This is a genomic window from Aeromonas sp. ASNIH8 (assembly GCF_002919855.1).
In the GTDB taxonomy this organism is placed as follows: domain Bacteria; phylum Pseudomonadota; class Gammaproteobacteria; order Enterobacterales; family Aeromonadaceae; genus Aeromonas; species Aeromonas caviae.
The window spans coordinates 1-57,671 of record NZ_PQLN01000012.1 but is presented as its reverse complement, the minus strand read 5'-3'; the positions used below and the strand labels follow the sequence as shown (position 1 = coordinate 57,671).

General features: G+C 61.8%; 48 protein-coding genes and 1 other RNA gene (1 of these 49 running past the window's edge). 33 read left to right on the top strand and 16 right to left on the bottom strand.

The genetic code is table 11. The features are described 5' to 3' along the window. Nucleotides 1-236: the 3' portion of a ClpXP protease specificity-enhancing factor gene (locus tag C3418_RS05210; RefSeq protein WP_162540629.1), read on the top strand. It extends 196 nt beyond the left edge of the window; only the last 236 of its 432 coding nucleotides appear in the window; the start codon falls outside the window, past its left edge; the stop codon is at nt 234-236. Nucleotides 237-279: 43 nt separating this feature from the next. On the opposite strand, the gene dolP is transcribed toward C3418_RS05210, so the two are convergent. The 4 genes from dolP to C3418_RS05190 are packed head-to-tail and all read right to left on the bottom strand — an operon-like array spanning nt 280 to nt 3,566. After that, entirely contained in the window at nt 280-858 is a 579-nt protein-coding gene (dolP, locus tag C3418_RS05205) for a division/outer membrane stress-associated lipid-binding lipoprotein (protein ID WP_103858098.1), read from the bottom strand. Nucleotides 859-862: 4 nt separating this feature from the next. Beyond that, on the bottom strand, nt 863-1,453 hold the full coding sequence (locus tag C3418_RS05200; protein ID WP_010675848.1) for an SIS domain-containing protein: 591 nt from the start codon (nt 1,451-1,453) through the stop codon (nt 863-865). Between the two features lie 9 nt (nt 1,454-1,462). Further along, a complete protein-coding gene (locus C3418_RS05195) occupies nt 1,463-1,858 on the bottom strand; it encodes a YraN family protein (RefSeq protein ID WP_080770042.1) in 396 nt (131 codons plus the stop codon). Further along, complete coding sequence (locus C3418_RS05190) at nt 1,776-3,566, bottom strand: penicillin-binding protein activator (protein WP_254052442.1); 1,791 nt, start codon at nt 3,564-3,566, stop codon at nt 1,776-1,778. The genes C3418_RS05195 and C3418_RS05190 overlap by 83 nt, the downstream gene beginning before the upstream one ends. A gap of 199 nt (nt 3,567-3,765) precedes the next feature. Between C3418_RS05190 and rsmI the strand changes: the two genes are divergently transcribed. The 21 genes from rsmI (at nt 3,766) to mutT (ending at nt 27,873) form a co-directional block, all read left to right on the top strand. Continuing rightward, the gene (rsmI, locus tag C3418_RS05185) at nt 3,766-4,599 is read left to right on the top strand and encodes a 16S rRNA (cytidine(1402)-2'-O)-methyltransferase (RefSeq protein ID WP_042880180.1); all 834 of its coding nucleotides are present in this window, start codon (nt 3,766-3,768) and stop codon (nt 4,597-4,599) included. 62 nt (nt 4,600-4,661) lie between these two features. After that, nucleotides 4,662-5,048, top strand: an RNA gene (rnpB, locus tag C3418_RS05180) — RNase P RNA component class A. A 447-nt stretch (nt 5,049-5,495) separates the two neighbouring features. Continuing rightward, a complete protein-coding gene (gene mraZ, locus C3418_RS05175) occupies nt 5,496-5,954 on the top strand; it encodes a division/cell wall cluster transcriptional repressor MraZ (RefSeq protein ID WP_039040489.1) in 459 nt (152 codons plus the stop codon). Beyond that, nucleotides 5,955-6,893, top strand: coding sequence for a 16S rRNA (cytosine(1402)-N(4))-methyltransferase RsmH (rsmH, locus tag C3418_RS05170; protein ID WP_042015088.1), 939 nt, complete (start codon nt 5,955-5,957; stop codon nt 6,891-6,893). 3 nt (nt 6,894-6,896) lie between these two features. After that, a complete protein-coding gene (gene ftsL, locus C3418_RS05165; RefSeq protein ID WP_010675842.1) occupies nt 6,897-7,211 on the top strand; it encodes a cell division protein FtsL in 315 nt (104 codons plus the stop codon). After that, nucleotides 7,208-8,974 (top strand): peptidoglycan glycosyltransferase FtsI, encoded by a 1,767-nt coding sequence (locus C3418_RS05160; protein WP_010675841.1) that lies wholly within the window; start codon nt 7,208-7,210, stop codon nt 8,972-8,974. The genes ftsL and C3418_RS05160 overlap by 4 nt, the downstream gene beginning before the upstream one ends. A 95-nt stretch (nt 8,975-9,069) precedes the next feature. Then, complete coding sequence (gene murE, locus C3418_RS05155; RefSeq protein WP_103858096.1) at nt 9,070-10,554, top strand: UDP-N-acetylmuramoyl-L-alanyl-D-glutamate--2,6-diaminopimelate ligase; 1,485 nt, start codon at nt 9,070-9,072, stop codon at nt 10,552-10,554. Beyond that, nucleotides 10,551-11,906, top strand: a complete 1,356-nt coding sequence (murF, locus tag C3418_RS05150) for a UDP-N-acetylmuramoyl-tripeptide--D-alanyl-D-alanine ligase (protein ID WP_103858095.1) — start codon at nt 10,551-10,553, stop codon at nt 11,904-11,906. Before murE ends, murF begins: the two co-directional genes overlap by 4 nt. Beyond that, nucleotides 11,900-12,982, top strand: a complete 1,083-nt coding sequence (gene mraY / locus C3418_RS05145) for a phospho-N-acetylmuramoyl-pentapeptide-transferase (protein ID WP_010675838.1) — start codon at nt 11,900-11,902, stop codon at nt 12,980-12,982. The genes murF and mraY overlap by 7 nt, the downstream gene beginning before the upstream one ends. A 3-nt stretch (nt 12,983-12,985) precedes the next feature. Next, nucleotides 12,986-14,269 carry a UDP-N-acetylmuramoyl-L-alanine--D-glutamate ligase gene (gene murD / locus C3418_RS05140; RefSeq protein WP_041211794.1) on the top strand — a complete coding sequence of 428 codons (1,284 nt, stop codon included), beginning with the start codon at nt 12,986-12,988 and terminating at the stop codon, nt 14,267-14,269. Beyond that, nucleotides 14,266-15,450, top strand: coding sequence for a cell division protein FtsW (gene ftsW, locus C3418_RS05135; RefSeq protein WP_042015093.1), 1,185 nt, complete (start codon nt 14,266-14,268; stop codon nt 15,448-15,450). The genes murD and ftsW overlap by 4 nt, the downstream gene beginning before the upstream one ends. Then, complete coding sequence (murG, locus tag C3418_RS05130; protein ID WP_010675835.1) at nt 15,447-16,514, top strand: undecaprenyldiphospho-muramoylpentapeptide beta-N-acetylglucosaminyltransferase; 1,068 nt, start codon at nt 15,447-15,449, stop codon at nt 16,512-16,514. Before ftsW ends, murG begins: the two co-directional genes overlap by 4 nt. A gap of 110 nt (nt 16,515-16,624) precedes the next feature. Next, nucleotides 16,625-18,079 carry a UDP-N-acetylmuramate--L-alanine ligase gene (gene murC, locus C3418_RS05125; RefSeq protein WP_103858094.1) on the top strand — a complete coding sequence of 485 codons (1,455 nt, stop codon included), beginning with the start codon at nt 16,625-16,627 and terminating at the stop codon, nt 18,077-18,079. Between the two features lie 97 nt (nt 18,080-18,176). Continuing rightward, on the top strand, nt 18,177-18,929 hold the full coding sequence (locus C3418_RS05120; RefSeq protein WP_029314839.1) for a cell division protein FtsQ/DivIB: 753 nt from the start codon (nt 18,177-18,179) through the stop codon (nt 18,927-18,929). After that, complete coding sequence (gene ftsA / locus C3418_RS05115) at nt 18,910-20,169, top strand: cell division protein FtsA (RefSeq protein ID WP_010675832.1); 1,260 nt, start codon at nt 18,910-18,912, stop codon at nt 20,167-20,169. Before C3418_RS05120 ends, ftsA begins: the two co-directional genes overlap by 20 nt. Before the next feature lie 39 nt (nt 20,170-20,208). Continuing rightward, nucleotides 20,209-21,360 carry a cell division protein FtsZ gene (gene ftsZ / locus C3418_RS05110; protein WP_005305686.1) on the top strand — a complete coding sequence of 384 codons (1,152 nt, stop codon included), beginning with the start codon at nt 20,209-20,211 and terminating at the stop codon, nt 21,358-21,360. A 102-nt stretch (nt 21,361-21,462) separates the two neighbouring features. Beyond that, nucleotides 21,463-22,386 (top strand): UDP-3-O-acyl-N-acetylglucosamine deacetylase, encoded by a 924-nt coding sequence (lpxC, locus tag C3418_RS05105; protein ID WP_010675831.1) that lies wholly within the window; start codon nt 21,463-21,465, stop codon nt 22,384-22,386. A gap of 140 nt (nt 22,387-22,526) precedes the next feature. Beyond that, nucleotides 22,527-23,432, top strand: coding sequence for a M23 family metallopeptidase (locus C3418_RS05100; protein ID WP_039040495.1), 906 nt, complete (start codon nt 22,527-22,529; stop codon nt 23,430-23,432). Between the two features lie 57 nt (nt 23,433-23,489). Beyond that, nucleotides 23,490-26,210 (top strand): preprotein translocase subunit SecA, encoded by a 2,721-nt coding sequence (gene secA / locus C3418_RS05095; protein WP_103261558.1) that lies wholly within the window; start codon nt 23,490-23,492, stop codon nt 26,208-26,210. A 65-nt stretch (nt 26,211-26,275) separates the two neighbouring features. Continuing rightward, nucleotides 26,276-27,460, top strand: a complete 1,185-nt coding sequence (locus tag C3418_RS05090) for a tetratricopeptide repeat protein (RefSeq protein WP_103858093.1) — start codon at nt 26,276-26,278, stop codon at nt 27,458-27,460. Nucleotides 27,461-27,468: 8 nt separating this feature from the next. After that, the gene (mutT, locus tag C3418_RS05085; RefSeq protein WP_171864957.1) at nt 27,469-27,873 is read left to right on the top strand and encodes an 8-oxo-dGTP diphosphatase MutT; all 405 of its coding nucleotides are present in this window, start codon (nt 27,469-27,471) and stop codon (nt 27,871-27,873) included. A 57-nt stretch (nt 27,874-27,930) separates the two neighbouring features. Here the strand turns inward: mutT and yacG are convergent, their stop codons facing one another. The 9 genes from yacG to C3418_RS05040 form a co-directional block, all read right to left on the bottom strand. Continuing rightward, a complete protein-coding gene (gene yacG / locus C3418_RS05080) occupies nt 27,931-28,125 on the bottom strand; it encodes a DNA gyrase inhibitor YacG (protein ID WP_103858092.1) in 195 nt (64 codons plus the stop codon). Nucleotides 28,126-28,135: 10 nt separating this feature from the next. Further along, a complete protein-coding gene (gene zapD, locus C3418_RS05075) occupies nt 28,136-28,858 on the bottom strand; it encodes a cell division protein ZapD (RefSeq protein ID WP_010675825.1) in 723 nt (240 codons plus the stop codon). Between the two features lie 37 nt (nt 28,859-28,895). Continuing rightward, on the bottom strand, nt 28,896-29,510 hold the full coding sequence (coaE, locus tag C3418_RS05070) for a dephospho-CoA kinase (RefSeq protein WP_052814464.1): 615 nt from the start codon (nt 29,508-29,510) through the stop codon (nt 28,896-28,898). An 18-nt stretch (nt 29,511-29,528) separates the two neighbouring features. Further along, nucleotides 29,529-30,404 carry an A24 family peptidase gene (locus C3418_RS05065; RefSeq protein ID WP_052814465.1) on the bottom strand — a complete coding sequence of 292 codons (876 nt, stop codon included), beginning with the start codon at nt 30,402-30,404 and terminating at the stop codon, nt 29,529-29,531. 77 nt (nt 30,405-30,481) lie between these two features. After that, nucleotides 30,482-31,723 carry a type II secretion system F family protein gene (locus C3418_RS05060; RefSeq protein ID WP_010675822.1) on the bottom strand — a complete coding sequence of 414 codons (1,242 nt, stop codon included), beginning with the start codon at nt 31,721-31,723 and terminating at the stop codon, nt 30,482-30,484. A gap of 127 nt (nt 31,724-31,850) precedes the next feature. Continuing rightward, nucleotides 31,851-33,557, bottom strand: coding sequence for a PilB family type IVa pilus assembly ATPase TapB (gene tapB / locus C3418_RS05055; RefSeq protein WP_052814466.1), 1,707 nt, complete (start codon nt 33,555-33,557; stop codon nt 31,851-31,853). Then, entirely contained in the window at nt 33,557-34,096 is a 540-nt protein-coding gene (locus C3418_RS25000) for a prepilin-type N-terminal cleavage/methylation domain-containing protein (protein WP_270825191.1), read from the bottom strand. Before C3418_RS25000 ends, tapB begins: the two co-directional genes overlap by 1 nt. 160 nt (nt 34,097-34,256) lie before the next feature. Further along, the gene (nadC, locus tag C3418_RS05045; RefSeq protein WP_052814467.1) at nt 34,257-35,120 is read right to left on the bottom strand and encodes a carboxylating nicotinate-nucleotide diphosphorylase; all 864 of its coding nucleotides are present in this window, start codon (nt 35,118-35,120) and stop codon (nt 34,257-34,259) included. Between the two features lie 3 nt (nt 35,121-35,123). Continuing rightward, nucleotides 35,124-35,594: a TIGR02281 family clan AA aspartic protease gene (locus C3418_RS05040; RefSeq protein ID WP_042015101.1), complete on the bottom strand. Its 471-nt coding sequence runs from the start codon at nt 35,592-35,594 to the stop codon at nt 35,124-35,126. A gap of 128 nt (nt 35,595-35,722) precedes the next feature. On the opposite strand from C3418_RS05040, the gene ampD reads away from it, so the two are divergent. From ampD to lpdA, 5 genes are all read left to right on the top strand, one after another. After that, nucleotides 35,723-36,295, top strand: coding sequence for a 1,6-anhydro-N-acetylmuramyl-L-alanine amidase AmpD (gene ampD / locus C3418_RS05035; protein WP_103858091.1), 573 nt, complete (start codon nt 35,723-35,725; stop codon nt 36,293-36,295). Nucleotides 36,296-36,571: 276 nt separating this feature from the next. Continuing rightward, nucleotides 36,572-37,336, top strand: a complete 765-nt coding sequence (gene pdhR, locus C3418_RS05030; protein WP_052814468.1) for a pyruvate dehydrogenase complex transcriptional repressor PdhR — start codon at nt 36,572-36,574, stop codon at nt 37,334-37,336. Between the two features lie 83 nt (nt 37,337-37,419). After that, nucleotides 37,420-40,080 carry a pyruvate dehydrogenase (acetyl-transferring), homodimeric type gene (gene aceE, locus C3418_RS05025; RefSeq protein ID WP_039040509.1) on the top strand — a complete coding sequence of 887 codons (2,661 nt, stop codon included), beginning with the start codon at nt 37,420-37,422 and terminating at the stop codon, nt 40,078-40,080. Nucleotides 40,081-40,200: 120 nt separating this feature from the next. Then, entirely contained in the window at nt 40,201-42,096 is a 1,896-nt protein-coding gene (aceF, locus tag C3418_RS05020; RefSeq protein ID WP_103858090.1) for a pyruvate dehydrogenase complex dihydrolipoyllysine-residue acetyltransferase, read from the top strand. Nucleotides 42,097-42,244: 148 nt separating this feature from the next. Continuing rightward, entirely contained in the window at nt 42,245-43,672 is a 1,428-nt protein-coding gene (lpdA, locus tag C3418_RS05015) for a dihydrolipoyl dehydrogenase (RefSeq protein ID WP_010675812.1), read from the top strand. A gap of 73 nt (nt 43,673-43,745) precedes the next feature. Here the strand turns inward: lpdA and C3418_RS05010 are convergent, their stop codons facing one another. Further along, nucleotides 43,746-43,928, bottom strand: a complete 183-nt coding sequence (locus tag C3418_RS05010; protein ID WP_103858089.1) for a hypothetical protein — start codon at nt 43,926-43,928, stop codon at nt 43,746-43,748. Nucleotides 43,929-44,071: 143 nt separating this feature from the next. After that, a complete protein-coding gene (locus tag C3418_RS05005) occupies nt 44,072-45,982 on the bottom strand; it encodes a methyl-accepting chemotaxis protein (protein WP_052814470.1) in 1,911 nt (636 codons plus the stop codon). Nucleotides 45,983-46,255: 273 nt separating this feature from the next. On the opposite strand from C3418_RS05005, the gene C3418_RS05000 reads away from it, so the two are divergent. From C3418_RS05000 to C3418_RS04990, 3 genes are all read left to right on the top strand, one after another. Further along, complete coding sequence (locus tag C3418_RS05000; protein ID WP_043154122.1) at nt 46,256-48,559, top strand: patatin-like phospholipase family protein; 2,304 nt, start codon at nt 46,256-46,258, stop codon at nt 48,557-48,559. A gap of 229 nt (nt 48,560-48,788) precedes the next feature. Then, nucleotides 48,789-51,386, top strand: a complete 2,598-nt coding sequence (gene acnB, locus C3418_RS04995) for a bifunctional aconitate hydratase 2/2-methylisocitrate dehydratase (RefSeq protein WP_043154124.1) — start codon at nt 48,789-48,791, stop codon at nt 51,384-51,386. A 231-nt stretch (nt 51,387-51,617) separates the two neighbouring features. Further along, the gene (locus tag C3418_RS04990) at nt 51,618-53,189 is read left to right on the top strand and encodes a cyclic diguanylate phosphodiesterase (RefSeq protein ID WP_052814471.1); all 1,572 of its coding nucleotides are present in this window, start codon (nt 51,618-51,620) and stop codon (nt 53,187-53,189) included. On the opposite strand, the gene C3418_RS04985 is transcribed toward C3418_RS04990, so the two are convergent. Further along, nucleotides 53,186-54,103 (bottom strand): LysR family transcriptional regulator, encoded by a 918-nt coding sequence (locus tag C3418_RS04985; RefSeq protein ID WP_052814472.1) that lies wholly within the window; start codon nt 54,101-54,103, stop codon nt 53,186-53,188. The two genes, C3418_RS04990 and C3418_RS04985, sit on opposite strands and share 4 nt — an antisense overlap. Before the next feature lie 76 nt (nt 54,104-54,179). Between C3418_RS04985 and C3418_RS04980 the strand changes: the two genes are divergently transcribed. From C3418_RS04980 to C3418_RS04970, 3 genes are all read left to right on the top strand, one after another. Next, the gene (locus C3418_RS04980) at nt 54,180-54,797 is read left to right on the top strand and encodes a LysE family transporter (protein ID WP_010675804.1); all 618 of its coding nucleotides are present in this window, start codon (nt 54,180-54,182) and stop codon (nt 54,795-54,797) included. 115 nt (nt 54,798-54,912) lie between these two features. Next, complete coding sequence (locus tag C3418_RS04975) at nt 54,913-56,319, top strand: D-arabinono-1,4-lactone oxidase (RefSeq protein ID WP_048208545.1); 1,407 nt, start codon at nt 54,913-54,915, stop codon at nt 56,317-56,319. A gap of 71 nt (nt 56,320-56,390) precedes the next feature. Next, nucleotides 56,391-57,518 (top strand): GTP-binding protein, encoded by a 1,128-nt coding sequence (locus tag C3418_RS04970; RefSeq protein ID WP_181023067.1) that lies wholly within the window; start codon nt 56,391-56,393, stop codon nt 57,516-57,518. Nucleotides 57,519-57,671 lie beyond the last annotated feature (153 nt).

The window sequence follows — 57,671 nt, the reverse complement described above, 5'->3', positions numbered from 1 at the left end:
TGGACAATGACGCTGTCAGCTTCAGCGCCCGTTTCGGTGGCGTATCGCAGCAGGTCTATATCCCCATGGCGGCCGTACTGGCCATCCATGCCAGGGAGAACGGAGTGGGGACCCTGTTCCCGCCGGAGCCCGGGTATGACCTCTGGCTGGAACAGGCACAGTCACCCACGCCGGTTGACCCCGAGCCGGAACCACCGCGCCCGAGCGGTCGCCCGACCCTGAAAGTCATCAAATAAAAAACGCAGCCTGAAGGCTGCGTTTTTTCATCCTGCCAGATGGTCAATTCTGGGCAAACTCGAAGGCTTTGATCACCTGCTTAACGCCGCTGACGTGGCGGGCGATTTCCACGGCCTGATCCCCTTCCTGGCGAGTGACCAACCCAATGAGGAACACCTCGCCATTCTCGGTGACAACCTTCACCTTGGCGCTATCGAAGTTCTTGGTGCCCAGCATGTCGGCCCGCACCTTGGAGGTGATCCAGGTGTCATTGCTGCGCACGCCGATACTAACTGGTTTGCCAAGGCGCAGCTCGTTGTAGACATGGCGAACCCCTTCAATCCGGCTCACGATTCTGCCCGCTTCCTGTTTGTAAGCGTCAGAGGGTGTCTGACCCACCAGCAGCACACGGCCGTTGTTGCTGTAGACACTGATCTTGCTGGCGGCGCTCAGGGGCTTGTTGTCGGCCAACAGGTTGGCGGCTTTCAGCTCTATGGTCTGATCGTCCCACTGGGCACCCAGGGTGCGGCGATCGCCGCTCGCCTTGGCGGTGCCAGCCGCGCCACCGACCACCACGGCAGCACAGCCTTGCAGCAGCAGGACGCCGGTCAGCAGGACAAGAGCGAGAATAGGCTTCTTCATGGTTTCAGTCTTCCTGTTGCGGGAAAAGTGTCTGGTCGATGAGATCACAGAGACAGTGCAGGGTCAACAGGTTCACTTCCAGAATACGAGGACGGCGAGCGGAAGGAACGCGGATCTCCACGTCATTGGGGCCCAGCAGACCGGCGATCTCTCCCCCGTCTCCGCCACCGAGAACAATGATGGTCATGTCGCGGGAGAGGGCGGCCTCCGCAGCCTTGATGAGGCTGCGGCTGTTGCCTGTCGTGGTGATGACCACCAGGATGTCGCCTGGTTGTCCCAGAGCACGTATCTGTTTGGCATAGACCTCTTCGAAACCGTGATCCGTGGCGATGGCGCTGATGGTCGCCATGTCGGGCGTCAGGGCGAGACCGGGCAGGGACGGGCGAGGCGTTTCATAGCAGTTCACCAGTTCGGAAATGAACAGCTGTGCCAATGCCGAGGAGGGACCATTGCCACATGCCATCACCTTGTGGCCATTGAGCAGGCAGATGGTCAGCATCTGGGCTGCCGTATGGATGGCATCCGGCAGTGCTTCGGCGGCAGCTATCTTGGTCTGGATGCTCTCGGTGTAATTCTCTTTGATGGGATCAGTCATGGGGTCCTCTTAAAACGCGTTCTGGATCCAGTCCGGCTGGTCGCCCTCGAACGCGATCACATCGAATCGACAGGCCTGGTTGGCCTCATTGATGGCATGTTGCTTGAAATAGTGGCGCGCGGCCAGCACGATCTTGTGCTGCTTGCGCCGGGTGACCGAGCTGGCGGCACCGCCATGAGTGGCGTTGGCGCGATATCTCACTTCAACGAACACCAGGGTCTCCCCCTGGCGCATGATGAGATCGATCTCGCCGCCACGGCAGCGGTAGTTGCGGGTCACGGGTTGCAGGCCGCGGGCCTGCAACCAGCGTTCCGCTATTTGCTCAAAGTGTTGTCCCTTGCTCGTCGCTGCCGACGGCAACAGGTTCAACCACTGCTGGTGAAGTTGTGTCAGTAGCCTCTTCATGAGTCGCATCCTCCAGCTGGGGGGCGGCGCTGTCGCTGACCAGCTTGCCATTCTGGTAGGTGGCCCAGTCCAGCATGCGCACTATGTTGCCCTGGGGATCCACGCTCAGCTGGCCGCTCATGCCGGGTTGCTGCATGGCATTGACCTTGCGCATTTGCGGCAGGTTGCCTGCCAGGCTGACGGCATCGTAGCCGAGGGCGAACAGGCGCAGCAGGTCGCCCTGGGTCTGGGGCCAGAGCAGGGCAATCTGTTCACGCTGCGTCTCGAAGCCACCCAGCAGCAGTGGCATGTCGGAGATATGCATGCCGTTGAGCTCGGATGCCACCTCGGTCGTCCCGCCGTCGTATCCCCGCGAGCTGCTGTAGATGGGCAGGCTGCCCATGGGATTGACCGAGATGTCCACATAGGGCTTGATCATCCGGGTCTCCAGGCTGTTGGCCACCACATAGACGGCGTCGATGCTGCGCGGCGCGGCATCAGACAGCTGGACAATCTCCCCGGCTCGTGCGGTGGAACGGCCGCTCAGAGCGTTCTTGACCATGCCCTGCACTTCGTTGCGCGCCCCGAAGGTGGCAACCACGGGCTTCTCCTGGCTGACGCCGGCCCAGGCCTGTTCAAACGCCTTGATACTGCTGTAGCCAATCCGGCCTTGTGCCGCGATCAGCAGCGGCTTGCGGTAGCCCTGACCATAGAGGTACTGGGCCGCCTGGCTCGCATCGGCAGCGGCGGAGAGCGAGAAATAGAAGGTGTTGTCGTTGACGATCGGCTTGTCCAGCTCGTTGAGCGCCAGCACTGGCACGGTCGGACTCGACTTGAGCAGCTCCTCCACCTGATCCTTGAGCAGGGGGCCGATGATCATGTTGGCCCCTTCCTGAATGGCCTGCTTGTAGAGGTCCCCCATCGCCTTGCCCTGGGTATCATAGAAGTTCAGGGTGAACTGGCTCTGATTTTCTTTGTAGGACATCAACATGCCGTTGCGGATGGCGGCGCCCTGGGCTTCCAGGTTGCCGGAGAGCGGCAGGAAGACGGCGATCTGCTGCAGCGAACCGTTGTCCGTGATAGCGAGATCCCCAAGGCCGGCCGGCATGTCGCTCTGGGCAGGGTGGTTCGGGAAGCTCTGCTTCCAGCCAGCAAGCTGGCGGGCCAGCTGGCTCGGCTGTGCCCCGAATTCGTTCACCAGCGCAGCAAGACGCAGCCAGCCGGTGGTCACATCGGGAGCTGGCTCCTCTTCGAGCGCCTGCAGGGTGGAGGGGGTCATGCTTTTCAGCAGGGACCAGATCTGCTGGTGGTTGGTGGCCAGCTCATTCTTGGCCAGGTAAGGCTCCAGCAGGATCAGCGACTTGGCCGCGCCAAACTTGTTGTTGATGTCCAGTTGCAGCACCACCCGCTGGCGATACCAATCCTTCTGGGTATCGGCATCGAGGGCCACATCCGGCTTGCCTTCCAGCAGGATCAGGGCCTGGTTGGCGTTGCCCTGGGCCAGCAAGAGGTGCGCCTGCAGCAGTTGCAGTTGTGCCTGCTGCACCGGGTTGCCAGCCTGCTTCTGCAACTGTTGATACAGGGCGGCTGCCGGTTTGGCCTGACCGAGCGCCAGATAACTGCGCGCAGCCATCACCTGCCAGGTGAAGGCCTCGGCCGGTTTGGCGGGATCCACCTGCTCCAGATACCACTGGGCATTCTTGGTCAGATCCGAGAAGGCTGACGGCATGCCGGGTTGTCCGGAAGATTGATTGGGCTCCGACGCACAGGCGGCGAGCAGGACTGCCGCGAGTAGGATGCCGAAGAGTCGTGATACACTTAGCTGCTTTATAACCCGGTTCAAGTTCATTCCCCGACCAGTGTTGAAATTCTCCATAGTGTAAACGGGCCAATATGGCGACACAATTGTCGGGACACTCGGAGCTCCCATGAGTGACATCCCAACCCTGTATATAGTCCCCACTCCGATCGGCAATCTGGCCGACATCACCCAGCGAGCACTGGACGTGCTGCGCAGCGTCGATCTGGTGGCCGCCGAGGATACCCGGCATAGCGGGATCCTGCTCAGCCACTACCAGATCTCGGTACCGACCTTTGCCCTGCACGATCACAACGAGCAGCAAAAGGCGGATGTGCTGATCGCCCGCATCAAGGAGGGCAAGAGCGTGGCCCTGGTCTCCGATGCGGGGACGCCGCTCATCAGCGACCCCGGTTATCACCTGGTCACCCGTTGTCGCGAAGCCGGGGTCAAGGTGGTGCCGCTGCCCGGTCCCTGCGCTGCCATCACGGCGCTGTCCGCCGCCGGGCTGCCCACCGACCGCTTCGCCTTCGAGGGTTTCCTGCCGGCCAAGGCCAAGGGGCGGGATGATCGCCTGCAAGCCGTCATCGAAGACACCCGCTCTCTGGTGTTCTACGAATCGCCGCGCCGGGTGCAGGAGACGGTGGAAGCGATTGCTCGCATCCTTGGCGAGCGCCAGGTGGTGGTGTGCCGCGAGCTGACCAAGACCTTCGAGTCCATCCACGGTCTGCCCGCCTCCGAGATGCTGGCCTGGCTCGGAGAGGACGATAACCGTTGCCGCGGGGAGATCGTGCTGGTGGTCGCCGGAGCCAGCAAGGTGGATGACGAGTTGCCTGCGGAGGCGATCCGCACCCTGGGCCTGCTGGTCAGCGAGCTGCCCCTCAAGAAGGCTGCGGCCCTCACCGCCGAGATCCACGGGGTGAAGAAGAACGCCCTCTACAAATACGGTCTCGAGCACTATTAATTGCCGTAAACCGGAATTGACGGTTTACCCCGTCCGTCTCGCGAGGCTATAATCCGCGCCTCGGAGTTGGCTGGGCAATCGCTGCTTCGTCGTTGTGTCCCTCGGGACAGACGGGCGGAGGGGAGGAAAGTCCGGGCTTCACAGGGCAGGGTGCCAGGTAACGCCTGGGGGGCGCGAGCCTACGACCAGTGCAACAGAGAGCAGACCGCCGATGGCCCGCAAGGGATCAGGTAAGGGTGAAAGGGTGCGGTAAGAGCGCACCGCGCGACTGGCAACAGTTCGTGGCACGGTAAACTCCACCCGAAGCAAGACCAAATAGGCCCCTATTGGCGCGGCCCGCGTTGGGGGCGGGTAGGTTGCTTGAGCCAGCGAGCGATTGCTGGCCTAGAGGAATGATTGCTACCCGGGGCAACCCGGTACAGAACCCGGCTTACAGGCCGACTCCGACCTCTTTCCTGAAGAGCCTTGCGATTTATCGCAAGGCTCTTTTTATTAACCATAAAGTACTGCCTCGGTTGACTCGTGATATTTACTGTTGGGCTAGCTATGTTTAACAAATGTATTTTATATCAATCTGTTATGTGGAATTTTTCCATGTTCTGAATATCGTGATGGCGCTGGAGAAGCGCGGCCTGTATGGCTGATGTTTATTCGTGCAATTTGTCAGTTTTTTAATTGCTGAAAATTAATCGAGTTGCGGGTAACACAAATAACTTGTGGAAAATCAATTCATTTAATCGGTAGTTCCATCACGCTGCGTCAATATGTTCCCCATGCCCGAGATCCTTGCTTGAAAAGCCCCCTGCTCGTCCTTAAACTTCATGGTGGAGAAAAGTGGATCAAAGTGGTTTTATTGGGCATCTAGCCCCCATAACTCACCTTTCGGGGACTGCAATTTGTTGCGTGGCGCTCACGCCATCAGCCTGGACAGCAAGGGGCGGTTGGCGATTCCGACCAAATTTCGTGATTGGCTGCGCGACGAGTGCGACGGCCAGCTGGTCTGCACCATCGACATCGCCCATCCCTGTCTGCTGCTTTATCCCCTGAATGAATGGGAAGAGGTGGAGCGCAAGCTGAAGACCCTTTCCAGCACCAACCCGGCAGAACGCCGCCTGCAGCGTCTGCTGCTCGGCCACGCGGCCGAATGCGAACTGGATGGCAATGGCCGTCTGCTGCTCAGCCAGCCGCTGCGCAGCCATGCCGGGCTAGACAAGAAAGTCATGCTGGTGGGCCAGCTCAACAAATTCGAGCTGTGGGATGAAGCCCGCTGGCAACAACAGATCAACGACGACATCCTGGGCCTGCCCGAGGACGACTGGGCAAGTTCACCACGACTACAGGATTTTTCTTTATAAATGACCCAAGCCGCTGAACACATCACAGTGCTGTTGCACGAAGCCGTCGAAGGGCTGGCCATCAAGCCGGACGGTATCTACGTCGACGGCACCTTTGGCCGGGGTGGTCACTCTCGTCTCATTCTCCAGCATCTGGGCCCCAATGGCCGTCTGATCGCCATCGACCGGGATCCCCAGGCCATTGCCGAGGCGGCCAAGATCCAGGATCCCCGTTTCGAGATCGTGCACGGTCCCTTCTCCGGCATCACCCGCTATCTGACCGAGCGCGGCCTGCTGGGCAAGGTCGATGGCTTCCTGCTGGATCTCGGTGTCTCCTCCCCCCAGCTTGACGATGCCGAGCGTGGCTTCAGCTTCATGAAGGACGGCCCGCTCGACATGAGAATGGATCCCACCTCCGGTCAGAGTGCCGCCGAGTGGCTGGCCCGTGCCGATGTGGACGACATCGCCTGGGTGCTGAAAACCTTCGGTGAGGAGCGCTTCGCCAAGAAGATTGCTCGCGCCATCGTGCACGATCGGGTGACCGAGCCCTATGTGCGCACCCGCCAGCTGGCGGAGATGATTGCCCGGGTCAACCCGAGTAAGGAGAAGGGAAAGCACGCGGCGACCCGCAGCTTCCAGGCCATCCGCATCTATATCAACAGCGAGCTGGACGAGATCGAAACCGCCCTCAACGGCGCGCTGGACGTGCTGGCTCCTCACGGTCGTCTCTCCGTCATCAGCTTCCACTCTCTGGAAGATCGGCTGGTGAAGCATTTTATTCGCAAGCATGAGAAAGGTCCGGAAGTACCCCACGGGATCCCCCTGACCGAAGCCCAGCTTGCCGGTGGTCGCAAGCTGAAGTCGATCGGCAAGGCGCTCAAGCCTTCCGACCACGAGGTCAATGAAAACACCCGGTCCCGCAGCTCGGTGCTGCGGGTCGCAGAGCGTCTTGCGGAGTAAGCGATGAGCGATGTGCGCGTTCACCTCGCCAGGGAGATCGTTGCGGATCTCTGGCGCCACAAGTTGCAGGTCCTGTTGACCGTCGCCGTGCTGGTCACCGCCTTTGCGGTGATCCTGGTGACCAACATGACCCGGGGTCTGACGGCCAAGCAGAACGATCTGATGGCGGAGGAGGACAGGCTCAACATCGAGTGGCGCCACCTCTTGCTGGAACAGGGCACACTGGCTGAGCACTCCCGGGTGGCGAGTCTGGCCATGGACAAGTTGCAGATGGCTCGTCCCCTGGTGACCACTGAAAAGGTAATTACACAACCATGACACGCAAGGCCGCCACCAAGGCTCCGGCAAAGGACAAAGCCAAGGCGAAAGCACCCTCACTCTACCCGTGGCGCTTTCGTACCCTGGTTTTCTTCATCGGCATCGCGTTTGCGGGGCTGATCCTGCGGCTGGCCTGGATCCAGGTGATCGATCCGGACAGACTGCGCCAGGAGGGGGACATGCGCTCCCTGCGCACCACCTCCACCCAGGCGGTGCGCGGCATGATCACGGACCGCAATGGCGAACAGTTGGCGGTATCCGTGCCGGTCGAAGCGGTCTGGGCCGATCCCAAGACGGTGCATGAGTCCGGTGCCATCCACAACGAGCGTGCCTGGCTGGCACTCTCCGCCGTGCTCAAGCTCGACATCAACACCCTCAAGCATCGCATCGCCAACCCGAGCAAGCGCTTCGTCTATCTGCAGCGGCAGGTGACGCCTGCTGTGGCCGAGTACATCAAGGGGTTGAAGCTGGGGGGCATCTATCTGCGCCCCGAGGCGCGCCGTTTCTACCCGACCGGCGAGATAAGCTCCCACCTGGTGGGGGTGACCAACATCGATGGCAGCGGCATCGAGGGGATTGAGCGCAGCTACAACGAGTGGCTGACCGCAACCCCTGGCGAGATGAGGGTGCGCAAGGACAGGCAGGGCCGCGTCATCGAGCGCCTGGGCCTGGTGAAAGAGGGCAAACACGCCAACGATCTGCAACTGAGCATCGATCAGCGGGTGCAGGCGCTGGCCTATCGCGCCCTCAAACGGGCTACCGACGAGAACAAGGCCACCTCCGGCTCCATGGTGATGCTGGATGTGAAGACCGGCGAGGTGCTCGCCATGGTCAACACCCCCTCCTACAACCCGAACAACCGTGGCCAATACCAGAGTTTCCGGGTGCGAAACCGGGTGGTGACCGATACCTATGAGCCGGGCTCCACGGTCAAGCCATTGATTCTGCTTAGTGCCTTGCAAGCCGGTGTCACCAGCTGGAAGGACTTCATCCCGGGCGGCCCCCTCTTCATCGGGGCCAAGCAGATCCGTGACGTGAGTATCCACAAGGCGACCAACCTTTACGACATCCTGCGCTACTCCTCCAACATCGGCATGTCGCGCATCGCGCTGCGGATGCCGGCCCAGGAGATGATCAACACCCTGAGCATGGTGGGCTTCGGCATGGACACCGGCAGCGGCCTGATGGGGGAGAGCAGCGGCATGCTGCCCCAGCGTCGCCGCTGGTCCGACATCGAGCGAGCTACCCTGTCGTTTGGTTATGGTCTGCGAGTGACCCCGCTGCAGCTGGCCTCCGCCTACGCCACCCTGGCCAACAAGGGCAAGCGGGTACCGCTCTCCATTATCAAGGTGACCAAGCCGCCCAAGGGTGAGCAGGTCATCGATCACAACAACGCCGCTGCCATGTTGCAGGCGCTGGAGTACGTGGTCAGCAATGCCATTCCCAAGGCCCAGATCCCCGGTTATCGGGTCGGTGGCAAGAGTGGTACCGCCAAGGTGGCCGTGGCTGGGGGCTATGGCAAGGACTACATGGCCTGGTTTGCCGGTTTCGCACCGGCCAGCAATCCCCGTTTCGTCATGGTGGTGGTGATCAACGAACCCAAGGGGGATGCCTACTACGGCGGTGCCGTGGCGACCCCGCCCTTTGCGGAGGCCATGGGAGGCGTGTTGCAGCTCTTCAACATCCGTCCCGATGCGATCCCGCCCGAGGTACCCGCCAAGCTTGCCCGCACGGAGGCCAACAATGGCGCACCGCGTACTTGACGGGCATCCGGTTTTTTCCATCGGCCCCGCTGCTGTCGGGGCGTTTTCCATGGCGTGTACGAGCGCCCGCATTCCCGCATTTTCGGAGGCTTCCCATGCCGCCCCGCACACTTGATCAACTGATGAGCCACTTCGGCATCGATGCCCCGGCGCTTTCCCTCACCGATCTCCAGCTCGACAGCCGGCGGGTCGGTCCCGGCTCGCTCTTCGTGGCGATTCGTGGCCATCAGGTGGATGGCAGGCGCTTCATCGAACAGGCGGTGGCTCAGGGAGCGACCGCCGTGCTGTTTGAGGAGGACGGAGAATTCGTCCCTCCGGCGACCCAGATCCCCTGCATCGGCATGAGGGATCTTCCCGCTCGTCTCTCCGAGCTGGCCGGTCATTTCTACGGTCACCCTGCGCAAAAGTTGCAACTGGTGGGCATCACGGGCACCAACGGCAAGAGCACCACGGCCCTGCTGGTGGCCAACTGGCGCACCTTGCTGGGGGGCAAGGCCGGGGTCATGGGCACCATAGGCAACGGTCTGTTTGGCGAGCTCATCGAAGCAGAGAACACCACGGGCAGCGCGGTCCAGGTGCAGGCCAATCTGGCCGCCTTGCAGCAGCAGGGGGCTGATCTGGTGGCGATGGAGGTCTCCAGCCACGGTCTGGTGCAGCATCGCGTGGCGGCCCTGCCTTTTGCCGCGGCAGTCTTCACCAACCTGAGCCGGGATCATCTGGACTATCACGGCACCATGGAGGCCTATGCCGCCGCCAAGGAGGAGCTGCTGAAGCTGGTGGATGAGCCTTGCGCCGTCATCAACGCCGATGACCATCTGGGACGGCAATGGCTGGCGACCTATCCCGGTGCAGTGGCCTTCGGGGTTCATGGTCCGATTGAAAACCATGCCGGACGACAACTGACGGCGCAGGATCCCCATTTCCACCAACAAGGTTTTGATACGCGCATTAACTCCAGCTGGGGGAATGGTGTATTATCCGCCCCCTTGCTCGGCCGCTTCAACGTCAGCAACGTGCTGGGCGCCATGGGCGCCATGCTGGTGCTCGGCTACGACTTCGATGACCTGCTGGCGACGGCCCCCAGACTGCAACCGGTGACCGGTCGCATGGAGTGCTTCGGCGGTAGCGATGCGCCGCTCGCCGTGGTCGATTACGCCCACACCCCGGATGCGCTGGAGAAGGCCTTGCAGGCCCTGCGGGTGCACTGTGAAGGGCGGCTCTGGTGCCTGGTGGGTTGTGGTGGCGACAGGGATCGCGGCAAGCGTCCCATGATGGCTGCCATGGCGGAGCAGCATGCGGACTGCGTGATCCTGACCGACGACAATCCCCGTACCGAGGAGCCGGCCCGGATCATGGCCGACATGGTGGCGGGTCTTCGTGATCCCGGCGCCGTGCAGATTGAGCACGACAGGACCAAGGCAATCCAGTTGGCACTGAGCCAAGCGAGCAAAGAGGACATCATCCTGGTGGCCGGCAAAGGCCACGAGGATTATCAGATCATTGGAACCGACAAGCGGCACTACAGCGATCGGGAAACCGTCGCAGCCGCCTTGCACACATTAATGGAGTCATTCAAATGATGACCCTCAGGCTTGCCGACCTGGCGCAGGTGCTCGATGCCCGTCTGATCGGGGGCGACCATGAGATCACGGCGGTCAGCACCGACACCCGTACCCTGGGCGCGGGGGCGCTGTTCGTGGCCCTGCGCGGCGAGCGTTTCGACGCCCACGATTTCTGCGACCAAGCGGTTGCCGCCGGCGCCAGTGCCCTGCTGGTGGAGCGCGAATTGCCGCTGGCCATTCCACAACTGGTGGTGGGCGACACCCTCAAGGGGCTTGGGCGTCTGGGCAGGCTGGTGCGCGAGCGCATCAATCCGAAAGTGCTCGCCATCACCGGCAGCTGTGGCAAAACCACGGTGAAGGAGATGGCGACGGCCATCCTGCGTTGTGAAGGGGAGGTGCTGGCCACCGCCGGCAACTTCAACAACGAGGTGGGGGTGCCGCTGACCTTGCTGCGCCTCGAGCCGCAACACCAGTTCGCGGTGATGGAGCTGGGAGCCAACCACCCGGGCGAGATCGCCTGGACCACGTCGCTCGCCAGACCCGACGCCGCCATCATCAACAACGTCGCTGCCGCGCACCTGGAAGGCTTTGGCTCCCTGGAAGGGGTGTTCCATGCCAAGAGCGAAATCTTCGAAGGGTTAGGCGAGGGCGGCACCGCCATCGTCAATGCCGACAACGAGTTCTGGCCGAAGTGGCGTGAAAAGGGCATCCAGTGCGCCTTCTCCCTCCAGGATCAGCGTCAGCCGTTCCACGCCCGCGACATCGTGCTCAACGAGCAGGGTTGTGCCGGGTTTGTGATGGTGACGCCCCAGGGAGAGGTGAACCTGACCCTGGCCATTCCGGGTCGCCACAACGTGGCCAACGCCCTGGCTGCTGCCGCCGGGACCCTGGCCCTGGGCGCATCGCTTGCGTCCGTCAAGGCGGGGCTGGAGCAGATGGCGCCGGTCAAGGGCCGTTTCTGCGTGCAACGCTGGGGTGGCCTCACCCTGGTGGATGACACCTACAACGCCAGCGTGGAGTCCGTGCTGGCGGGTATCGATGCCCTGACCGCCATGAACGGCTACAAGGTGCTGGTGTTCGGTGACATGAAAGAGTTGGGTGAGGAGTCCGCCGCGCAGCATGCCCGGGTCGGACACCATGCCCGTGAGCAGGGCCTCGATGCCGTGCTGACCGTAGGGGAACAGAGTCGCCACACCGCAGATGCCGCGGCTGGCCGACATTTCGATAACAAGGCGTCGTTGTTTGAAGTGCTTGCGCAAATGATAGAGACACATCAGGAAATTTCGATTCTGGTCAAGGGCGCCCGTGGCTCCCGCATGGAAGATATCGTCGAGATGGTCAAGGGCCATCAGGAGTCAGCCACATGCTAGTCTGGCTGGCGGAACTGCTCACCCCGCACTTCACCTTCTTCAACGTCTTCTCCTACCTGACGTTTCGCGCCATCCTGTCGATCATCACCGGTCTGGTGGTGGCGCTCTGGATGGGGCCGCGCCTCATCCGTCGCCTGCAGATCATGAAGTTCGGCCAGGTGATCCGCAACGACGGTCCCGAGTCCCACCTCAGCAAGAAGGGCACCCCGACCATGGGCGGCCTGATGATCATTGCAGCCATTTTCACTTCTGTGCTGCTCTGGTGCCGCCTCGATAACCCCTATGTCTGGCTGGTGCTGTTCGTGCTGGGGGCCTATGGTGCCATCGGCTTTGCCGATGACTATCTCAAGGTGGTGCGCAAGAACACCGATGGCCTCATCGCCCGCTGGAAGTACTTCTGGCAGTCCGCGGTCGCGCTGGGTGTGGCAGTCTTCCTCTACGCCACGGCCACCCACGATGGTCAGACCCAGCTGGTGGTCCCCTTCCTCAAGGATGTGATGCCCCAGCTCGGCCTGATGTTCATCCTGCTGACCTACTTCGTCATCGTCGGTACCTCCAACGCGGTCAACCTGACCGATGGCCTGGATGGCCTCGCCATCATGCCCACCGTGATGGTGGCGGGGGGCTTCGCCCTGATCGCCTGGGCGACCGGTAACGTCAACTTCGCGAACTACCTGCACATTCCCTACGTGCCCTACACCTCCGAACTGGTGATCGTCTGTACCGCCATCGTGGGCGCGGGCCTGGGCTTCCTCTGGTTCAACACCTACCCGGCCCAGGTCTTCATGGGGGACGTGGGTTCCCTGGCCCTGGGCGGCGCGCTCGGTACCATAGCCGTGCTTGTGCGCCAGGAGTTCCTGCTGGTGATCATGGGGGGCGTCTTCGTGATGGAGACCGTCTCGGTGATCCTGCAGGTCGGATCCTACAAACTGCGCGGCGTGCGGATCTTCCGCATGGCCCCCATCCATCACCACTATGAGAAGAAGGGCTGGCCGGAGCCGCGCGTCATCGTGCGCTTCTGGATCATCACCCTCATGCTGGTGCTGCTTGGCCTCGCCACCCTGAAGGTGAGGTAAGCCATGGTCATCATCATCGGACTCGGCAAAACCGGACTCTCCTGCGTCGATTACTTCCTCGACCGCGGCGTCACGCCGCTGGTGATGGACACCCGTGCCAACCCGCCGGGCAAGGACGAGCTTCCCCCCGAGGTGGAGCTCATCCACGGGCTGGACGCGGAGCGGCTCAAGCAGGCGCACATGATAGTGGCCAGCCCGGGCATCGCCCTGGCGACTCCGGAGTTGAAGGCCGCCGCCGAGTTCGGGGTGCGCATCGTCGGTGACATCGAACTGTTCGTGCGTGAAACCCAGACGCCCGTCATCGCCATCACCGGTTCCAACGGCAAGAGCACGGTCACCACCCTGGTGGGTGAGATGATCGCCGAGGCGGGACTCAAGGTCGGTGTGGGGGGCAATATTGGCACCCCGGCGCTGTCACTCCTCAAGCAGCCCATGGATCTCTGCGTGCTGGAGCTCTCCAGCTTCCAGCTCGAGACCACCTACAGCCTGCGGGCCGCCGCCTCCGTGGTCCTGAACCTCAGTGAAGATCATATGGATCGCTATGCCGGCATGGCGGATTACCGCGCCGCCAAGATGGAGATCCATCAGCACTCCCAGCACATCCTGATCAATCGCGACGATCCCCAGACCCTGCCCGATGTGGGTCAGGTGTGGCAGAGTTTCGGCCTCGACTGCAACGGCTACGGTCGCTGCGAGCTGGAGGGCCGTCACTGGCTGACCTTGCACGGCGAGCCGCTCCTGGCGGTGGACGAGATGAAGATAGTGGGTGCCCACAACCAGGCCAATGCCCTGGCGGCCATGGCCCTGTGCGATGCGGTGGGCATTCCCCGCGAGGCACAACTTGCCGTGCTGCGCCGCTTTGAAGGCCTGCCTCACCGTGCCCGCTTCGTGCGGGAGGTAAATGGGGTGCGCTGGATCAACGACTCCAAGGCCACCAACGTGGGGGCGACCCTGGCCGCCGTGGCCGGGGTACGTGAAGCGGTCAAGGGCCGCCTGCTGCTGCTGGCCGGTGGCCAAGGCAAGGGGCAGGACTTCGGCCCGGTGCAGGCCCTGCTCGGCAGCCAGATCGATCACATGTACTGCTTTGGCCAGGATGCCGAGGTGCTGCTGGCCCTGGGCGAACAGACCGAGCGGGTTGCCGATCTTGACGCTGCTGTCGCCAAGGCGGCGGTCGATGCCAGGCCCGGTGACTGGGTGCTGCTGGCGCCGGCCTGCGCGAGCCTGGATCAGTTCAAATCCTTTGAAGCGCGCGGCGATCGCTTCACCGAACTGGTGATGGGCTTATGAACGCCCTGCGCGTGGTTGCGGGATTCTTGCAGCGCTGGTTGCTACCGGCGCGCCCCGCCGGTCTCTACGATCGGCAGCTGGTGGTACTGGCTCTCGCCCTGATGGGCGTCGGGCTGGTGATAGTGGCGTCAGCTTCCATTCCTGAGGGGATCGCCATCAACAACGATCCCTTCATGTTCGTGAAGCGCCACGGCATGTTCCTGGTGATGGCGCTGGGTATCTCCTGGTTCGTGTTGCAGGTACCCATGGCACGCTGGCAGCACTACAACGGCCCCATGTTGTTGCTGGCCATCGTGCTGCTGGTGATGGTGTTGCTGGTGGGCCGCAGCGTCAACGGTTCGGTACGCTGGCTGCCGCTTGGCCCCTTCAACTTGCAGCCGGCTGAGTTCGGCAAGCTGGCGCTGTTCGTCTATCTGGCGGGCTATCTGGTGCGCCGCCAGAGCGAGGTGCGCGAACGCTTCATCGGTTTCATGAAACCCATGGCGGTGCTGTTCGTGGTGGCCATCCTGCTGCTGGCCCAGCCGGATCTCGGGTCAGTGGTGGTGATGTTCGTCACCTCCCTCGGGATGCTGTTCCTGGCCGGTGCCCGGCTGGTGCAGTTCATCGGTCTCATCCTGGTGGGGGTGAGCGCCGTGGTGACCCTGATCATCGCGGAGCCCTACCGGATGCGGCGGGTGACCTCTTTCCTCGACCCCTGGGCCGATCCCTTTGGCAGCGGCTATCAGCTGACCCAGTCCCTGATGGCCTTTGGTCGGGGGAGCTGGTTTGGCGAGGGGCTCGGCAACTCCATCCAGAAGATGGAGTACCTGCCGGAAGCCCACACCGACTTCGTGTTCGCCATTCTGGGCGAAGAGCTGGGCTACGTGGGGGTGCTTGGCGCACTCTTCCTGATTTTTGCGCTGGCGGTGAAGGCGCTCAAGCTGGGTCACCAGGCGCTGGTGGCCGAGCGGCTCTATGAAGGTTATCTGGCCATCGGCATCGGCATCTGGTTCAGTTTCCAGACTTTCGTCAACGTCGGTGCCGCCAGCGGCATGATGCCTACCAAGGGGCTGACCCTGCCGCTGGTCAGTTATGGCGGCTCCAGTCTCATCATCATGATGGTGGCGGTGAGCATGTTGATTCGTATCGATTTCGAGTTGCGCCAGGCGAGTGCCCAGGCGCGCGTGCGGGAGGTTGTGTGAGCAAGACGTTACTGGTGATGGCGGGTGGTACCGGGGGCCATGTGTTCCCCGGCCTGGCCGTCGCCGATCGCCTCAAGGCCCAGGGCTGGACCATCCACTGGCTCGGCACTGCCGACCGGATGGAGGCGGAGCTGGTGCCTGCCCATGGTTATCCCATCTCCTTCATCGACATCCAGGGGGTGCGTGGCAACGGCATCAAGCGTCTGCTCGCGGCGCCCTACCGTGTCATCAAATCCGTGCTGCAAGCCCGCCAGGTGCTCAAGACCATCCAGCCCGATGTGGTGCTGGGCATGGGGGGCTTCGCCTCCGGCCCGGGTGGCGTGGCCGCCTGGCTGTCCGGCATTCCACTGCTGCTGCACGAGCAGAATGCCGCCGCCGGCCTGACCAACAAGCTGCTGGCCCGTATCGCCAGGCGGGTACTGATGGCCTTCCCCGGTGCCTTCGCCCCCAATGCCCGCACCGCCGTGGTGGGCAACCCGGTGCGCCCCGAGGTGGTGGCGCTGCCGGATCCCCAACTGCGCAGCAGCAGCGATCCTCTGCGCCTGCTTGTGGTCGGTGGCAGCCTGGGGGCCCGGGTCCTCAACGAGCAGGTGCCTCCTGCGGTTGCAGCTGCCGGTGTGCCCATCGAGGTGCGTCACCAGTGCGGCAAGGGCAACGGGGAGGCCGTGGCTGCCTCCTATGCCGGGCTGGGGGTCGAGGCCGAGGTGAGTGAATTTATCAAGGACATGGCGGATGCCTATGCCTGGGCTGACCTGGTGGTGTGCCGCGCCGGCGCATTGACCGTCTCCGAAGTGGCCGCCGCAGGTGTGGCCGCCATCTTCGTGCCCCTGCCCCATGCGGTGGATGATCACCAGACCCGCAACGCCCTGACCCTGGTCGACGGCGGTGCGGCCGAGTTCCTGCCCCAGTCCGAGCTGACGCCGGCCGCTCTGGCGTCACGCCTCTCCTGGCTCGCCGGGCGCAGGGAAACTCTGTTGAACATGGCCCAGGCCGCGCGCCGGGTCGCCATCATCGATGCTGCCGAACGGGTTGCCGATGAGTGCAAACGGCTCGCCACCGGCTGAGCCAAACGAGATGGAAGGCCAAGATGTGCCGCCAAGGCCCCGCTTCTGTCTTCGAACTGATGAATGTCGCCGAATGAAAATGGCCTGTGGCCGCGAATTGAGAAAGAACTATGACCAAGGTTGAACTGGCAAAACTGCGTACCGTTATCCCCGAAATGCGCCGCGTGCGTCGCATCCACTTCATCGGCATCGGTGGCGCCGGTATGGGCGGTATTGCGGAAGTGCTTGCCAATGAAGGGTATCAGGTGACCGGCTCGGATCTGGCCCGCAACGGGGTGACCGAACGCTTGGCCTCTTTGGGCGCACACATTTTTGTCGGTCACAGTGCCGAGCATGTGGACGGTGCCAGCGTGGTGGTGGTTTCCACCGCCATCAAGCAGGACAACCCCGAGCTGCTGGCTGCCCGCGAGCTGCGTATTCCCGTGGTGCGCCGCGCCGAAATGCTGGCTGAGCTGATGCGCTTCCGTCACGGCATCGCCATCGCCGGGACCCACGGCAAGACCACCACCACCAGTCTGGTGGCGAGCATCTATGCCGAGGCGGATCGCGACCCAACCTTCGTCATCGGCGGTCTGCTCAACAGCGCCGGCACCAATGCCCGCCTGGGCAGCAGCCGTTATCTGATTGCCGAGGCGGACGAGAGCGACGCCTCCTTCCTGCATCTGCAACCCATGGTCTCCATAGTGACCAATATCGAAGCGGATCACATGGACACCTATGGTGGCGATTTCTCCAGGTTGAAGGCCACCTTCATCGATTTCCTGCACAACCTGCCGTTCTACGGCCTGGCCGTGGTGTGCGTGGATGACCCCGTGATCCGCGGCATGCTGCCGGAGATCGCCCGTCCTACCCTCACCTACGGTATGAGCGATGATGCCGATGTGCAGGTGCTGGACTTCGTGCAGACCAGCAATCGCAGCCGCTTCCGGGTGCGCCGTGCAGGGGCGGGTGAGCTGGAGGTGACCCTGAATCAGCCGGGCATCCACAACGCCCTCAACGCCGCCGCCGCCATTGCGGTGGCAACCGAAGACGGCATCGGCGACGAGGCCATCATCCAGGCACTTTCCAAGTTTGAAGGGGTGGGGCGCCGCTTCCAGCAATATGGCGAGTTTGAAACCGGCCGTGGCAAGGCCATGCTGGTGGACGATTACGGTCATCACCCGAGCGAAGTGAAGGTGACCATCAACGCCGCTCGCGCCGGCTGGCCCGAGAAGCGGCTGGTGATGGTGTTCCAGCCGCACCGCTACAGCCGGACCCGGGATCTCTACGAAGATTTCGCGGATGTGCTCTCCAAGGTGGACGTGCTGGTGATGCTGGAGGTCTATGCCGCCGGTGAGGAGCCCATTCCCGGTGCCGATGGCCGTGCCTTGTGCCGTTCCATCCGCTCCCGCGGCACCCTGGAGCCCATCTTTGTCGCAACGCCGGACGATGTGCCCGCGGTGCTGGCCGACCTGATTGGCGAGGGGGATCTGGTATTGACCCAGGGGGCGGGTAACGTCGGTGCGCTGGCCCGTCGTCTCGGCGAGATGAAATTGAGCGTGGATAGCATGAAATCCGGTGCCTGAGGGCCCAATGAGTATTTTGACCGCCAAGCCGAGGCCTATATAATGGCGAACCGGTCTGCAAGTGGCCGGCATGGCGCGTTTTACGGGGATCGATCGGGTGGAGGCAAGGGCACAAGGGCGCACCAAGGGGGGCTTCATCGCCGGGGTGGCATTTTTCATCCTGGTCATGTGGGGGCTCTACCAGACTGCGCTGGATGTTAAAGACTGGCTGACGGATGCCAGTCGGTTGCCCATGAGCGAGCTGTTGCTGCAGGGGCAACACGAATATTTGAAGGCCGATGAGTTGCGTGCTGCCGTGCTGGATGGTGCCGAACTTCGCAACTTCTTCGAGCTGGATGTGAACGAATTGCAGGCGCGTCTGAACGCTCTGCCCTGGGTGGCCCAGGTCTCGGTACGAAAGAAGTGGCCGAACAAGATCAAGGTCTATCTGACGGAACAGGATGTGGCGGCTCGCTGGAACGGCAACCGCTTCGTCAACACCAAGGGTGAGGTATTCAGTGCCCCGGACAGGGTGAAGAAGCCCCTGATGCAGTTGTCCGGGCCCGATGATCAGGCCGCCAAGGTGCTGGAAGCCAGCCATCAGTACGAAACGCTGCTGGCGGCCAAGGGATACAAGTTGCTGGGGGTGAATCTGACCCCCCGCCATGCCTGGGAACTGACCCTGGATGGCAACATTCAGCTGTTTGTGGGGCGCTCGGATATCGCGCTTCGTCTGCAGCGGTTTATCGATGCCTTTCCGGTCATCGAGCCCCGTGAGCGGGTTGCTTACGTGGATCTTCGATACGACACCGGGATGGCAGTTGGCTGGAAGAAAAGCGAAGAGAAAGTGAATGACCAACACCGCAGATAGAAATTTGATTGTCGGACTGGATATCGGCACGACCAAGGTGGCGGTACTGGTTGGCGAAGTATTGCCCGATGGCGAACTCAATGTCATCGGCATGGGCAGCCACGCTTCTCGCGGGATGGAGAAGGGCGGGGTCAATGACCTCGACTCCGTGGTCAAGTCCCTGCGCCGCGCGGTGGAAGAGGCCGAGATGATGGCCGACTGCCAGATCAGTTCCGTCTATCTGGGGCTGTCCGGCAAGCACATCGATTGTCGCAACGAGACCGGCATGGTGCCCATCTCCGACGAAGAGGTGACCCAGGAGGATGTGGACAACGTCATCCACACCGCCAAGTCGGTGCGGTTGTCTGACGAGCTCCGGGTGCTGCACGTGCTGCCCCAGGAGTTCGCCATCGACTATCAGGAAGGGATCAAGAACCCGGTCGGCCTCTCCGGCGTGCGGATGGCAGCCAAGGTGCATCTCATCACCTGCCACAACGACATGGCGCGCAACATCGAGAAGTGTGTGGAGAAGGTGGGTCTGCGGGTGGATCAGCTGATCTTCTCCGCCCTGGCCTCCAGCTACGCCGTGCTGACCGAAGACGAGAAGGAGCTTGGTGTCTGCGTGGTGGACATCGGCGGTGGCACCATGGACATGTCGCTCTTTACCGGCGGCGCCCTGCGCCACACCAAGGTGATTCCCTATGCCGGCAGCACGGTGACCAGCGACATCGCCTATGCCTTCGGCACGCCGCCGCTGGATGCGGAGGCGATCAAGGTGCGCTACGGCTGCGCCCTCGGCCGCCTGGTCAGCAAGGAAGACAATATCGAAGTGCCCAGTGTCGGCGGTCGCCCGGCGCGCAGCCTGCAACGGCAGACACTGGCGGAAGTGATTGAACCCCGTTACACCGAGTTGCTCTCCATGGTGAATGACGAGCTGGTGCGGGTGCAGAGCGAATTGAAGGCACAGGGGGTCAAGCATCAGCTGGCCGCCGGTGTGGTCTTGACCGGTGGCGCGGCCCAGATCGAAGGCATTGTGGAGTGCGCAGAGCAGATCTTCCAGAGCCAGGTCCGGGTGGGCGAGCCCATGAATATCCGGGGATTGAGTGACTACGTACAGGCACCGGTGTACTCGACTGCGGTCGGGTTGTTGCAGTACGGCCGCACCAACCAATCCACCGGCAGTAACAAGGAATATGCCGCCAAGGCAAGCGTAGGTGGGCTGGTCAAACGGGTCAGCAACTGGTTGCGTGGCGAGTTCTAAAGATTTTGCTGAGTCAGGCAAATAAAGCGGAGAGACAACATGTTTGAATTTATGGATAGCCACACTGACGAAGCCGTCATCAAGGTGATAGGTGTGGGTGGCGGCGGCGGCAACGCAGTCGAGCACATGGTTCGTCAAAACATCGAAGGTGTCGAGTTCATCACCGTGAACACCGACGCCCAGGCACTGCGCAACTCCAGTGCCAATACCACCTTGCAGATCGGCGGTGGCATCACCAAGGGGCTGGGTGCCGGGGCCAACCCGGAAGTGGGTCGTGACGCCGCCATGGAAGACAGGGAAGCGCTGCGCGAGCTGCTGACCGGTTCCGACATGGTGTTCATCGCTGCCGGCATGGGTGGTGGTACTGGTACAGGTGCTGCACCGATCGTGGCCGAAGTGGCCCGCGAGATGGGTATCCTGACCGTTGCCGTCGTGACCAAGCCGTTCTCCTTCGAAGGGAAGAAGCGGATGGGCTTCGCCGCTCACGGCATCGAAGAGCTCTCCAAGAACGTCGACTCCCTGATCACCATCCCCAACGATAAGTTGCTGAAGGTGCTGGGTCGCGGCATCTCCCTGCTGGACGCCTTCAAGGCGGCCAACGACGTGCTGCTGGGTGCAGTACAGGGCATCGCCGAGCTGATCACCCGCCCGGGCCTCATCAACGTCGACTTCGCGGACGTGCGTACCGTGATGCGCGAGATGGGTACCGCCATGATGGGTACCGGCTCCGCCTCCGGTGACGACCGTGCCGAAGAAGCGGCCGAGAAGGCCATCTCCAGCCCGCTGCTGGAAGATGTGGATCTGGCCGGTGCCCGCGGCATCCTGGTCAACATCACTGCCGGCATGGACATGACCATCGAAGAGTTCGAGACCGTGGGTAACGCGGTCAAGGCCTTCGCGTCCGAGAACGCCACCGTGGTGGTGGGTACCGTAATCGACCCGGAAATGCACGACGAACTGCGCGTTACCGTAGTAGCGACCGGTATCGGTGCCGAGCGCAAGCCCGACATCACCCTGGTCAAGAACAACATGGTTCAAGAGCGTCCGGCCCGTCAGCCCCTGATCAGCGAAGCCCTGCAGTCTCGCGTGATGGAAGAGGCCCCGGCCAAGGTGGTGAACGCCGAGCCGCAAGCTCGTCGCGAACCGGATTATCTCGATATTCCTGCGTTCCTGCGCAAGCAGGCAGACTAAGCCTCTGATGGCTCTGGTTTGTTTGTTGCTTAAGGATTGTGCTAAGATGGCCCGGCAACGACCATCTGGTCAGGAATTTGAGCTGTTAAAGCGGATACGCCCATGATTAGACAAAGAACCTTGAAAACGAGTGTCCAGGCCACCGGTGTGGGCCTGCATTCGGGCCGGAAAGTCACTATGACGTTCCGTCCGGCGCCTGTTAACACAGGGATCGTTTACTTGCGTACCGATCTGAATCCTGTGGTCGCGCTGCCAGCCAACGCCGATCAGGTGCGTGATACTGTGCTTTGTACCGCTCTGGTGAACGAAGCCGGTGTTCGCGTGTCGACCATCGAACATCTGTCTGCCGCTCTGGCCGGGATGGGGATCGACAACCTCTATGTCGAGGTTGATGCCCCCGAGATCCCGGTAATGGACGGCAGTGCGCATCCGTTCATCTATCTGCTGCAGGAAGTGGGTATTCGTGAACAGAACGCGCCCAAGCAGTTCGTGCGGATCAAGCAGAGCATCCGGGTTGAAGACGGCGACAAGTGGGCGGAATTCCACCCCTATCGCAACGGCTTCAAGATGGATCTCGAGATCGATTTCCAACATCCGGTGTTTGAAGGCCGCAACCAGCGTTGCGTGCTGGACTTCTCCGGCAGCTCCTTCGTGAAAGAGATCAGCCGTGCCCGTACCTTCGGCTTCATGCGTGATATCGAGTACCTGCGTTCCCAGAACCTGGCACTGGGCGGCAGCCTGGAAAACGCCGTGGTGCTGGATGACTACCGGGTGCTGAACGAAGATGGTCTGCGCTACGAAGACGAGTTCGTGAAGCACAAGATGCTGGATGCCATCGGCGATCTGTACATGTGCAATCGCAGTATCATCGGTGAATTCCGTGCCTACAAGACGGGCCATGCCCTGAACAACAAGCTGCTGCGTGCCCTGCTGGCCCAGCAGGAGGCCTGGGAACTGGTGACCTTCGAGGGTGAGGGCGACAAAGCGCCTATCGCTTACTACGACAACGGTCTGGTTCTGGCCTGATAGCTGTGCAACAGGACGTCGGTCATCTCTCCGCACCGACGTCCTGTCATTTGTTTATTCCATCCTTTAATACCGATTATCTCCCGGTTTTATTGCCCGTGCAGGCCCTTGGCCTCACCTGACCGAGAAGACAGATTTCTATGAGTATTACCCTGATCCTCCACGGTAAGCAGCGCCGCAGGTTGCACTTACCCAAACAACGTCTGGCTTGGGTCGGCGGTATTCTCTTCACTGTATTGGCCTTGGGGGGCGGCTGGCTCTGGCAGAGCTGGCAGCAGAAAATGGAGGCGCTGGAAGTGGCGCTGACCCTGGCGCAGCAGCAAAAATCCACGCAAGGGGCCGATGAAGCCCGCGAACAGCTTGCCATGCTGGCCGCCCAGGTGGGCACCATGCAGGGACAACTTGGTCGCCTCAACGCCCTCGGCGAGCGCCTGACCGAGAAGGCGGACCTCGATCCCGAGGAGTTCAACTTCAAGGAGCTGCCCCCGATGGGCGGCCCTTCCTACGATGCAGACCTGGAAGTCAGCCTGGGTGAACTGCAAGATTCCATGGAACACCTCAGCCGTCAGCTCAGCAGCCGCGAAGAACAGCTGTCGGTACTTGAATCCTTCATCATGAACCACCATATCACCGATGCGGGTTTCATCCCCGGCTCACCGGTCAAGCAGGAGCGTGTCTGGATCTCCTCCGGCTTCGGTGGGCGGGTCGATCCGTTCAACGGTCGCGCCAAGATGCACAAAGGGGTGGATTTCCGCGGCAGGCCCGGCACCCCCATCCTGGCGACAGGCAAGGGGATTGTCAGCTGGGCAGGGCGCCATCCGGAGTTTGGCAACATGGTGGAGATTGACCATGGCAATGGTCTGGTCACCCGCTATGCCCACAATTCCAAGTTGCTGGTGGATGTGGGCACCCTGGTCGATGAGGGCCAGAAGATTGCCCTGATGGGGCGAACCGGTCGTGCAACCGGAGTTCATTTGCATTACGAAGTGTTGAAAGATGGTCGTCAGGTCAACCCCGCGCGCTTTCTGAATGCCAGACGGGGTTAGGTTTTTTCTTCAGGTTCCAGTGACGGAACGCTTATATAACCAAAACAGTTGGTACCCATGATTAGCACACTGCTCACCAAGATTATCGGCAGCCGGAATGACAGAACGCTCAAGGCTTTGCGCAAAATTGTAAAACAAATCAATGCGATGGAGCCTCAGTTCGAGGCACTGTCCGATCAGGAACTGCAGGCGAAGACCGCCGAGTACCGTCAACGTCTGGAGCAGGGCGAAACACTGGAGCAGTTGCTGCCGGAGGCGTTCGCCACCGTCCGTGAAGCCTCCCGCCGTGTGTTCGGCATGCGTCACTTCGACGTCCAGCTGATCGGCGGCATGGTGCTGAACTCCAACCGCATCGCCGAAATGAAGACAGGTGAAGGTAAAACCCTGACGGCCACCCTGCCGGCCTACCTGAACGCCCTGACCGGCCGCGGTGTGCACGTCGTGACGGTGAACGACTATCTGGCCAAGCGTGATGCGGAAGCCAACCGCCCGCTGTTCGCCTTCCTCGGCATGACGGTGGACTGCAACGTGCCCGGCATGGATGCGTCCCAGAAGCGCGATGCCTACGCTGCCGACATCACCTACGGTACCAACAACGAATTCGGTTTCGACTACCTGCGCGACAACATGGCATTCTCGCCGGAGCAGCGTGTACAGCGTCCGCTCAACTACGCGCTGGTGGATGAGGTGGACTCGGTGCTCATCGATGAAGCCCGCACCCCGCTCATCATCTCCGGTCCGGCGGAAGACAGCTCCGCCATGTACACCCAGATCAACAAGTTGATCCCCCTGCTGGTCAAGCAGGACAAGGAAGACTCCGAGGAGTACACCGGCGACGGCCACTACACGGTGGACGAAAAGAACCGCCAGGCGCTGCTGACCGAGAACGGCCAGATCTTCGTGGAAGAGCTGCTCAAGAAAGAGGGACTGCTGGCCGAGGATGACTCCCTGTTCTCCGCCACCAACATCAGCCTGCTGCATCACGTCAATGCCGGCCTGCGCGCGCATACCCTGTTCGAGCGCAACGTCGACTATATCGTCCAGAAGGACGAGATCGTCATCGTCGACGAGCACACCGGCCGCACCATGCCGGGTCGTCGCTGGTCAGACGGTCTGCACCAGGCGGTTGAGGCGAAGGAAGGGGTCAAGATCCAGAACGAGAACCAGACCCTGGCCTCCATCACCTTCCAGAACTACTTCCGTCTGTACGACAAGCTGGCGGGCATGACCGGTACTGCGGATACCGAAGCCTTTGAATTCCAGCAGATCTATGGCCTGGATACCGTGGTCATCCCGACCAACAAGCCGATGGTGCGCAAGGACATGGGCGATCTCGTCTACCTGACCGCCCAGGAGAAATACGCGGCCATCGTGCAGGACATTCGCGAGTGCGTGAAGCGCGGCCAGCCCGTGCTGGTCGGTACCGTCTCCATCGAGAACTCCGAGCTGCTCTCCGGCATCCTGACCAAGGAAAATATCCCGCACAAGGTACTGAACGCCAAGTTCCATGCCATGGAAGCGGAGATCGTCGCCCAGGCCGGCCAGACCGGCGCCGTCACCATCGCCACCAACATGGCCGGTCGTGGTACCGACATCGTGCTGGGCGGCAACTGGCAGGCGGAGATCGCCCAGCTGGAAAACCCGTCAAGCGAGCAGATTGCCGGGCTGAAAGCGGCCTGGCAGGTGCGTCATGACGAAGTGCTGGCGGCCGGTGGCCTGCACATCATCGGTACCGAGCGTCACGAATCCCGTCGTATCGACAACCAGCTGCGCGGCCGTTCCGGTCGTCAGGGTGATCCGGGTTCCTCCCGCTTCTACCTCTCCATGGAAGATACCCTGATGCGGATCTTCGCCTCCGACCGCGTGACCGGCATGATGAAGAAGCTGGGCATGGAAGAGGGCGAAGCCATCGAGCATCCCTGGGTGACCAAGGCCATCGAGAATGCCCAGCGCAAGGTGGAAGGTCGCAACTTCGACATCCGTAAAAACCTGCTCGAGTTCGACGACGTGGCCAACGATCAGCGCAAGGTGGTCTACGAGCAGCGCAACGAACTGCTGGACACCAACGACATCTCCGAGACCATTCACGTCATCCGTGACGACGTCTACGGCGCCATCATCGACGAGTACATCCCGCCCCAGTCCCTGGAAGAAATGTGGGACGTGCCGGGTCTGGAAGCGCGTCTGAAGTCCGATTTCGCCCTGGATCTGCCGCTGCAGCAGTGGCTGGCGGAAGACGACAAGCTGTATGAAGAGAAGCTGCGCGAACGCATCCTGGATGAAGCCACCAAGCTCTATGCCCACAAGGAAGAGCTGGTCGGCAAGGAGGTGCTGCGCAACTTCGAGAAGGCGGTGATGCTGCAAACCCTGGACGGCCTGTGGAAAGAGCACCTGGCGGCCATGGATCACCTGCGTCAGGGCATCCATCTGCGCGGCTACGCCCAGAAGAACCCCAAGCAGGAGTACAAGCGCGAATCCTTCGATCTGTTCACCCAGATGCTGGAAACCCTCAAGCGCGACGTGGTCAGCATCCTGAGCCGGGTACAGGTGCAGGAGCGGGATGTGGAGGCGATGGAAGAGCAGCAGCGCCAGCAGGCCGAAGCCGCTCCCCGTACCTACACCCATGCCACGGCCGAAAACCAGCTGGCTGACGAGGATACGGGTGGGGCCGAGGGCCATACCACCTTCGTGCGCGACGAGCAGAAGATCGGGCGCAATGATCCCTGCCCCTGTGGTTCGGGTAAAAAATACAAGCACTGTCACGGTCAGCTGACCTGACACCCTGCCATGATGAATACACCGCCTTCGGGCGGTGTATTCATTTTCGGACCAAGGAGGGGACGATGAGCAGATTGCCGGCGGGATGGGATGGGGAGGCACATGGGCACTGGCTGCAGGAGAGACGCCAGGAGGCGATCCGTTGTGTGCTGAGCAGGCTGAACGCAGAGACGAACAAATCTGTTCCCCTGCAACTGCAGTTTGCCTATTACCTCTTTTTGTCCGGCGATCCCGCCTCGGCGGCCCAGGTGCTGACGCTGGCGTACCGATCCGCGCCCGATAACACTGAGGTGCTGCGCAATCTCTGTGTCTGCCTCTCGCGCTCCGATCAACATGAGCGGGCCGTGATGCACCTGGTCGAACTGGTGCGGCGCGAGCCGGATGATTATCTGGTCCATGACGGGCTTTGCACTTCCCTTGCCAAGCTAGGACGCCATGAAGAAGCGGCACAAGCGGGAACCCGTGCCCTGACTCTCAAGGATGAGGCCGTCTCGCAGCCTGTCGCAGGGTGGGTGCTGCCGATAGAGGGGCCGGATGACTGGCTCGCGGAGCAGGGGGAGAAGCAGGCAGTCATCGCCTTCTCCTTGTGGGGAGCACAGCCTCGCTATTTGCGGGGAGCGCTCGACAATGTGCTGGCCGCAGCTTACCTCTATCCTGGCTGGCGGGTGCGCTTCTATGTGGATGGCAGTGTCCCTCAGGGGTTTCTGGCCTGCCTGCAGGAACATGGCGCCGAGATAAAGGTGCAGCCCGATGGCCAATCCCAGCGTCAGCGCCTCTGCTGGCGCTTCCAGGTCGCCAATGATCCCGGCGTGGGGCGCTTTCTTGTGCGCGATGCGGACTCCGTGATGAATCTGCGGGAGCGGCTGGCGGTCGATGACTGGCTTGCATCGGGGCGCTGGTTCCATATCATGCGTGACTGGTGGAGCCACACCGATCTGGTGCTGGCCGGCATGTGGGGCGGTGTGGCCGGTGTGCTGCCTCCCCTTGCGCCGCTGATGGCGAGCTATCAGCCCAGTACCATGGAAACACCGAACATCGACCAGTGGTTCTTGCGAGACTGTTTATGGCGCTATCTGCGCCAGAGCGCGCGGGTACACGATCGTTGTTTCACTCCGCCCGGTGCGGTGCCCTGGCCGCAGGTTGCGCCGCCGGGCAATGAGCATGTCGGGCAGGATCTCTTCAGGGCCCGGGGGGATCAGCAGGCCATTCGGCTTGCCCCCTGGATCGCCCGTTTGCCGTGTTTACGCTGAGGACAATGATGGAACAGAAGAAACGGATCTGGGTGGCGGTGGGCGTCATCGAGAACGAACGGGGCGATATCTTCATCGCCAAACGCTCAGCCGATCGCCATCAGGGGGATCGCTGGGAGTTTCCTGGTGGCAAGGTGGAGTCGGGGGAGGATCTGCTCACCGCGCTGGACAGGGAATTGTGGGAAGAGATCGGGATCCGGGTGCAGGATTGTGCCCCCTTCATGGAGCTGCACCACGATTACCCCGACAAGCAGGTCTTGCTGGATATCTGGAAGGTGACCCGCTTCCACGGCGAGCCCTTTGGCAAGGAGGGGCAGGAGTGTCGCTGGGTGCCACTGGCCTCGCTGCACGAATACCGCTTCCCGGATGCCAACGGCCCCATCGTCGCGCGGTTGCAGGCCTCGCTTGCCTGAAAGGGAATCGATACCAACGAAAAAGGGCCTGAGGGCCCTTTTTTGATCGTGAAGTGTTTATTGCCAGGGATCGCCCTGTTCCGAATCGGGCAGCAGATCCGGGTTGATCTCGCCCGGGATGCGCTTCTGTTCATCCGCCCACTCGCCGAGGTCGATCAGCTGGCAGCGCTTGCTGCAGAAGGGGCGAAACGGGCTCTGCGGACCCCATTCGATCTCGCTCTGACAGGTCGGGCACTTTACCTTGGTCACCATGGGGCGCTCCTCAACAACAGGCGAGCTGGAAGGAGACGTCGCCTATCTGCTGTTCCGTCGTCGGCAGGAAGCGCAGGGCGAAGCGGTTCTTGTGGCCGCTCAGGGTCGGATAGCAGGGCTGGGTGCCCGCCAGACGGATGCGGATCAGTTCAGCCCCTTCGGCGGTATCCTGGAAGAAGCCGTTGGTGGCCACCTGGTCGCTGAAGTTGCCCGACTCGCGCCACAGGCGCAGCAACAGGGAGATGGCGTTCATCAGCAGGGTGATGTCACTCAGCCATTGCTGCATCTGCTGGTGGCGGGTGACGGCCGGGGTCGCCAGCCAGTGGTGCAGTTGCGGCACATCGAAGGCGCACAGACCTCCCGGAATGGAGAAGCGCTGACGAATGGAGCCGAGCAGGCGATCCTCTTTCAGACGGGCGCCGGGGCGCGGGGAGTTTAGCAGGTTGCGGGAGAGCTGGGTACTCTCCTGCTGCATCCGCTGGATCTGCTCGAGATCGACGTCAGGCAGACTGGCCCAGTGGCTCAGGCGTTGGCCGAGGCGCTCCAGATCCTTGATCAGATCGGCACGCAGGTCACCACGCTCCAGCAACTCCTGCAAATCGAACAACCCCTTGAAGAAGGCGATATGTGCCCAGGACTGGTCACTCTCCAGATTGTCGCGGATCTGGGAAAACAGGGACTCCAGACGAAGATAGGTCCGGCTTTTTTCATTGAGGGGAAAATCGTAAATCATGCCTAATCCTGGCCAGCCATAAACCGGCCTAGTGTACTCACAGTTGGTGGGCTTGTTGAGAGGCAAATGCCAGATATGTCTGGTGCAGGGCGAAAATTCGCTGCCAGATGGTCTCACTCGTACCACTCTGGTTGTCCAGGACGTCGTCGGCCATCGCCAGGCGCTCGCTGCGGCTCGCCTGGGACGCCAGTATCGCCTGGGCCTGTTCCCGAGTGACGCCATCGCGGCGGCAGGTACGCTCGATTTGCGTCGCTTCGTCCACATCGATCACCAGTACCCGATCGGCGAGGGAAGTGAGCCTGTTTTCCACCAGCAAGGGGACGACCAGCAGGCAGTAGGGGGAGCGGGTTGCCGCACACTGGCGCAGCATCTCGGTGCGGATGAGGGGATGGAGCAGGGCATTGAGCCACTCCTTGGCCTGCGAATCGGTGAAGATCCGCTCTCGCAGCCGGCGGCGATCGAGCTGGCCATCGGGGGCAACGACATCCGGGCCAAAATGGGCGGCGATGGCAGCCAGAGCAGGGGTGCCGGGCTCCACTACCTCGCGGGCGATGATGTCCGCATCCACCACCTCGATGCCCAGCTCGGCAAAGCGGTTGGCAACCGTGGTCTTGCCGCTGCCGATTCCCCCTGTGATTGCGACTACATACATGGGTCAGAGATCCTTTTGCTAGAGCACGACATCAAGATACCAGCGGGTGATGCTATCGCCCCACAGCAGCGTTATCCAGCCCGCGATGGTGAGATAGGGGCCAAAGGGAATGGGTTTGCCCTGGTGGTGGTTGCGCAGCAGGATGAGACCGATGCCGATGATGGCGCCCGCCAGCGAAGAGAGCAGCAGCACGATGGGCAAGGCTTGCCAGCCGAGCCAGGCGCCCAGCGCCGCCAGCAGTTTGAAATCCCCGTACCCCATCCCTTCCTTGCCGGTCAGCAGCTTGAAGGTCCAGTAGAGGCTCCAGAGCACCAGGTAACCCGCCATGGCGCCGACCACCCCATCGGCCAGGGGCACGAAACCGCCCGCCAGATTGAACAGCAGGCCACCCCAGAGCAGGGGCAGGGTGAGCTGATCCGGCAAGAGCATCTTGTCCAGGTCGATGAAGGTCAGTGCGACCAATGTCCAGGTGAGCAACAAAGCGGCAAGGGTGCCCCAGCCGGGGGAAAGCGCGGCTGCTACCGAGACCGACAGCAGGGCGGTGAGCAGCTCGACCAGGGGATAGCGAGCCGAAATGGGGGCGTGGCAGTTGCGGCAGCGCCCCCTGAGCCATAGCCAGCTCAGTAGGGGAATGTTCTCCAGCGCCCCTATGGGGTGGTCGCAGTGGGGGCAGCGGGAGCGAGGTACCATGAGGTTGTATCGTCCGGTTGCAGGAGGAGTCTCTTCACCGTCACCGAAATAGTCGCTGTATTCGGCATGCCAGGCCCGCTCCATCATGATGGGCAGGCGATGGATCACCACGTTCAGGAAGCTGCCCACCATCAGGGAGAAAAGGAAAATCAAGGAGAGATAGAGCCAGGGCAAGCCCTGGGCCAGTTCGATCAAAGGCACCATAGATCAATCGCTTGTGTCGGGAACGGGGATGACAGATGGCCGGGGGAAATGCACCGCCCGGCCCTCTGTCGAGGGGGTCAGTGTATCACAGAGCCCAGCTTGAAAATGGGGAGGTACATGGCCACGACCATGCCGCCGACCAGCACCCCGAGCACCACCATGATGATGGGTTCGAGCAGGCTGGTGAGGCCGTCGACCATGTCGTCCACCTCCTGTTCGAAAATGGCGGCGACCTTGGAGAGCATGTCGTCGATGGCGCCGGATTCCTCACCGATCATCACCATCTGGGTCACCATGTCGGGGAAAAGGTCCACGGTGCGCATGGCGACGTTGATCTGCATGCCGGCCACCACCTCGTTGCGAATGGCCATGGTCGCAGTGCGATAGACATAGTTGCCGGATGCTCCGGCCGCCGAGACCAGGGCATCCACCAGCGGGATACCGGCGGAGAAGGTGGTGGAGAGGGTGCGGGCAAAACGGGCCATGGCAGCCTTGTGCAGTATGTTGCCCACCACGGGAATGGTGAGGATGAATTTGTCCGTGTTGTCCCTGACCTTCTGGGATTTTCGCCAGGCCCGCACATAGAGGAAGACGGCGAGAGCCGCGCCGCCAAAGATGGCGTACCACCACTCCTGCATAAAGCGGGAGATGGCGATGACGAACCGGGTGAAGGCAGGCAGCTCGGCACCGAAGCTCTTGAAGATATCCTCGAACTGGGGAATGACGAAGAGCAGCAGGATGGAGGTGACGACGATGGCCACCAGAATGACCATGGACGGATAGAACATGGCCTTCTTGATCTTGGATTTGAGGGCTTCGTTCTTCTCGCGGTAGATGGCGATACGGTCGTAGATGGTCTCCAGGGCGCCGGATTGCTCCCCGGCTTCGACCAGGTCGCAATAGAGGTCGTCGAAGTGGCGAGGATGGCGGCGCAACGCCTCCGAGAGCGGGGTGCCTGTTTCCACATCGGCGGCGATCTGGCCGATGAGCTCGCGCACAGCCGCTTTCTCGTGGCCGCGAGCAATGATCTGAAGACTCTGCACCAGAGGCACGCCGGCGGAGAGCATGGTAGTGATCTGGCGGGAGATGACGGCGATGTCCATCGGCTTGATCTTGGCGCCGCCCTTGGAGAAGAGCCCCTGGCTCTGCTTGCTGACCCTGGTGACGTTGACGCCCTGCTTGCGCAGCTCGGCCTTGACGGTGGTGATGCTGTCGGCTTGCAGCTCGCCGGAGACCTTCTGTCCCTTGCGGTTGACGCCGTGCCAGCGGTAGGAGAAGACTTTTTTCGGTGCGTTGCGTTTTTGAGCTAATGTGGCCATCACTGCATCCTGCAATTGGGCGACGGTGGCCGGATGCTGCTGCCTGTCCGGCTCATCTTGGCTTGAAGAAGGTCATCGGGGTGATTACAGCGGCTTCACCCGGCGAGATGACTCGGGCACTGCGAACTCAGTTGGTGGTGATCCTGTTGATTTCGGCCAGGCTGGTGACGCCAAGACGCGCTTTCTCGAGGCCGGATGTACGCAGGGTGCGCATCCCTTCTTTTTGGGCTATCGCGGCAATCTGCAGCGAGTTGGCTCCCTGCATGATGAGTTTGGCGATGTTGTCGGACATCAGCATGATCTCATAAATGCCGACCCGGCCTCTGTAGCCTCCCGAGCACTCCTTGCATCCCACGGGTTTGAACAGCCGCAAACCGGCGGCCAGTTGCTGCTGGGTGAAGCCCAGCTCCAGCAACTCGGCTTCCGGCACCACTTCCGGCGCCTTGCAGTGATCGCAGAGTTTGCGGGCAAGGCGCTGGGCCATGATGAGGGTGACCGAAGAGGCGATGTTGAAGGCCGGCACCCCCATGTTCATCATCCGGGTGAGCGTTTCTGCCGCCGAGTTGGTGTGCAGGGTCGACAGCACCAGGTGACCGGTCTGGGCGGCCTTGATGGCAATCTCGGCGGTTTCCAGATCCCGGATCTCCCCCACCATGACGATGTCGGGATCCTGGCGCAGGAAGGAGCGCAGGGCACTGGCGAAGGTGAGCCCCGCCTTGGGGTTGATCTGCACCTGGTTGACGCCGGGCAGGTTGATCTCAACCGGATCCTCGGCGGTGGAGATGTTGACCTCGCTGGTATTGAGGATGTTGAGACCGGTATAGAGCGACACCGTCTTGCCCGACCCTGTGGGCCCGGTGACCAGTATCATGCCCTGTGGTTTGGAGAGCGCATGCAGGTATTGCGCCTTTTGGCGGTCGTCGAAGCCGAGTTGATCGAGGTTGAGGCGGGCGGCCGACGAGTCCAGCAAGCGGATGACGATCTTCTCGCCCCACATGGTGGGCAGGGTATTGACCCGCATGTCCATGGATCTGCTGCGGGAGATCTTCAGCTTGATCCGCCCATCCTGGGGCAGACGCCGCTCGGCGATATCCAGCCTCGCCATCACCTTTAAGCGAGCCGCGAAACGGTTCGCCAGATTGACCGGCGGGGTGGCGACTTCGTGCAGTATGCCGTCTACCCGAAAGCGGATCCGGTACTTGGTCTCATAGGGTTCGAAATGCAGGTCGGATGCCCCGCGCTTGATGGCGTCCATCATGATTTTATGGATGTATTTGACGATGGGGGCATCGTCGTCGGCGGTGTTGACGCTCTCGTCGAGGCGGGAATTCTCATCGGAGACCTCGAGCTCCGAGATCTCGGCCTCGTCGATGTGATCCATGCCGAGGGTATCCTGCTCGCTCTCCATCAGCTTGCCGATGGCGGCGGTCAGCTTGCTCTCTTCGACCAGCAGGGCTTCCGTGTGCAGGCCAAAACTGAAACCAAAATCCTCCAGAGCCGACACATTGGTCGGATCGGACATGGCGATATAGAGGGTATGCCCCTGGGTGTAGATGGGCAGGACATGGTGCTTTTCAATCAGCTTTTGATTGAGGTATTTCTGCGGGATCTCGGCGAGATCGAAGGCCGCCAGATCCAGCAGAGGTACCCCATATTCCAGCTCGCAGAAATCTGCCAGCGCCTTGCTGTCGAGGATATCGTTCTCGATCAGGAAGGTGACAAAGGGCTTGCGCTGCGCCCTGGCCTGGCTCAGATAACGCTGTGAGTCCGGCTCACTGAGGAGGGAGGAAGCGGCCAGGCTGGTGGCCAGGCCGCTATTGAGTGAGGAGGTCATTAATTACAAAGAGTGGTTGGACTGCAGGTAGCGGTCCAGGTAACTGCACCACCAGAAGTAGCTGCTACAAGTTGGTATGCTCCTGATGGGTTTGTCATGCTACTTTGAATCGTCAGGCTTGTTGCACTGCTTGAAGCCCCAGTGATTGTTAGAGCAACCCCAGTTGGCGCAGCAGCACTGGCAAGCAGAGCAGGGCAGCCAAATGCCCCTGTTGTCTGGAAGCAAACTTCCGCCTCAGTCTTGATTCCACCAGCTGATGAGATTGCCTGTGTGAAGCGAGCCTTATTGGTATAGTTCTGATACGCCGGCAAGGCGATGGCGGCGAGGATGGCAACGATCGCAACGACGATCATCAATTCGATTAGCGTAAACCCTGACTGTCTTTTAATGTCAAATATCCTTTTTTTCCATGGTTCCTGATAAGCACAGGTGGAATGCATCCACGTTGGTATCTTATCCGAGCGCTTCGGGTTGGCAACAGAGGCAGGCCTCTTGTCAGCCACTTTTGTGTCATTCAGTGAAATAGGTAGAAAAATCAAAGATCAAATGGCTTCCATTGGCACTTGTCATGAGGCGGGAGGGCCCATCTTCACACTCCTTATGTCGAGGGATCCTGCATAAAGAAAAGGCGCCGATGGCGCCTTTTGCAAGTTTCGAGCCCTGTAATATTTTTGGGCACGAGCAACGGATGGGGCTTGCTCAAGCCTCGACAAAGCGCATGGAGAGATCCAGTGCCCGCACATGCTTGGTCAGCGCTCCCACCGAGATGAAGTCGATCCCGGTCGCGGCGTATCCGGCAAGGGTATCGAGGGTGACGTTGCCGGAGACTTCCAGCTTGGCTCTGCCCTGATTGAGGCGAACGGCTTCCTGCATCATGGGGATGTCGAAGTTGTCCAGCATCACGATGTCGGCCCGTGCGGCCAGGGCCTGCTCCAGCTCGGCCAGGGATTCGACCTCGACTTCCACCGGTTTGTCCGGATTGAGACGGCGCGCTTCGCTGATTGCTTCAGGGATGCCGCCGCAGGCGAGAATGTGGTTCTCCTTGATGAGGTAGGCATCAAACAGACCGATGCGGTGGTTTTTGCCGCCGCCGCAGGTGACCGCATACTTCTGGGCGCTGCGAAGGCCTGGCAGGGTCTTGCGGGTATCGAGCAGGCGGCAGTCAGTGCCTTCCAGCTCGGCTACATAACGTGCGGTCAGGGTGGCGACCCCGGAAAGGGTCTGCACGAAGTTCAGCGCATTGCGCTCGCCGGTCAGCAGCACGCGGGCGGGGCCATGGAGGCGGAACAGCTCCTGATTGGGGGCAAGGCGTTCACCATCTTGCACTTTCCACTCGACCTTCACTTCGCCACCGAGCTGGGCAAACACCTCGTCGACCCAGGGCTGGCCGCAGAAGACGCCCGCCTCGCGGGTGATGACTCGCGCGGTCGAGATGCGATCGGCCGGGATCAGCTGGGCCGTGATGTCGGCGCTGGCATCCGGTTGATCCAGCGCGGTGAGGGCATCGCCCAAGTCTTCGAGAAGTGCGGCGCGCACGGCGCGGCGGATGTCCTGTTGTAACATGCCTTATTCCTGCAAGGGTCTGAGAAGCAATTGCCTGTCTTTCTGGCGCAATTCCAGCCTGCCCAGGGCATTCATGCCCACCAGGATCTCCTCCCCGTCGGCAGCCGGATTGATAAAGACGGACAAATCGTACAGGGTCAGCGGACCCATCGCCAGACTTTCGATCCGGCCGGTTTCGACCTGGATCTCTCCGGCTGCCGTGTTGACACGGCTGCGGCCCGTGGCGACGAGGCCGAGCCGGGCGGCCACCTGGCTCGGTATGGTCACCCTGGTTGCTCCTGTGTCCAGCAGCAGTTGCACCGGCTGGTCGTTGATGGCACCCTCCAGACGATAATGGCCGCTGGCATCGGCCCTGAGCAGCAGATCGCCGCTGGCGGTCACCGACGGTTGTTCACGACCATGAAAGTAGAGGGTCAGCAGACCCAGCAGCGAGAGCCAGGCGAGCAGCCAGAGACGGCGTGCCATCGGGTGCATAGTGTGTCCCATATCGCGCGAGTGAATGGCTCAGCCTAACATAGCGTTATCCATGAATTCAGAGACTTGTTCCCAGTTTTCCCATCCCGCCAGAGGCACATCGCTTCCATTTGTGAGTCGAGCAGACGATGACACAACCCACAACCCTGTTTTCCATCGATCGAGAAGGATGGTGCGAGCAGGCCCGCAAGGTGCCTTCCCCCCATCACAATGAGAGGCTCAGCCCGGAGGATGTCTCCTTGCTGGTGATACACGGCATCAGCCTGCCCCCCGGGCAGTTTGGTGGCCCCTTTATCGACGATCTGTTTCTGGGGCGCCTCGATCCCGGTGCTCACCCCTATTTCGCCGGTATTCATCAACTGAGGGTCTCGGCCCACTGCCTGATCCGCCGCGATGGGGAACTGGTTCAGTACGTGCCTTTTGGCGCCAGGGCATGGCATGCGGGAGTCTCGAGCTGGGAGGGGAGGGAGGCGTGCAACGATTTTTCCATCGGGATCGAACTGGAAGGAACCGACGAGCTTCCTTACAGCGACAAGCAATACGAGGTGCTGTCGGACCTCAGCCGGGCGATTGTTCACCGTTATCCCGCCATCACGGCGGACCGTATTGTCGGCCACTGTGACATCGCGCCGGGCCGCAAGACGGATCCGGGTGACAGTTTCGAATGGTCCCGCTATCGGGAAAAGCTTCACTTTGAGTGAAAAATCTAAAAATTATTTTGTGTTTTTAGAATCAATGGCTTGCCTTGTCTAGCAAGCCATTTTTCATGCTGTTGAACAAATGTTATCGGTGAGCAAGCTCACAAATATTGGTCAGACCATTTTCTATGAGCTATATCATGATTCCGCGTTTTTACCCCTAAAGTGGCAACCGAGCTTCTTGATTCAGATCATCTTTTGGGTGGACTTTTTTCAAGCCCTCTGCTAATTTTCGCCCCAACCATAAAATTGGTAATACCAATTTAACAAAGTAGCCTCATGCCCTATATCAAGATAACTCAGCCCAAGCTGGCCGACGCCATTGTCGCCGAGCTGGAAAGCATGATTCTGGAAGGCAGCCTGCAGCCGGGCCAGAAGTTGCCGCCCGAGCGGGAACTCGCCATGCAGTTTCAGGTGTCGCGCCCTTCCTTGCGCGAAGCCATCCAGCGCCTGGAAGCGAGAGGACTCTTGTATCGTCGTCAGGGCGGTGGCACTTACGTACAAAATGCCCTGAGCAAGGGGATCGCCGACCCTCTGTTCGAACTGCTCAGCACTCACCCGGAAGCCCAGTACGACCTGCTGGAGTTTCGTCACGCGCTGGAAGGCATCTGTGCCTACTATGCTGCGCTGCGGGGCACCGAGGCTGATTTCGAACGGATTCGCCTGGCGCAAGCCGCCATCGAAGAAGCCGGCCAGCAAGGCTCGCTGGTGGTCGAATCGGCCGCCGTGACCCAGTTCTATCTGGCCGTGGCCGAGGCCTCCCACAACGTGGTGCTGCTGCACCTGTTGCGGGCCATGGGCCCCATGCTCGAGCAGAACATTTTACGCAATAACGAAATTTTGAATCGCCGTCCGGGAGTGGTCGCCAAGATCCGTCGCCATCGTGCGAGCCTGATCGAGGCTATCCTGTCGGGGGCTCCGGAGCGGGCCAGGGCTGCTTGTCATGAGCACCTGGCCTTTATCGAGGACACCTTGTTGGATATGCAGAGGGAAGACAGCCGGATCCAGCGATCCATGCGTCGGATCCGTCAGCAGGAAAACTAATCCCACAAGGCTTTCTTAATTGTCGAATGCTTGCGCCCTTCGCCGTGCAATGCCGTGCAATCACAACAACATAGGAACCAGCCATGTCTGATATCCTGAAGAACGATGTGGACCCGATAGAAACGCTGGAGTGGCTTGCCTCTCTGGAATCCCTGCTGCGTGAAGAGGGTCCGCAACGCGCTCAGTTCATCCTTGAACAGTTGGCCGAGAAAGCCCGCGCAAGCGGTGTGGACGTGGCTGCCAAGGCAAACCGCGACTACATCAACACCATCCCGTCCAGCGACGAGCCGGCTTACCCGGGCGACCTGGAAATGGAACGCCGCATTCGCGCCATCATCCGCTGGAACGCCATGATGATCGTGCTGCGCGCTTCCAAGAAAGATCTGGACCTGGGTGGTCACATGTCTTCCTTCGCTTCTTCCGCGACCATCTATGAAGTCTGCTACAACCACTTCTTCCGTGCCCGCAACGAGAAGGACGGTGGCGATCTGGTCTACTTCCAGGGTCACATCTCCCCGGGCATCTACGCCCGCGCATTCGCCGAAGGTCGCCTGACCGAAGAGCAGCTGGACAACTTCCGTCAGGAAGTGGATGGCAAGGGTATCCCTTCCTACCCGCACCCGAAACTGATGCCGGAATTCTGGCAGTTCCCGACCGTTTCCATGGGTCTGGGCCCCATCGCCGCCATCTATCAGGCGCGTTTCCTGAAGTACCTGACCGACCGTGGCATCAAGGATTGCTCCGAGCAGACCGTTTACGCCTTCCTGGGTGACGGCGAGATGGACGAGCCGGAAGCCAAGGGTGCCCTGACTGTTGCCGTGCGTGAAAAGCTCGACAACCTGGTGTTCGTGGTCAACTGCAACCTGCAGCGTCTGGATGGTCCGGTTGTCGGCAACGGCAAGGTCATCAACGAGCTGGAAGGTCTGTTCGCCGGCGCTGGCTGGGACGTGACCAAGGTCATCTGGGGTCGCAAGTGGGATGAGCTGCTGAAGAAAGACACTTCCGGCAAGCTGATCCAGCTGATGAACGAGACCGTGGATGGTGACTACCAGACCATGAAGTCCCGTGACGGTGCCTACGTGCGCGAGCACTTCTTCAACCGTTACCCGGAAACCGCCGCGCTGGTCAAAGACATGACCGACGAGGAGATCTTCGCCCTGAACCGCGGTGGTCACGACCCCCGCAAACTGTTCGCCGCCTTCTCCAAAGCTGCACAGACCAAGGGCAAGCCGACCGTGATCCTGGCCAAGACCATCAAGGGCTATGGCATGGGCGAAGCGGCCGAAGGCAAGAACATCGCTCACCAGGTCAAGAAGATGGATCTGGGCTCCGTGCGTCACCTGCGCGATCGTTTCAACCTGCCGGTCACCGACGAGCAGCTGGAAAACCTGCCGTACCTGAAGATCGAAGAGGGTACCGAAGAGCACAAGTACCTGCACGCCCGCCGTGCCGCACTGAAGGGCTATGTACCGACCCGTCTGCGCGAGAGCACCACCAAGCTGGAAATCCCGGCGCTGGATGCCTTCGGTCCGCTGCTGGGTGAACAGGCGCGCGAAATCTCCACCACCATGGCGTTCGTGCGTTCCCTGAACGTGATGCTGAAAGACAAGTCCATCGGCAAGCGCATCGTCCCGATCCTGGCTGACGAAGCCCGTACCTTTGGTATGGAAGGTCTGTTCCGCCAGATCGGTATCTACAGCCCGCACGGTCAGCAGTACACCCCGCAAGACCGCGACATCGTCTCCTACTACAAGGAAGACAAGCAGGGTCAGGTTCTGCAAGACGGTATCAACGAGCTGGGCGCCATGTCCTCCTGGCTGGCTGCTGCCACCTCTTACAGCACCAACGACTGCCCGATGATCCCGTTCTACATCTACTACTCCATGTTCGGCTTCCAGCGGATCGGCGACATGGCGTGGGCAGCCGGTGACCAGCAAGCCCGTGGCTTCCTGCTGGGCGCGACCTCCGGTCGTACCACTCTTAACGGAGAGGGCTTGCAGCACGAAGATGGTCACAGCCACATCCTGGCCAACACCATCCCGAACTGCATCTCCTACGACCCGTCCTACGCCTATGAAGTGGCAGTGATCGTACAGGACGGCCTGCGCCGCATGTACGGTGAGAACCCGGAGAACGTGTTCTACTACATCACTACCCTGAACGAGAACTATGCCATGCCGGCCATGCCGGAAGGCGCCGAGGAAGGCATCCGCAAGGGTATCTACAAGCTGGAAACCGTGGCCGGCACCAAGGCTAAGGTACAGCTGCTGGGTTGTGGTTCCATCCTGGGTCACGTGCGTACTGCCGCCCAGATCCTGGCCAGCGAGTACGGCGTGGGTTCCGACGTGTTCAGCGTCACCTCCTTCAACGAACTGGCTCGTGACGGTCAGGACGCGGATCGCTGGAACATGCTGCACCCGACCGCCGAAGCGCGTGTGCCCTACATCGCTCAGGTACTGGGCAGCGAAGCCACCATCGCTGCGACTGACTACATGAAGTCCTTCGCCGATCAGGTGCGTGCCTTCGTTCCGACCGAGAACTACCGTGTACTGGGTACCGACGGTTACGGCCGCTCCGACAGCCGTGCCAACCTGCGTCGTCACTTCGAAGTGAACGAGTTCTACGTAGTGGTTGCTGCCCTGACCGAACTGGCCAAGCGCGGCGAGGTAGACAAGCAGGTTGTGGCCGAAGCCATCGCCAAGTACGGCATCGATGCCGACAAGGTCAACCCGCTGTACGCGTAAGAGGATTGAGTGTCGCGCCGGGTATCCGGCGCGACCTTGCCTGGGTTTAAACGGATAACGCGGGATGCGCGTGGTGATGCTCAGGCAGCCACGCGGATGCACGCAAGAGGATAAAGCGCAATGTCCAAACAGATTATGGTGCCGGATATCGGTGCTGATGAAGTTGAAGTCACCGAGATCATGGTGGCCGTGGGTGACAAGGTCGAGCTGGACCAGTCCCTGATCGCCGTGGAAGGTGACAAGGCCTCCATGGAAGTCCCGGCTCCGGCCGCCGGTATCGTCAAAGAGATCCTGATCAAGGTGGGCGACAAGGTTGCCACCGGTTCCCAGATCATGGTCTTCGAAGCCGAGGGTGCTGCCGCACCGGCTCCGGCCCAGGCTGCTGCCCCGGTTGCTGCCGCGCCGGCCGCCGCTCCTGCTGCTGCCGCTCGCCAGGACGTCAACGTGCCGGACATCGGTGGTGACGAAGTCGAAGTAACTGAGATCATGGTTGCCGTGGGCGACATGGTTGAAGCCGACCAGTCCATCATCGCCGTGGAAGGTGACAAGGCCTCCATGGAAGTGCCGGCACCGTTCGCCGGTCGCGTGGTCGAGATCAAGGTTGCCGCCGGCGCCAAGGTTTCTACCGGCTCCCTGGTGATGGTCTTCGAAGTGGCGGGCGCAGCCCCGGCCGCTGTTGCTGCGCCGGCTCCTGCTGCTGCCCCCGTGGCTGCCGCTGCTCCGGTTGCCGCCGGTGCCAAGGACGTCAACGTGCCGGACATCGGCGGTGACGAAGTGGAAGTGACCGAAATCATGGTCGCCGTGGGTGACAAGGTTGAAGCCGACCAGTCCCTGATCACCGTGGAAGGCGACAAGGCCTCCATGGAAGTGCCTGCGCCGTTCGCCGGTGTGGTCAAGGAGATCAAGGTGAAGGCGGGTGACAAGGTCTCCACCGGTTCCCTGATCATGGTATTCGAAGTGGCGGGTGCCGCTCCGGCTGCCGTGGCTGCTCCGGCTCCTGCCGCAGCGCCCGTTGCTGCCGCACCGGCTGCCGCCGCTCCTGCGCCGGTTGCCCAGGCTGCTGCCGCCTCCGATTTCGTCGCCAACGACGCCTACGTCCACGCCTCCCCGGCAGTACGCCGTCTGGCGCGCGAGTTCGGTGTCAACCTGGCCAAGGTGAAAGCCTCCGGTCGCAAGGGTCGCATCGTCAAAGAAGACGTGCAGGCTTACGTGAAGGATGCGGTCAAGCGCGCCGAGTCCGCTCCGACTGCCGGCACCGGCACTGGCAACGGCATGAGCGTCGTGGCCTGGCCGAAGGTTGATTTCAGCAAGTTCGGCCCTGTCGAAGAGCTGGAACTGACCCGTATCCAGAAGATCTCCGGTCCTGCCCTGCACCGCAACTGGGCCATGATCCCCCATGTCACCCAGTTCGACGAAGCCGATACCACGGATCTGGAAGCGTTCCGCAAAGAGCAGAACATCCTGGCCGAGAAGCAGAAGCTGGACGTGAAGATCACCCCGCTGGTGTTCATCCTGAAGGCGGCCGCCAAGGCCCTGGAAGCCCATCCGCGCTTCTGCAGCGCCCTGTCCGAAGACGGCAGCAAGCTGATCATGAAGAAGTACATCCACATCGGTGTGGCGGTGGATACCCCCAACGGTCTGGTGGTTCCGGTGGTTCGCGACGTCAACAAGAAGGGCATCCACGAGCTGTCCCGCGATCTGGCCGAGATCTCCAAGAAGGCCCGTGCTGGCAAGCTGACCGCTGCCGACATGCAGGGCGGTTGCTTCACCATCTCCAGCCTGGGTGGCATCGGCGGTACCAGCTTTACCCCGATCGTCAACGCGCCGGAAGTGGCCATCCTGGGCGTCTCCAAGTCCGAGATGAAGCCGAAGTGGAACGGTAAAGAGTTCGTGCCGCGCCTGATGCTGCCGCTGGCTCTGAGCTACGACCACCGCGTCATCGATGGCGCCGACGGTGCCCGCTTCATCACCACCCTGAGTGGTGTGTTGTCCGACATTCGTCGACTGGTCCTGTAAGTGAGAGGGCGGGCCCAGAGCCCGCCCTTTTTGCTTCTCATTTCGTTAACAGGATTGTAAACTTGCCCCGTTTTTTTCACGGCTGCAGCGGCCTTGTTTGGCATAAGACTGTGCTGTCCGGGGATATAAGAACGACAAAGAGGTCATGATGAGTAAAGAAATCAAAACCCAGGTCGTAGTACTGGGTGCTGGCCCTGCCGGTTATTCCGCTGCCTTCCGTGCGGCTGACTTGGGTCTGGATACCATTATCGTCGAGCGTTACTCCACCCTGGGTGGCGTCTGCCTGAACGTGGGTTGCATCCCGTCCAAGGCACTGCTGCACGTCGCCAAAGTCATTGAAGAAGCCAAGGCGCTGGCCGAGCACGGCATCGTCTTCGGTGCCCCGCAGACCGACATCGACAAGGTGCGTCTGTGGAAAGAGAAGGTCATCAACCAGCTGACCGGCGGTCTGGCTGGCATGGCCAAGATGCGTAAAGTCCAGGTCGTGAACGGCTTCGGCAAGTTCACCGGTCCGAACACGCTGGAAGTGGAAGGCGCCGACGGCAAGACCACCGTCACCTTCGACAACGCCATCATCGCCGCCGGTTCCCGTCCGGTGAAGCTGCCGTTCATCCCCCATGACGACCCCCGCGTATGGGACTCTACCGATGCGCTGGAACTGACGACCGTTCCTGGCAAGCTGCTGGTCATCGGTGGCGGCATCATCGGTCTGGAGATGGGTACCGTGTACTCCTCCCTGGGTTCCGAGATCGACGTGGTGGAATTTGCCGACCAGCTGGTACCGGCTGCCGACAAAGACATCGTCAAGATCTACACCAAGCGCGTTGCCAAGAAATTCAACATCATGCTGGAGACCAAGGTCACCGCCGTTGAAGCCCGTGAAGACGGCCTGTACGTCTCCTACGAAGGCAAGCACGCCCCGGCCGAGCCGGTTCGCTACGACAACGTGCTGGTTGCCGTAGGCCGTGTGCCGAACGGCAAGATGCTGGATGCCGAGAAGGCCGGTGTTGCCGTCAACGAGCGCGGTTTCATCGAGGTGGACAAGCAGCTGCGTACCAACGTGGCCCACATCCACGCCATCGGCGACATCGTCGGTCAGCCCATGCTGGCCCACAAGGGTGTACACGAAGGCCACGTGGCGGCCGAAGTCATCGCCGGCAAGAAGCACTACTTCGACCCGAAAGTGATTCCGTCCATCGCCTATACCGAGCCGGAGATGGCCTGGGTGGGTCTGACCGAGAAGGAAGCCAAGCAACAGGGTCTGAACTTCGAAGTCGCCACCTTCCCGTGGGCTGCTTCCGGTCGCGCCATCGCGTCCGACTGCTCCGACGGCATGACCAAGCTGATCTTCGACAAGGAGAGCGGCCGCGTCATCGGTGGTGCCATCGTGGGTACCAACGGCGGTGAACTGCTGGGTGAAATCGGTCTGGCCATCGAGATGGGTGCCGACGCCGAAGACATCGCGCTGACCATCCATGCTCACCCGACTCTGCACGAGTCCGTGGGTCTGGCTGCCGAAGTGTTCGAAGGCTCCATCACCGACCTGCCGAACGCCAAGGCCAAGAAGAAAAAATAATCTTCTGCCCGTTTCATAAGAAAAGCCGCTCCATGGAGCGGCTTTTTGTTGTCTGTCTTTCGGCACCCAGCGGTCAGCAGCGCCCCTTCTTGGCCTGTCCCGGTGGGCAGAAGGTACCGTATCCTCCGCGATCCCCATCACTGACCCGGATCCGGGTATCGTCCACGCTCATATCGGCCCCGTGCACCCGCACGGGCCCGCTGCTGCAGGCACTGAGCAGCCCCCCCAGCACTATCATCACGACCAGCTTGCCCATCATACCTCCTCGCGTTTTCCTGATTATGAGGCATGTGGCAGGGCGGTGGGAGACGGTGTATCCCCCGTGCGTCACGGCTTGCCGTGGTCATGAAGAAGGGCGCCGAAGCGCCCTGGTGTGGGTCAGGAAGAGGTGCCGGACGCTCAGAGGCGGAAGTTGCCGACCAGCTTGTCGAGCTCGCCGGAGAGGTGCTGCAGGTTGCGGCTCGACTCGGTCAGGTGATGGGCGATATCGGCGGTCTCCATGGTGAGCTGGTTGATGTCCTCCACGTTGCGGTTGAGTTCGCCCACCACGCTCGACTGCTCTTCGGTGGCGGTAGCGACCTGGATGTTCATGTCGCTGATCTGGGTGATGTGCCCGGTGATCTGGTCGAGGGCGCCGTTGGCCTCGTCGGCCTGGGTCACCACCCGCAGGCTCTGGTTGCGGCCCAGGGCCATGGCGCTGACGGCGCGGGCGCTCTGCTCCTGGAGGCTGTTGATCATGCCCTGGATCTCGGCGGTGGAGGCGGCGGAGCGGCTGGCGAGGTTGCGCACCTCGTCGGCTACCACGGCGAAGCCACGGCCCTGCTCGCCGGCGCGGGCGGCCTCGATGGCGGCGTTGAGGGCCAGCAGGTTGGTCTGCTCCGAGATGCTGCGGATGGTGTCGAGGATGCTGCCGATGGAGTCGGTCTGGCTCGCCAGGGACTCGATAACCCCGGCGACCTGTTCGATTTCACCGGAGAGGCCGACGATGCCGTGACGGGCTTGGGCGACAACCTGGGCCCCCGCATCGGCCTGCTCGTTGGCCTGCTTGGCGACGTCGGCGGCGAGAGACGCATTGCCGGCGATCTCGGTGACGGTGGCCCCCATCTCGTGGATGGCGGTAGCGACCTGGACGGTGCGATCCCGCTGGGCGGTGCAGTTGTGCTGGGTGAGCTGGGCTTTGGCTGCCACCTCGTTGGCGGTGGCGGCGAGCTGGCGGGAGTTGCTCGCCACCTGTTCGATGGAGCCGTGGATCTTGGCGACAAAGTTGTTGAAGCCGGTCGCCACCTGGGCCAGTTCGTCACGGCCATCGACCTTGAGGCGATGGGTGAGGTCGCCATCACCGCTGCCGAGTTCGCGGAACAGGCGGGCCAGTTCGTTGAGGGGGCGGCTCACGGAGCCCGCCAGGAGAACGCCGAGCAGCCCCATGCCGACGGCGATGGCCAGGCTGACCAGCACCATGTGCAGGCGCGCTCTGTCCAGTTCGGCATAAATCTCGGCCTCCGGCACCTGAGCCACCAGATACCAGTCGAGCAGGGGGATGTAGCTGCTGGCCAGGATTACTGGCTGGCCGTCGACCTCGGCATGGGTGGCGGCAAAGGGCTGCTTGTTGAGCAGGTTGGTGCTACTGCCGCTGGCCAGCTGGGTCAGGTTGTCCCGATCGATGCGGGCGGCGTCGGGGTGCAGCTTCACCTTGCCGCTGCCGTCTGTCATGAAGACGAAGCCGCTGTCGCCGATGCGGAAGTTGGCGAGCATGCTGACCATGCTGTCGAGGGATTTGGCGAGGCCGGCGAGGCCGCGTCCGTCGAGTTGCTGGAAGTTGACGAACAGTTTCACCTCGCCGTTGCTCTCCCGAAAGATGCTAAGCATCAGATCCTGGCGGCTCTTGGTGTAGTCATAGAACCAGTTGTCCTGCTCGTGGTTCAGGATGCGCAGAAAACCGTCCTGGTTGTAGTAGGCGGCACTCTGACGATCGGCGAAGGAGGCGGTGACCAGACCATACTGGCTCGTCATGTCCTTGAGCTGGTTGATGAGGATGGACTCCTGCTCCTTGGGCATGCCGCGCTCGACCCAGTCCAGCACGAAGCGGTCGTTGGCAAGCTGTCTGGCGGCATTGGCGACCGAGGTGAGATCCTTTTCGATCTCCTTGCCGATGCGCTGGGTCAGGTTGGGCAGCTCCTGCTCGAACATGCGGTCCTCGATCAGCTGCTGGGCAGAACGCTGGCTGAAATAGCCCACCAGCAGGCAGGAGAGGGCCACGGCGAGGATGACGGTGGCCAGAATTTTCTGTTTCAGTGTCAGGCTTGCGAACATAAGGGTGACTCGTAAGTGTGAACCAGGGTTGAACTCATAATAGCGGCTGATTTGGCGCGCTCTTGAGGCGGTGGGGGCCTTTATTGTCGATTAACGTTTGCGCTCACACCCGGATTGGGCTGGATTGGCGCCCGATTTTGCCGAGACATCGTCGCAAGCGGGGCGACCCCTCGCCAGCACCCCGGCTTGCGGTTAAAGTGCTTGCACTTATAGTAGGCTGCACCTGACTGGCGGCCTGCCCGCTCGACTCGCACCGGATTTATGGACTCTCATATGCGCATCTTTCATCGGGGATGGACCCACCTGCTCGTGCTCCTGCTGGCGACCCTGCCGTTCATGGCGGCGGCCGGAGCCAATGATCCCGCGCCTTCGGCCAGAAACCCGGGGGCAACCAAGATGGAGCGTCCGAGGATCGCCCTGGTACTGAGCGGCGGCGGGGCCAAGGGGTCGGCCCATATCGGGGTGCTCAAGGTGCTGGAGGCAAAGCACATCCCGGTGGACATCATCGTCGGGACCAGCATGGGCTCCTATGTGGCGGGCATGTATGCCATGGGGCTCAGCGCCGAGGAGGTGGAGCGCACGACGCTGGCCATCGACTGGAACAAGGGCTATCAGGACAAGGTGGGGCGCGACGAGCTATCCCTGCGCAAGAAGCAGCAGACCGAGAAGTACCAGCTGCGCACCGACATCGGGGTCAACGGTGACCAGACCCAGCTGCCGCACGGCTTCTTCCAGGGACAGTCCATGGCCAGCCTGCTGCGCCACGCCACCTCCAACCTGCCGGCGCAAAAGAGCTTCGACAACCTGCCTATCCCCTATCGCGCGGTGGCGACCGACATGGAGACGGTGACCCCCTTCGTGCTGGATCACGGCAGCCTCGCCAAGGCGATGCAGGCCTCCATGTCCATTCCCGGTGCCCTCAAGCCGGTGGACTGGGACGGCCGCATCCTGGCCGATGGTGGCACGGTCAACAACATGCCGGTGGACGTGGCCAAGGCCATGGGGGCCGACGTGGTGATCGCGGTGGACATCAGCGCCAAGCTGCGTACCCGGGAGTCCCTCAAGTCGGGATTGGCCATGATCGATCAGCTCACCACCTACATGACCCAGGTGGGGACCGAAAAGCAGAAGGCGCTGCTGGGCCCCAGGGACATCCTGCTGACCCCCGAGTTCGGCAACATGGGGATCGCCGACTTCGCCCTGATGCCGGAGGGGATCAAGATCGGGGAGGCGGTCGCCAACAGTGCAGCGGCCCGGCTCGATGCACTCTCTCTCTCGCCCGCCGCCTACGCCGACTATCGCAACGGCAAGCTGAGCCGGCGCGCCGAGCGCAGCGGCCAGCCCGCCTACTACATCGACAAGGTGGAGATCATCAACAAGTCGCGCCTCTCCGACGACACGGTGCGGGCCATGCTGAACGTGCGTCCGGACAAGGTGCAGACCTACGAGAGCCTGGAGGCGGGGATCCGTCGCCTCTACGCCCTGGAGTCGTTCGATCGCATCACCTACGAGGTGGAGGAGCGGGACGGGGAGAACGTGCTGGTGGTGGACGCCAGCGAGAAGAACTGGGGGCCGGGTTATCTCAACTTCCAGCTCGGCTTCTCCGATGACTTCGAGAGCAGCTCCAACTACAACGTCGGCATGTCCTACACCCTCACCAACGTCAACGACTGGGGAGGCGAGTGGCTGACCGAGGCGTCCCTCGGGACCGCCAAGCACCTCAAGACCGACTTCTACACCCCGCTGGAGCCCTCCCAGACCTACTTCGGCGAGACGAGCCTGGCCTACGACAAGACCCAGCGACGCGTCTTCTTCCCGGAAGAGAGCAGGTCGTCGTCCGGGGTCAGCTATCTGGACTCCGAGTACAGCTTCACCAGCGTGGATCTCGCCGTCGGCTGGAATCGCCAGCCCTGGAGCCGCTTCTCCCTTGGGCTGGAGGGCAAGATCGGCAGCGTGGAGATCCAGAACCTCACCAACGCGGATGCCGATGCCTCCGCCTGGGGACCCTACATCCGCTTCGAGCACGACACCCTCGACAGCCGCTACTTCCCCTATCAGGGGGTCTACTGGGACATCAAGGGGGGCTACTCCTACGTCGATCTCGACCCCGCGGACGCGCCCTCCGAGCAGGCCGAGGGGGTGAATTACCGGCTGGTGATGATCAAGCCCTGGTCCTGGGACAGGCACAGCCTCAACCTGATGCTGGAAGGGGGCGGCTCAAGCTCCCAGGAGACGGTACCGCTGTTCGTGCAGGATCTGGGCGGGCTGTTCCGCATGTCCGGCTTCCAGCATTACCAGTTGAGCGGTCGCTACAGCCTGTTCGGCGGGCTGCGCTACATCTACCGGGTGGCGGACAACGACTTCGGCGCCTTCAAGGCGCCCCTGTTCCTCGGGGGCTCCCTCGAGCAAGGGGGGGTCTGGGACAAGGGAGAGGACATCAGTATCGAATCCTCCTATACCTCGGGTTCCCTCTATATGGGGGTGGAGAGTTTCCTCGGTCCCATCTTCCTCGGCTATGGCGTGGCGGAGGGGGGACACGACATGTTCTATCTGCAATTGGGCACTACGTTCCAATAAGGGCGAAATGCTGCCTTTTTGTTAACTCACCTTGGGTGGGCGGCTTGTCACTCTAAAAAAACCTAATTGGTTTATATGGTTATGCTGGTTTGATGAATAACTGCACAGGGTTTGGATTTTAATTAGTCGTTAAAACTTATATAGTGGGGGGCACCCTACGGGTGTCCCGCAAGGACGATCGCCGCGAGCTTGGGCGAACCCCAAAAAAAAGACCAAAGAGGAATTAGTCGTGCTTGAAACATACCGTAAACACGTCGCAGAACGTGCCGCCGAAGGCGTGGTCGCCAAACCTCTGGACGCAGAGCAGGTCGCCGCCCTGGTCGAGCTGTTGAAGAACCCGCCCGCCGGCGAACAGGACTTTCTGAAAGAACTGTTGTCCTCCCGCATTCCCCCGGGTGTTGATGAAGCGGCCTATGTGAAAGCCGGCTTCCTCACCGCCGTCGCCAAGGGCGAGGCCCATTCCCCCATCCTGACTGCCGCCGAAGCCGTCGAGCTGCTCGGTACCATGCAGGGTGGTTACAACATTCAGCCGCTGATCGACCTGCTGGACGATGCGACCCTGGCTCCTCTTGCCGCCAAGGGCCTCTCTCACACCCTGCTGATGTTCGACTCCTTCCACGACGTGGAAGAGAAGGCCAAGGCGGGCAATGCCCACGCCAAGCAGGTGCTGCAATCCTGGGCTGACGCCGAGTGGTTCCTGAACCGCCCGGCCCTGGCCGAGAAGATCACCGTCACCGTGTTCAAGGTGACCGGCGAAACCAACACCGACGATCTGTCGCCGGCGCCGGACGCCTGGTCCCGCCCGGATATTCCGCTGCACGCCCTGGCGATGCTGAAGAACGCCCGTCCCGGCATCACCCCGGACAAGGATGGCGTCATCGGCCCCATCAAGACCATTGATTCCCTGAAAGAGCAGGGCTTCCCGCTGGCTTACGTGGGTGACGTGGTCGGTACCGGCTCTTCCCGTAAATCCGCCACCAACTCCGTGCTCTGGTTCATGGGCGACGACATTCCGTTCGTGCCGAACAAGCGTGCCGGCGGCGTCTGCCTCGGTGGCAAGATTGCCCCCATCTTCTTCAACACCATGGAAGATGCCGGCGCCCTGCCCATCGAAGTGGACGTCTCCAAGCTGGAAATGGGCGATGTCATCGACATCTTCCCCTATGAGGGCAAGATCACCCGCCACGGCACCGACGAGGTGCTGGCCCGGTTCGAACTGAAGACCGAGGTGCTGATCGATGAAGTGCGCGCCGGTGGCCGCATTCCGCTGATCATCGGCCGCGGCCTGACCGACAAGGCCCGCGAAGCGCTGGGTCTGCCGTTCTCCACCGTGTTCCGTCGTCCGCAGCCTGTTGCCGACACCGGCAAGGGCTTCACCCTGGCCCAGAAGATGGTGGGCAAGGCATGTGGCGTGGAGGGCATCCGCCCGGGCACCTACTGCGAACCCAAGATGACCACGGTCGGCTCTCAGGACACCACGGGCCCGATGACCCGCGACGAGCTCAAAGATCTCGCCTGCCTCGGCTTCTCTGCCGATCTGACCATGCAGTCCTTCTGCCACACCGCCGCTTATCCCAAGCCCATCGACGTGCAGACCCACCACACCCTGCCGGACTTCATCATGAACCGCGGCGGTGTCTCTCTGCGTCCGGGCGACGGCGTCATCCACTCCTGGCTGAACCGCATGCTGCTGCCGGATACCGTGGGTACCGGTGGTGACTCCCACACCCGTTTCCCCATCGGCATCTCCTTCCCGGCTGGCTCTGGTCTGGTGGCCTTCGCCGCCGCCACCGGCGTGATGCCGCTGGACATGCCGGAATCCGTGCTGGTGCGCTTCAAGGGCGAGCTGCAGCCGGGCATCACCCTGCGTGACCTGGTCCATGCCATCCCCTACGCCGCCATCCAGAAAGGGCTGCTGACCGTCGAGAAAGCGGGCAAGAAGAACATCTTCTCCGGCCGCATCCTCGAGATCGAAGGTCTGCCGACCCTGAAGGTGGAGCAGGCATTCGAGCTGGCGGACGCCAGCGCCGAGCGCTCTGCCGCTGGTTGCACCATCAAGCTGGATAAAGAGCCGATCATCGAGTATCTGAAGTCGAACATCGTGATGCTGAAGTGGATGCTCTCTGAAGGCTACGGCGACGTGCGCACCATCACCCGCCGCATCAAGGGGATGGAAGAGTGGCTGGCCAACCCGGTACTGATGGAAGCGGACAAGGATGCCGAGTACGCCGAAATCATCGAGATCGATCTGGCCACCATCAAGGAGCCGATCCTGTGTGCGCCGAACGATCCGGACGACGCCCGTCTGCTGAGCGACGTGGCGGGTGACAAGATTGACGAGGTGTTCATCGGTTCCTGCATGACCAACATCGGCCACTTCCGCGCCGCTGGCAAACTGCTCGAGAAGTATCAGGGCGAGCTGCCGACCCGCATGTGGATCGCCCCCCCCACCAAGATGGACAAGGATCAGCTGACCGAAGAGGGCTACTACGGCATCTTCGGTCGGGTCGGTGCTCGCATCGAAATCCCGGGCTGCTCCCTCTGCATGGGCAACCAGGCGCGCGTGGCGGAAGGGGCCTCCGTGGTCTCCACCTCCACCCGCAACTTCCCGAACCGTCTGGGCAAGGGTGCCAACGTCTATCTGGCTTCTGCGGAGCTGGCCGCGGTTGCCGCCATCATCGGCAAGATCCCGACCGTGGAAGAGTACCTGCAGTATGCCAAGACCCTGGACGCCACTGCTGCCGACACCTACCGCTACCTGAACTTCAACGAGATCGCCTCCTACACCAAGAAGGCCGATGCGGTGATCCTGCAGCAAGCGGTCTGAGACTCGCCGGTCTGACCACTGAAAATAACAATGCCGCGTCTCGACGCGGCATTTTCCATTTCAGGGGGCTGCGCGATAATGACCCGCCATGCCCAGCAACGGCGTCGTCGATTTGCCTGGTACGCGCGTTGCGCTTTCGTTGTCTGGCCATGATGGCCCCACCGTTTCCTGGTGGGCATTTTTATACCGCGGTACCTGCGAAGCGGGCCCGCGCATTGCGGCGTGGTTGCTATGTTTCTGTTCCGGATTGATCTGGCCCGCATGAAGTGGCGCCTTGGTTGTGCCCTGCTGGTGTTAGCCCTGCCCCTGGTGATGGGAGGGTGGATGGTGCATGACAGCTACGAGCAGGAGCTGAAGAACGATGCCAGTGCGTCAGCCAGCAAGGCCAGAACCTTGCTGGAGCGCATGCTGGATCAGGCCGAGCGGGCCAACCTCGAGGTATTGCCGCTGGCCGGTCGCTCCTGCAGCGACAACCTGTTGCTGCTGCGCAAGCGGGTGGCGCTGGAGCCGTTCCTGCGCTCCATCAATCTGGTGCGACAGGGGATCATCAACTGCACCTCGCTGTTTGGGCCTGCCAGGGAAGTGGATGACGGCTCCCGCTACACGGATCGCAAGTTGCTGCTGATGAGCGGCAACCTGGTGCGCAAGAATCACCCCTTGCTGGTGGTGCGTCAGGAGCGGGGGCGTGATGCGGCACTGAGCGCCATTGACAGCAGCCAGCTCAGTTTCATGCTCACCCTGAGCAGCGATCCCAGCGAGCTGTTCTTGCAGGTGGGGTCCGCCTGGCTCGATGAGTCCGGCCACTTCCAAAGCGATCCGCCGAAACTGCACAGCAAGTTTGCCCTGATACTCGCCTCCCAGCGTTACCCCTTCACCATCCACGCCGGTTATGCCATGCCGATCTACTGGCGTGCCCTGTGGGAGGCTCGCCATCTGCAGCTGATCTGGCTGGGAGCCAGTTCGCTGGTGCTCTCACTGCTGGTGTGGTGGCTGCTTGGGCGGCCGGGGGCCCTGACGGACGAGCTGAGACGCGGGCTGCGATCCAGGGAGTTTGTCCCCTATCTGCAACCGCTGATCGCCAGCAAGGGCGGCAAGATGGTGGGAGCCGAGGTACTGATGCGCTGGCAACATGCCACCGAGGGGCTGATCCGCCCCGATCTCTTCATCCCCCAGGCGGAAGAGTCTGGCCTGATCGTGCCCATGACGGTCAACCTGATGAAGACGGTGGCCAAGACACTCCACCCGGTACAGGAGCAGTTGCCCGAGGCATTTCACATCAGCTTCAACATCAGTGCCATCCACTGCCGGGACCTCTCCCTGGTGGCGGAGTGCCGCGACTTCCTCGGCCACTTCGTTCCGGGACGGGTGGTGCTGGTGCTGGAGCTCACGGAGCGGGAGCTGCTGGTGACCAGCCCGCAGACCCTCTCCCTGTTTCGCCAGCTCGACGAGATGGGGGTGCAGCTCGCCATCGATGACTTTGGCACCGGCCACTCCAGCCTCATCTATCTGCAGCAATTCCACGTGGACTATCTCAAGATCGACCGCTCCTTCATCGGCCGTATCGGGACGGAGTCCCTCTCCGAGCACATCGTGGACAACGTCATCGACCTTGGGGGACGGCTGGGGTTGTCCCTGGTGGCCGAAGGGGTGGAGACGGAGCAGCAGGCCGCCTATCTGAGAGGCAAGGGGGTCCAGTATCTGCAGGGATACCTGTTTGCCCGCCCCATGCCGATACGCCAGTTCTGCCGGGAGCTGACGGCGGGAGAGATACAGGTCGCTGCCGGGCGCACCGCCCAGGGCTAGGCCGCGCCCACCAGGCTGTGCAGCCAGTTCACCAGGATGTCGTGGGGGCTGCCGGGTTCGGGAGGGGCGGGGGCGAGCAGGTGATAGCCGGTGCCGTCGGGGACGAAGCCGAGCGGTGCCACCAGCAGACCGGCCTCGATATCGTCGCACACCTGGCGGTAGGGGCCGATGGCGACTCCCAGCCCGGCGACTGCCGCCTGCAGGCTGAAATAGAAGTGCTCGAAGGTCTGACCCGGCACCTCCTCGTCGGCGGACATGCCTGCGTGCTGCTGCCACTCCAACCAGGCGCCCGGACGGGTCTTGGTGTGCAGACGGGGGGCCGTTGGCCTGAGGGCCTGCACATCCCCCCTGGATTCAAAAAAGTGCGTCACCTTGCCCGGCGGGCAGACAGGGCCGGTCCGCTCTTCGAACAGCAACTGGTTGTAGAGCTCGGCAGGCCAGTGAAAGTCGTTGCGCCGGATGGCGAGATCGATGCCGCTGCCAAAGCTGAGGGCGCCGCCGCCCGCCATCAGGTGTACGTCCAGCTCCGGGTGCAGGGCCTGGAAGGCGGGCCAGCGCGGGATCAGCCAGCGCATCAGAAGGGTGGGTTCGCAGGAGAGCACCAGCGACTGGGGACGGCTCTGCTGGCGCAGGGCCTGCGCCGTCTGGCGGATGCTGCCCAGCCCCTCTCTGACCGCCTGATAGAACCGTTCACCCGCGTCGGTCAGAAAGACCCGGCGCTGGCGCCGCTCGAACAGCATGACCCCCAGATCCTCCTCGAGCAGTCGTACCGCCCGGCTGATGGCGCCATGGGTGAGGTGCAGTTCGTCGGCGGCGCGGCCGAAATGCTCGGTGCGGGCAGCCACCTCGAAACAGCGCAGGGCGGTGAGGGAGGGAAGCGAGAGGTCTTTTTGTGAGTTTTTTTCACCATTCATGTCAGAAATCATCGTTCGTTATTGGTGTTGTTGGCAAATAAAATAGCCGATATCCCCTCTAATCAGGACTATTTTCATGACCGAACTGTTAGCCGTTGTCGCCATTACTCTCTTTGCCGTCATCAGCCCCGGGCCCGACTTTGCCATGGTGTCGCGTAACAGCCTGCTGCTCTCGCGCCGCACCGGCGTGCTGACGGCGATCGGCATCGCGGCCGGGGTCTGCGTGCACGTGGCCTACACCCTGCTGGGGGTGGGCCTGCTGATCCAGCAATCCCTCTGGCTGTTCAACCTCATCAAGCTGGCAGGGGCCGCCTATCTCATCTTCCTCGGCATCAAGATGCTGCGGGCCAAACCGGCTGCCGATGAAGAGAGCATCTGTCAGCCTGCCCTCTCCAGTCTGGGTGCGCTGCGCACCGGATTTCTGACCAATGTGCTCAATCCCAAGACCACCATCTTCATCGTCAGCCTCTTCATGCAGGTGGTGCAGCCGCAGACGCCGCTGGCGGTCCAGATCGGCTATGGCGCCTTCATCGCGCTGGCGCACGCCCTCTGGTTTGGTGCGGTGGCGCTCTTCTTCTCCACCCCTGCGGTGCGGGACCGACTGCTGGCGGTACGCCACTGGATCGATCGGGTGTTCGGGGGCCTGCTGGTGGGATTCGGCATGTTGCTGGCATTGACCCAGCAGACGCGCTGAGGCGGGGAGGGGGGCTCCCCCTATCCACCCCCGACTGTAGGGTCTTGTTTTTCATGCCTTGGCAGCCACTTTTCGGTAGAATTGGCGCTCATTTTGAAGTCAGATGAGGCGCGGTATGACGGTCAGGTTCCAGGCATTTCACAGCATCAAGGCGATTGGCAATCGGGAGGTGCTGTTCAACTGGTCCAGAACCAACCCCCTCGGCGCCCTTGATCAGGTGTGGCGCCCGACGACCCGTGACGAGCTGCAGCAACTGCTGCGGGAATACCCCGAGCGCAAGCTGCGGCTCATCGGCTCCGGCCTCTCTTTCGAACCCATCCACAGTGTCTACGCCGAAGGCAGCCAGGCGCTGCTGGTGGACCTGCACCACCTGCGCGGCCAGCTGGACAAGACTGCCGATACGGTGACCTACCTGGCGGGGACGCCGCTTGATACCGTCTATGCCGACCTCATCGCCATGGATCGCATGCTGCCGGCGTCCCCCGGCGTCATCGGTATCCAGACCCTGGGCGGTGCGCTCAGTACCGGCACCCATGGGCAGGGGCTGCACCAGTCCGCCCTGTGCGATGCGGTGGCTGCCCTGACCGTGATGCTGGCGAGCGGCGACATCATCCGTGTGGATCGCACCGATCCGCGCTTCGGCGCCTTCGTGATGGGCATGGGGATGCTCGGCATCCTGCTGGATGTGACCCTCAACACTGTGCCCAACCGCATCATGCGCTGCACCAAGTTCACCACTGACTACCCCTTCCTGCTGGAACACAACGAGCGCCTCAACCGGGAGCACGCCTTCGTGAAGAGCTGGTGGTTCGCCTGGACCGGCGAGAGCCACATCTGGCTGGTGGATCCCGCCTCCGATGACGAGGTGGCCCGCTACCGGGCCGGGGGCAGCGAGCCGCTGGTGCTGGAGGGAGACATGGACGAGCGCATGAACCTGGCGCTCAATGCCACCATAGACGCGACCCTGCAGAAGATGGCCAGAGACACCAAGGACGAGGCCAGGGCAGGCGAGCACTTCGAGACGGTACGCCGCTTCAAGGACGCCTCGGATCTGGTGGGCAACGTCTACCAGATCCTCTGCAAGGGGATCCCTGCTCCCCAGATCAACTGCGAGGTGGCCGTGCCCCTCGAACGCATGGGGGAGGCCCTTGAAATCCTGCAGGCATGGCAGGAGGCGAACCCCGGCGTGCTGCACTACCCCTTCATCCTGCGCTGCACCGGCCCCTCCGTGGCCTGGCTCAGTGCCGCCCATGACAAGTCGGTGTGCTGGATAGGTTTTCTGGTCTATCTGGCGGCGGACGGGACCTTCGTCGGGGGCTCCATGGAGCAGATGCGCGAGTTGCAGCAACTGCTGGTGCCGCTCGGCGGCATTCCCCATTTCGGCAAGCACCTGGCGATGGACCTCTACGACTTCCCTGCCTTGTTGCCGCGCTGGCACGACTTCCTGGCCCTGAAGCGGGAGCTTGACCCCCATGGCCGTTTCGAAAACCGCTGGCTCGGCGACCTGTTCGCCAACCGGTAAGGATCTGACATGACCGATATGCAAGACACTCGCTTACTCATCCTCCTGCCGATCAGAGGGGGGGCAACCCGATGACAGACATGCAAGACACCCGCATCCCCGTGACCCTGCTGACCGGTTTTCTCGGCAGCGGCAAGACCACCTTGCTCAACCACTGGGTCAAGCAGCCCGAGCTCGGGGAGTGCGCCGTGCTCATCAATGAGTTCGGCTCCGTGGGGCTGGATCACCATCTGGTACAGCAGGTGGACGAGCAGGTGGTGCTGCTCGATTCCGGCTGCATCTGCTGCTCGGTGCAGGGCTCCCTGGTGGAGGCGCTGCAGGGGCTTTTCATGAAGGCCATCCAACGGAAAATCAAGCCCTTCAAACGGCTGATCATCGAGACCACGGGTCTGGCCGATCCGGCCCCCGTGCTGTTCACGTTGAGGGAAGAGGGCTTTATCGCCCAGCGCTACCGCTTCGATGGCACCGTCACCGTAGTGGATGCCGGCCATATCGAGCAGCAGCTTGCGGCTCAATATGAGGCGGTCAAACAGGTGGCGCTGGCGGATCTGCTGGTGGTGAGCAAGGGGGACCTGGTGGATGAAGAGACCCTTGCTCGGGTGGAAGCCCAACTGGCGGCCCTCAATCCGGCAGCCCCCATCCAGCGGGTCAGCAATGGGGTGCTCTCACCTGCGGTGCTGGAGAAGCTCGGCGCCTACAACGAGGCGGCGGGGCGCGACGTGCGCCAGTTGCTGGCCTGGCTGCGTACCGAATCCCCGAAACAGGGGCTGGCTTCGCCCATGCAGCCGAAGATGACGCCGTTTGCCGCCAAGGTGGGGACGGCCGCGCCCACCCGCTTCGAGCACGGCAATATCGAAAGTTTCTCCCTGCGCATCGGCGAGCCGCTCAAGCCTTCCCGCCTGCTGGCCGCCATCGACGCGGTGCAGGCGCAATACGGCGATGCCCTGCTGCGTCTCAAGGGGATATTGCAACTGGAAGGGGAGAGCCAGCCCGTGGTGATCCACGGCGTGCACGGCCAGCTCTATCCGTTGCAGGCGCTGGGGGAGTGGCCCGAAGGCAAGGCCCAGTCCCGGCTGGTGTTCATCGTGAAGAGCCAGGACAGGGCAGGCATAGAGCAGTTGTTCCTCTCGACCCTCAAGGCCCCCGAACCCAGCCTGGAAGAGCACCTCAAGGCCATGCTCGGCCAGCCGGATGCCTGATATGCTGATATGACCCGCGCTCGTGCGGGTCTAATGAGATGGTCACCCCCACCCTGTGAGCGGTACGCTGACAGGGTGTTTTTCTTTCAGGAGAGGCCATCATGGAAAACGTTGCGCTTATTGGTATTGATCTCGGTAAACACTCTTTTCACA

What these genes read in the sequence shown, in the direction of transcription:
- C3418_RS05190 (WP_254052442.1), bottom strand. Translation starts at nt 3,566, where the DNA reads ATGCCGTCAGCCTTCTCGGATCTGACCAAGAATGCCCAGTGGTATCTG.
- C3418_RS05200 (WP_010675848.1), bottom strand. Translation starts at nt 1,453, where the DNA reads ATGACTGATCCCATCAAAGAGAATTACACCGAGAGCATCCAGACCAAG.
- C3418_RS05195 (WP_080770042.1), bottom strand. Translation starts at nt 1,858, where the DNA reads ATGAAGAGGCTACTGACACAACTTCACCAGCAGTGGTTGAACCTGTTG.
- rsmI (WP_042880180.1), top strand. Translation starts at nt 3,766, where the DNA reads ATGAGTGACATCCCAACCCTGTATATAGTCCCCACTCCGATCGGCAAT.
- pdhR (WP_052814468.1), top strand. Translation starts at nt 36,572, where the DNA reads ATGCCCTATATCAAGATAACTCAGCCCAAGCTGGCCGACGCCATTGTC.
- lpdA (WP_010675812.1), top strand. Translation starts at nt 42,245, where the DNA reads ATGAGTAAAGAAATCAAAACCCAGGTCGTAGTACTGGGTGCTGGCCCT.
- coaE (WP_052814464.1), bottom strand. Translation starts at nt 29,510, where the DNA reads ATGTATGTAGTCGCAATCACAGGGGGAATCGGCAGCGGCAAGACCACG.
- C3418_RS04970 (WP_181023067.1), top strand. Translation starts at nt 56,391, where the DNA reads ATGACAGACATGCAAGACACCCGCATCCCCGTGACCCTGCTGACCGGT.
- C3418_RS04980 (WP_010675804.1), top strand. Translation starts at nt 54,180, where the DNA reads ATGACCGAACTGTTAGCCGTTGTCGCCATTACTCTCTTTGCCGTCATC.
- C3418_RS05005 (WP_052814470.1), bottom strand. Translation starts at nt 45,982, where the DNA reads ATGTTCGCAAGCCTGACACTGAAACAGAAAATTCTGGCCACCGTCATC.
- C3418_RS05090 (WP_103858093.1), top strand. Translation starts at nt 26,276, where the DNA reads ATGAGCAGATTGCCGGCGGGATGGGATGGGGAGGCACATGGGCACTGG.
- murC (WP_103858094.1), top strand. Translation starts at nt 16,625, where the DNA reads ATGACCAAGGTTGAACTGGCAAAACTGCGTACCGTTATCCCCGAAATG.
- tapB (WP_052814466.1), bottom strand. Translation starts at nt 33,557, where the DNA reads ATGACCTCCTCACTCAATAGCGGCCTGGCCACCAGCCTGGCCGCTTCC.
- lpxC (WP_010675831.1), top strand. Translation starts at nt 21,463, where the DNA reads ATGATTAGACAAAGAACCTTGAAAACGAGTGTCCAGGCCACCGGTGTG.
- zapD (WP_010675825.1), bottom strand. Translation starts at nt 28,858, where the DNA reads ATGATTTACGATTTTCCCCTCAATGAAAAAAGCCGGACCTATCTTCGT.
- C3418_RS04985 (WP_052814472.1), bottom strand. Translation starts at nt 54,103, where the DNA reads ATGAATGGTGAAAAAAACTCACAAAAAGACCTCTCGCTTCCCTCCCTC.
- ftsL (WP_010675842.1), top strand. Translation starts at nt 6,897, where the DNA reads ATGAGCGATGTGCGCGTTCACCTCGCCAGGGAGATCGTTGCGGATCTC.
- C3418_RS05040 (WP_042015101.1), bottom strand. Translation starts at nt 35,594, where the DNA reads ATGCACCCGATGGCACGCCGTCTCTGGCTGCTCGCCTGGCTCTCGCTG.
- C3418_RS05010 (WP_103858089.1), bottom strand. Translation starts at nt 43,928, where the DNA reads ATGGGCAAGCTGGTCGTGATGATAGTGCTGGGGGGGCTGCTCAGTGCC.
- ftsW (WP_042015093.1), top strand. Translation starts at nt 14,266, where the DNA reads ATGAACGCCCTGCGCGTGGTTGCGGGATTCTTGCAGCGCTGGTTGCTA.
- murF (WP_103858095.1), top strand. Translation starts at nt 10,551, where the DNA reads ATGATGACCCTCAGGCTTGCCGACCTGGCGCAGGTGCTCGATGCCCGT.
- rsmH (WP_042015088.1), top strand. Translation starts at nt 5,955, where the DNA reads ATGACCCAAGCCGCTGAACACATCACAGTGCTGTTGCACGAAGCCGTC.
- murD (WP_041211794.1), top strand. Translation starts at nt 12,986, where the DNA reads ATGGTCATCATCATCGGACTCGGCAAAACCGGACTCTCCTGCGTCGAT.
- ftsA (WP_010675832.1), top strand. Translation starts at nt 18,910, where the DNA reads ATGACCAACACCGCAGATAGAAATTTGATTGTCGGACTGGATATCGGC.
- C3418_RS05000 (WP_043154122.1), top strand. Translation starts at nt 46,256, where the DNA reads ATGCGCATCTTTCATCGGGGATGGACCCACCTGCTCGTGCTCCTGCTG.
- ftsZ (WP_005305686.1), top strand. Translation starts at nt 20,209, where the DNA reads ATGTTTGAATTTATGGATAGCCACACTGACGAAGCCGTCATCAAGGTG.
- C3418_RS04975 (WP_048208545.1), top strand. Translation starts at nt 54,913, where the DNA reads ATGACGGTCAGGTTCCAGGCATTTCACAGCATCAAGGCGATTGGCAAT.
- ampD (WP_103858091.1), top strand. Translation starts at nt 35,723, where the DNA reads ATGACACAACCCACAACCCTGTTTTCCATCGATCGAGAAGGATGGTGC.
- C3418_RS04990 (WP_052814471.1), top strand. Translation starts at nt 51,618, where the DNA reads ATGTTTCTGTTCCGGATTGATCTGGCCCGCATGAAGTGGCGCCTTGGT.
- murE (WP_103858096.1), top strand. Translation starts at nt 9,070, where the DNA reads ATGCCGCCCCGCACACTTGATCAACTGATGAGCCACTTCGGCATCGAT.
- C3418_RS05160 (WP_010675841.1), top strand. Translation starts at nt 7,208, where the DNA reads ATGACACGCAAGGCCGCCACCAAGGCTCCGGCAAAGGACAAAGCCAAG.
- nadC (WP_052814467.1), bottom strand. Translation starts at nt 35,120, where the DNA reads ATGTTACAACAGGACATCCGCCGCGCCGTGCGCGCCGCACTTCTCGAA.
- aceF (WP_103858090.1), top strand. Translation starts at nt 40,201, where the DNA reads ATGTCCAAACAGATTATGGTGCCGGATATCGGTGCTGATGAAGTTGAA.
- C3418_RS05100 (WP_039040495.1), top strand. Translation starts at nt 22,527, where the DNA reads ATGAGTATTACCCTGATCCTCCACGGTAAGCAGCGCCGCAGGTTGCAC.
- C3418_RS05060 (WP_010675822.1), bottom strand. Translation starts at nt 31,723, where the DNA reads ATGGCCACATTAGCTCAAAAACGCAACGCACCGAAAAAAGTCTTCTCC.
- dolP (WP_103858098.1), bottom strand. Translation starts at nt 858, where the DNA reads ATGAAGAAGCCTATTCTCGCTCTTGTCCTGCTGACCGGCGTCCTGCTG.
- aceE (WP_039040509.1), top strand. Translation starts at nt 37,420, where the DNA reads ATGTCTGATATCCTGAAGAACGATGTGGACCCGATAGAAACGCTGGAG.
- C3418_RS05065 (WP_052814465.1), bottom strand. Translation starts at nt 30,404, where the DNA reads ATGGTGCCTTTGATCGAACTGGCCCAGGGCTTGCCCTGGCTCTATCTC.
- mraY (WP_010675838.1), top strand. Translation starts at nt 11,900, where the DNA reads ATGCTAGTCTGGCTGGCGGAACTGCTCACCCCGCACTTCACCTTCTTC.
- secA (WP_103261558.1), top strand. Translation starts at nt 23,490, where the DNA reads ATGATTAGCACACTGCTCACCAAGATTATCGGCAGCCGGAATGACAGA.
- mutT (WP_171864957.1), top strand. Translation starts at nt 27,469, where the DNA reads ATGGAACAGAAGAAACGGATCTGGGTGGCGGTGGGCGTCATCGAGAAC.
- yacG (WP_103858092.1), bottom strand. Translation starts at nt 28,125, where the DNA reads ATGGTGACCAAGGTAAAGTGCCCGACCTGTCAGAGCGAGATCGAATGG.